General features: G+C 62.3%; 59 protein-coding genes, 1 tRNA gene, 1 other RNA gene and 1 pseudogene (2 of these 62 running past the window's edge). 25 read left to right on the top strand and 37 right to left on the bottom strand.

Annotation, left to right across the window (positions count from 1 at the left end; genetic code table 11):
• The 7 genes in view from PYR64_RS10140 to PYR64_RS10170 are tightly spaced (at most 25 nt apart) and all read left to right on the top strand, a layout consistent with a single transcriptional unit that may run on beyond the window.
• Positions 1–263: the final stretch of a hypothetical protein gene (locus tag PYR64_RS10140; protein WP_275779727.1), read on the top strand. The gene continues 496 nt to the left of window position 1, outside the view; only the last 263 of its 759 coding nucleotides appear in the window; its start codon lies beyond the left edge, outside the window; it ends in the stop codon at positions 261–263.
• On the top strand, positions 260–739 hold the full coding sequence (locus PYR64_RS10145; protein ID WP_275779729.1) for a hypothetical protein: 480 nt from the start codon (positions 260–262) through the stop codon (positions 737–739). Before PYR64_RS10140 ends, PYR64_RS10145 begins: the two co-directional genes overlap by 4 nt.
• 11 nt (positions 740–750) lie before the next feature.
• Entirely contained in the window at positions 751–1,125 is a 375-nt protein-coding gene (locus PYR64_RS10150) for a hypothetical protein (protein ID WP_275779731.1), read from the top strand.
• Positions 1,126–1,128: 3 nt separating this feature from the next.
• The gene (locus PYR64_RS10155) at positions 1,129–1,464 is read left to right on the top strand and encodes a hypothetical protein (RefSeq protein WP_275779733.1); all 336 of its coding nucleotides are present in this window, start codon (positions 1,129–1,131) and stop codon (positions 1,462–1,464) included.
• A 20-nt stretch (positions 1,465–1,484) separates the two neighbouring features.
• Positions 1,485–1,760, top strand: coding sequence for a hypothetical protein (locus tag PYR64_RS10160; RefSeq protein ID WP_275779735.1), 276 nt, complete (start codon positions 1,485–1,487; stop codon positions 1,758–1,760).
• 25 nt (positions 1,761–1,785) lie between these two features.
• Entirely contained in the window at positions 1,786–2,148 is a 363-nt protein-coding gene (locus PYR64_RS10165) for a hypothetical protein (protein WP_275779737.1), read from the top strand.
• Positions 2,149–2,150: 2 nt separating this feature from the next.
• Complete coding sequence (locus PYR64_RS10170; RefSeq protein ID WP_275779739.1) at positions 2,151–3,386, top strand: GDSL-type esterase/lipase family protein; 1,236 nt, start codon at positions 2,151–2,153, stop codon at positions 3,384–3,386.
• Here PYR64_RS10170 and PYR64_RS10175 read toward each other — a convergent pair.
• From PYR64_RS10175 to PYR64_RS10185, 3 genes are all read right to left on the bottom strand, one after another.
• Entirely contained in the window at positions 3,383–4,114 is a 732-nt protein-coding gene (locus PYR64_RS10175; RefSeq protein ID WP_275779741.1) for an SGNH/GDSL hydrolase family protein, read from the bottom strand. The two genes, PYR64_RS10170 and PYR64_RS10175, sit on opposite strands and share 4 nt — an antisense overlap.
• A 411-nt stretch (positions 4,115–4,525) precedes the next feature.
• Entirely contained in the window at positions 4,526–5,260 is a 735-nt protein-coding gene (locus tag PYR64_RS10180; RefSeq protein WP_275779743.1) for a hypothetical protein, read from the bottom strand.
• Positions 5,257–5,403: a hypothetical protein gene (locus PYR64_RS10185; RefSeq protein WP_275779745.1), complete on the bottom strand. Its 147-nt coding sequence runs from the start codon at positions 5,401–5,403 to the stop codon at positions 5,257–5,259. Before PYR64_RS10185 ends, PYR64_RS10180 begins: the two co-directional genes overlap by 4 nt.
• 35 nt (positions 5,404–5,438) lie before the next feature.
• On the opposite strand from PYR64_RS10185, the gene PYR64_RS10190 reads away from it, so the two are divergent.
• On the top strand, positions 5,439–5,819 hold the full coding sequence (locus PYR64_RS10190; RefSeq protein ID WP_275779746.1) for a hypothetical protein: 381 nt from the start codon (positions 5,439–5,441) through the stop codon (positions 5,817–5,819).
• A gap of 144 nt (positions 5,820–5,963) precedes the next feature.
• Here the strand turns inward: PYR64_RS10190 and rnpB are convergent.
• Positions 5,964–6,350: RNase P RNA component class A (rnpB, locus tag PYR64_RS10195), an RNA gene on the bottom strand.
• Between the two features lie 57 nt (positions 6,351–6,407).
• Between rnpB and PYR64_RS10200 the strand changes: the two genes are divergently transcribed.
• Positions 6,408–7,172, top strand: coding sequence for a peroxide stress protein YaaA (locus PYR64_RS10200; RefSeq protein ID WP_275779748.1), 765 nt, complete (start codon positions 6,408–6,410; stop codon positions 7,170–7,172).
• 18 nt (positions 7,173–7,190) lie between these two features.
• On the opposite strand, the gene PYR64_RS10205 is transcribed toward PYR64_RS10200, so the two are convergent.
• Together PYR64_RS10205 and PYR64_RS10210 are read right to left on the bottom strand one after the other, a co-directional pair.
• On the bottom strand, positions 7,191–7,928 hold the full coding sequence (locus PYR64_RS10205) for a C4-type zinc ribbon domain-containing protein (RefSeq protein ID WP_018777859.1): 738 nt from the start codon (positions 7,926–7,928) through the stop codon (positions 7,191–7,193).
• A gap of 58 nt (positions 7,929–7,986) precedes the next feature.
• Positions 7,987–8,913: a Nif3-like dinuclear metal center hexameric protein gene (locus tag PYR64_RS10210; RefSeq protein ID WP_064722268.1), complete on the bottom strand. Its 927-nt coding sequence runs from the start codon at positions 8,911–8,913 to the stop codon at positions 7,987–7,989.
• 124 nt (positions 8,914–9,037) lie between these two features.
• Between PYR64_RS10210 and msrA the strand changes: the two genes are divergently transcribed.
• The 3 genes from msrA to epsC all read left to right on the top strand — a co-directional run bounded on the left by msrA (position 9,038) and on the right by epsC (position 11,191).
• Positions 9,038–9,562, top strand: coding sequence for a peptide-methionine (S)-S-oxide reductase MsrA (gene msrA / locus PYR64_RS10215; protein WP_018777861.1), 525 nt, complete (start codon positions 9,038–9,040; stop codon positions 9,560–9,562).
• A gap of 67 nt (positions 9,563–9,629) precedes the next feature.
• A complete protein-coding gene (gene cysK, locus PYR64_RS10220; RefSeq protein ID WP_018777862.1) occupies positions 9,630–10,565 on the top strand; it encodes a cysteine synthase A in 936 nt (311 codons plus the stop codon).
• A gap of 41 nt (positions 10,566–10,606) precedes the next feature.
• Positions 10,607–11,191, top strand: coding sequence for a serine O-acetyltransferase EpsC (gene epsC / locus PYR64_RS10225; protein WP_018777863.1), 585 nt, complete (start codon positions 10,607–10,609; stop codon positions 11,189–11,191).
• Here epsC and PYR64_RS10230 read toward each other — a convergent pair.
• A complete protein-coding gene (locus PYR64_RS10230) occupies positions 11,188–12,027 on the bottom strand; it encodes an oxidoreductase (RefSeq protein ID WP_064722270.1) in 840 nt (279 codons plus the stop codon). The genes epsC and PYR64_RS10230 overlap by 4 nt on opposite strands.
• A gap of 124 nt (positions 12,028–12,151) precedes the next feature.
• Positions 12,152–13,588 carry an NADP-dependent phosphogluconate dehydrogenase gene (gene gndA, locus PYR64_RS10235; protein WP_018777865.1) on the bottom strand — a complete coding sequence of 479 codons (1,437 nt, stop codon included), beginning with the start codon at positions 13,586–13,588 and terminating at the stop codon, positions 12,152–12,154.
• A 252-nt stretch (positions 13,589–13,840) separates the two neighbouring features.
• Here gndA and PYR64_RS10240 point away from each other — a divergent pair, with 252 nt between their 5' ends.
• Positions 13,841–14,569, top strand: coding sequence for an FCD domain-containing protein (locus PYR64_RS10240; RefSeq protein ID WP_026267183.1), 729 nt, complete (start codon positions 13,841–13,843; stop codon positions 14,567–14,569).
• Here PYR64_RS10240 and PYR64_RS10245 read toward each other — a convergent pair.
• From PYR64_RS10245 to PYR64_RS10255, 3 genes are read right to left on the bottom strand one after another with little or no spacing between them, the layout of a single operon-like run.
• Positions 14,566–15,618: an L-idonate 5-dehydrogenase gene (locus PYR64_RS10245; RefSeq protein WP_275779753.1), complete on the bottom strand. Its 1,053-nt coding sequence runs from the start codon at positions 15,616–15,618 to the stop codon at positions 14,566–14,568. The two genes, PYR64_RS10240 and PYR64_RS10245, sit on opposite strands and share 4 nt — an antisense overlap.
• Positions 15,618–16,388, bottom strand: a complete 771-nt coding sequence (locus PYR64_RS10250; RefSeq protein WP_110506023.1) for an SDR family oxidoreductase — start codon at positions 16,386–16,388, stop codon at positions 15,618–15,620. The genes PYR64_RS10245 and PYR64_RS10250 overlap by 1 nt, the downstream gene beginning before the upstream one ends.
• A gap of 35 nt (positions 16,389–16,423) precedes the next feature.
• Entirely contained in the window at positions 16,424–17,338 is a 915-nt protein-coding gene (locus tag PYR64_RS10255) for an NAD(P)-dependent oxidoreductase (protein ID WP_275779756.1), read from the bottom strand.
• A gap of 70 nt (positions 17,339–17,408) precedes the next feature.
• Between PYR64_RS10255 and PYR64_RS10260 the strand changes: the two genes are divergently transcribed.
• Positions 17,409–18,476: a D-2-hydroxyacid dehydrogenase gene (locus PYR64_RS10260; RefSeq protein WP_275779758.1), complete on the top strand. Its 1,068-nt coding sequence runs from the start codon at positions 17,409–17,411 to the stop codon at positions 18,474–18,476.
• Between the two features lie 6 nt (positions 18,477–18,482).
• On the opposite strand, the gene PYR64_RS10265 is transcribed toward PYR64_RS10260, so the two are convergent.
• From PYR64_RS10265 to PYR64_RS10300, 8 genes are all read right to left on the bottom strand, one after another.
• On the bottom strand, positions 18,483–20,537 hold the full coding sequence (locus tag PYR64_RS10265; RefSeq protein ID WP_275779760.1) for an acyltransferase family protein: 2,055 nt from the start codon (positions 20,535–20,537) through the stop codon (positions 18,483–18,485).
• A 149-nt stretch (positions 20,538–20,686) separates the two neighbouring features.
• Positions 20,687–22,039 (bottom strand): MFS transporter, encoded by a 1,353-nt coding sequence (locus PYR64_RS10270; RefSeq protein ID WP_275779762.1) that lies wholly within the window; start codon positions 22,037–22,039, stop codon positions 20,687–20,689.
• Between the two features lie 135 nt (positions 22,040–22,174).
• Positions 22,175–22,969: an IclR family transcriptional regulator gene (locus PYR64_RS10275; protein ID WP_275779764.1), complete on the bottom strand. Its 795-nt coding sequence runs from the start codon at positions 22,967–22,969 to the stop codon at positions 22,175–22,177.
• A gap of 208 nt (positions 22,970–23,177) precedes the next feature.
• Positions 23,178–23,468: a hypothetical protein gene (locus PYR64_RS10280; RefSeq protein ID WP_275779766.1), complete on the bottom strand. Its 291-nt coding sequence runs from the start codon at positions 23,466–23,468 to the stop codon at positions 23,178–23,180.
• A gap of 225 nt (positions 23,469–23,693) precedes the next feature.
• Positions 23,694–23,769: transfer RNA gene (locus tag PYR64_RS10285), tRNA-Val, on the bottom strand.
• A 66-nt stretch (positions 23,770–23,835) separates the two neighbouring features.
• Entirely contained in the window at positions 23,836–24,792 is a 957-nt protein-coding gene (locus tag PYR64_RS10290) for an NAD-dependent protein deacetylase (protein WP_275779768.1), read from the bottom strand.
• Entirely contained in the window at positions 24,789–25,292 is a 504-nt protein-coding gene (locus PYR64_RS10295; RefSeq protein ID WP_018777876.1) for a peroxiredoxin, read from the bottom strand. Before PYR64_RS10295 ends, PYR64_RS10290 begins: the two co-directional genes overlap by 4 nt.
• Positions 25,289–25,708, bottom strand: a complete 420-nt coding sequence (locus PYR64_RS10300; protein ID WP_018777877.1) for a DUF3052 domain-containing protein — start codon at positions 25,706–25,708, stop codon at positions 25,289–25,291. Before PYR64_RS10300 ends, PYR64_RS10295 begins: the two co-directional genes overlap by 4 nt.
• 381 nt (positions 25,709–26,089) lie before the next feature.
• On the opposite strand from PYR64_RS10300, the gene aceE reads away from it, so the two are divergent.
• From aceE to PYR64_RS10330, 6 genes are all read left to right on the top strand, one after another.
• Positions 26,090–28,876: a pyruvate dehydrogenase (acetyl-transferring), homodimeric type gene (gene aceE, locus PYR64_RS10305; protein WP_275779770.1), complete on the top strand. Its 2,787-nt coding sequence runs from the start codon at positions 26,090–26,092 to the stop codon at positions 28,874–28,876.
• A gap of 184 nt (positions 28,877–29,060) precedes the next feature.
• Positions 29,061–30,305, top strand: coding sequence for a helix-turn-helix domain-containing protein (locus PYR64_RS10310; RefSeq protein WP_018776193.1), 1,245 nt, complete (start codon positions 29,061–29,063; stop codon positions 30,303–30,305).
• Between the two features lie 88 nt (positions 30,306–30,393).
• A complete protein-coding gene (locus tag PYR64_RS10315) occupies positions 30,394–31,323 on the top strand; it encodes an ACP S-malonyltransferase (RefSeq protein ID WP_018776194.1) in 930 nt (309 codons plus the stop codon).
• Positions 31,320–32,381 (top strand): beta-ketoacyl-ACP synthase III, encoded by a 1,062-nt coding sequence (locus PYR64_RS10320; protein ID WP_018776195.1) that lies wholly within the window; start codon positions 31,320–31,322, stop codon positions 32,379–32,381. The genes PYR64_RS10315 and PYR64_RS10320 overlap by 4 nt, the downstream gene beginning before the upstream one ends.
• Positions 32,382–32,497: 116 nt before the next feature.
• A complete protein-coding gene (locus tag PYR64_RS10325) occupies positions 32,498–32,743 on the top strand; it encodes an acyl carrier protein (RefSeq protein WP_011692310.1) in 246 nt (81 codons plus the stop codon).
• Between the two features lie 133 nt (positions 32,744–32,876).
• Positions 32,877–34,112: a beta-ketoacyl-[acyl-carrier-protein] synthase II gene (locus PYR64_RS10330; protein ID WP_018776196.1), complete on the top strand. Its 1,236-nt coding sequence runs from the start codon at positions 32,877–32,879 to the stop codon at positions 34,110–34,112.
• Positions 34,113–34,209: 97 nt separating this feature from the next.
• Here PYR64_RS10330 and PYR64_RS10335 read toward each other — a convergent pair whose 3' ends face one another.
• The 7 genes and pseudogenes from PYR64_RS10335 to PYR64_RS10365 all read right to left on the bottom strand — a co-directional run bounded on the left by PYR64_RS10335 (position 34,210) and on the right by PYR64_RS10365 (position 41,356).
• Positions 34,210–34,713 (bottom strand): DUF3145 domain-containing protein, encoded by a 504-nt coding sequence (locus PYR64_RS10335; RefSeq protein WP_018776197.1) that lies wholly within the window; start codon positions 34,711–34,713, stop codon positions 34,210–34,212.
• A gap of 238 nt (positions 34,714–34,951) precedes the next feature.
• Positions 34,952–35,878, bottom strand: coding sequence for a tyrosine recombinase XerC (locus PYR64_RS10340; RefSeq protein WP_275779773.1), 927 nt, complete (start codon positions 35,876–35,878; stop codon positions 34,952–34,954).
• 62 nt (positions 35,879–35,940) lie between these two features.
• Positions 35,941–37,167, bottom strand: a complete 1,227-nt coding sequence (gene dprA / locus PYR64_RS10345; protein ID WP_275779775.1) for a DNA-processing protein DprA — start codon at positions 37,165–37,167, stop codon at positions 35,941–35,943.
• Positions 37,168–37,214: 47 nt separating this feature from the next.
• Positions 37,215–38,081 (bottom strand): annotated as a pseudogene (locus PYR64_RS10350) (ATP-binding protein); the annotation flags it as partial.
• A 343-nt stretch (positions 38,082–38,424) separates the two neighbouring features.
• Positions 38,425–38,742 carry a hypothetical protein gene (locus tag PYR64_RS10355; RefSeq protein WP_133830821.1) on the bottom strand — a complete coding sequence of 106 codons (318 nt, stop codon included), beginning with the start codon at positions 38,740–38,742 and terminating at the stop codon, positions 38,425–38,427.
• Between the two features lie 656 nt (positions 38,743–39,398).
• A complete protein-coding gene (locus PYR64_RS10360; protein WP_166183129.1) occupies positions 39,399–40,832 on the bottom strand; it encodes an MFS transporter in 1,434 nt (477 codons plus the stop codon).
• A gap of 224 nt (positions 40,833–41,056) precedes the next feature.
• The gene (locus PYR64_RS10365) at positions 41,057–41,356 is read right to left on the bottom strand and encodes a heavy-metal-associated domain-containing protein (protein WP_133830822.1); all 300 of its coding nucleotides are present in this window, start codon (positions 41,354–41,356) and stop codon (positions 41,057–41,059) included.
• A gap of 285 nt (positions 41,357–41,641) precedes the next feature.
• On the opposite strand from PYR64_RS10365, the gene PYR64_RS10370 reads away from it, so the two are divergent.
• Positions 41,642–42,037 (top strand): hypothetical protein, encoded by a 396-nt coding sequence (locus PYR64_RS10370; protein WP_133830823.1) that lies wholly within the window; start codon positions 41,642–41,644, stop codon positions 42,035–42,037.
• Positions 42,038–42,235: 198 nt separating this feature from the next.
• Here PYR64_RS10370 and PYR64_RS10375 read toward each other — a convergent pair whose 3' ends face one another.
• From PYR64_RS10375 to PYR64_RS10395, 5 genes are all read right to left on the bottom strand, one after another.
• Positions 42,236–44,392, bottom strand: a complete 2,157-nt coding sequence (locus PYR64_RS10375) for a glycogen debranching N-terminal domain-containing protein (RefSeq protein WP_133830824.1) — start codon at positions 44,390–44,392, stop codon at positions 42,236–42,238.
• A 232-nt stretch (positions 44,393–44,624) separates the two neighbouring features.
• Complete coding sequence (locus PYR64_RS10380; protein WP_133830825.1) at positions 44,625–45,350, bottom strand: helix-turn-helix domain-containing protein; 726 nt, start codon at positions 45,348–45,350, stop codon at positions 44,625–44,627.
• Between the two features lie 191 nt (positions 45,351–45,541).
• Positions 45,542–46,321 carry an MBL fold metallo-hydrolase gene (locus PYR64_RS10385; protein WP_133830826.1) on the bottom strand — a complete coding sequence of 260 codons (780 nt, stop codon included), beginning with the start codon at positions 46,319–46,321 and terminating at the stop codon, positions 45,542–45,544.
• A 37-nt stretch (positions 46,322–46,358) separates the two neighbouring features.
• Positions 46,359–46,781, bottom strand: a complete 423-nt coding sequence (locus PYR64_RS10390) for a PAS domain S-box protein (protein ID WP_205679365.1) — start codon at positions 46,779–46,781, stop codon at positions 46,359–46,361.
• Between the two features lie 201 nt (positions 46,782–46,982).
• Positions 46,983–47,438, bottom strand: coding sequence for an Lrp/AsnC family transcriptional regulator (locus PYR64_RS10395; protein WP_235509700.1), 456 nt, complete (start codon positions 47,436–47,438; stop codon positions 46,983–46,985).
• 164 nt (positions 47,439–47,602) lie between these two features.
• On the opposite strand from PYR64_RS10395, the gene ald reads away from it, so the two are divergent.
• From ald to PYR64_RS10410, 3 genes are all read left to right on the top strand, one after another.
• Entirely contained in the window at positions 47,603–48,718 is a 1,116-nt protein-coding gene (gene ald, locus PYR64_RS10400; protein WP_166183130.1) for an alanine dehydrogenase, read from the top strand.
• 66 nt (positions 48,719–48,784) lie between these two features.
• Positions 48,785–49,042 carry a hypothetical protein gene (locus tag PYR64_RS10405; protein ID WP_133830829.1) on the top strand — a complete coding sequence of 86 codons (258 nt, stop codon included), beginning with the start codon at positions 48,785–48,787 and terminating at the stop codon, positions 49,040–49,042.
• Between the two features lie 488 nt (positions 49,043–49,530).
• Positions 49,531–50,025 (top strand): HtaA domain-containing protein, encoded by a 495-nt coding sequence (locus tag PYR64_RS10410; protein WP_242703048.1) that lies wholly within the window; start codon positions 49,531–49,533, stop codon positions 50,023–50,025.
• A gap of 132 nt (positions 50,026–50,157) precedes the next feature.
• On the opposite strand, the gene PYR64_RS10415 is transcribed toward PYR64_RS10410, so the two are convergent.
• Positions 50,158–51,171: an ISL3 family transposase gene (locus PYR64_RS10415; RefSeq protein ID WP_345799345.1), complete on the bottom strand. Its 1,014-nt coding sequence runs from the start codon at positions 51,169–51,171 to the stop codon at positions 50,158–50,160.
• A 106-nt stretch (positions 51,172–51,277) separates the two neighbouring features.
• On the opposite strand from PYR64_RS10415, the gene PYR64_RS10420 reads away from it, so the two are divergent.
• Positions 51,278–51,472, top strand: coding sequence for a hypothetical protein (locus PYR64_RS10420; protein ID WP_242703273.1), 195 nt, complete (start codon positions 51,278–51,280; stop codon positions 51,470–51,472).
• A gap of 303 nt (positions 51,473–51,775) precedes the next feature.
• Here PYR64_RS10420 and PYR64_RS10425 read toward each other — a convergent pair whose 3' ends face one another.
• The 5 genes from PYR64_RS10425 to PYR64_RS10445 form a co-directional block, all read right to left on the bottom strand.
• Positions 51,776–52,540 (bottom strand): type 1 glutamine amidotransferase, encoded by a 765-nt coding sequence (locus PYR64_RS10425; protein WP_133830830.1) that lies wholly within the window; start codon positions 52,538–52,540, stop codon positions 51,776–51,778.
• Between the two features lie 207 nt (positions 52,541–52,747).
• Entirely contained in the window at positions 52,748–54,532 is a 1,785-nt protein-coding gene (locus PYR64_RS10430) for a GAF domain-containing protein (protein ID WP_133830831.1), read from the bottom strand.
• Positions 54,533–54,536: 4 nt separating this feature from the next.
• Positions 54,537–55,697, bottom strand: a complete 1,161-nt coding sequence (locus tag PYR64_RS10435) for an FAD-dependent oxidoreductase (RefSeq protein WP_242703047.1) — start codon at positions 55,695–55,697, stop codon at positions 54,537–54,539.
• Positions 55,694–55,930 (bottom strand): ferredoxin, encoded by a 237-nt coding sequence (locus PYR64_RS10440; RefSeq protein ID WP_133830832.1) that lies wholly within the window; start codon positions 55,928–55,930, stop codon positions 55,694–55,696. The genes PYR64_RS10435 and PYR64_RS10440 overlap by 4 nt, the downstream gene beginning before the upstream one ends.
• A gap of 5 nt (positions 55,931–55,935) precedes the next feature.
• A protein-coding gene (locus PYR64_RS10445; RefSeq protein ID WP_133830833.1) for a cytochrome P450 crosses the window boundary here: on the bottom strand, positions 55,936–56,028 show its end. It continues 1,101 nt past the right edge of the window; 93 of the gene's 1,194 nt are visible here — the last part of the coding sequence; its start codon lies beyond the right edge, outside the window — the gene reads right to left on this strand; it ends in the stop codon at positions 55,936–55,938.

Below are 56,028 nucleotides of genomic sequence, written 5' to 3' on the forward strand. Positions count from 1 at the left end.
ACTCCACCGTGCCTGGCCCGCCCGGACCAGAGGGCGAACCTGGCCCGATGGGTCCTATCGGTCCTGCTGGGCCTGCTGGAGCGACCGGCGCTAGTGGGGCGAACGGCACCAACGGCGTGGACGGCAAAGACGGCACCTCGCCGTCGTCGTTCACCTTCACTGACACTCTCGGCACGACGTACACGTGCACACCAAACCCGCCCGGCTCCAGCACCTACACATGCGCTGCAGCAGGGCCTGCACCGGCCGGAGGCACGTCATGACAAAACAACTGATCACACCCAACCCGAACATCCCGTGCAAGCCGGGTTGGTGCCTCCAGTACGTGCGTGAAACCTTCGGCATCAAGCCGGGCGTTTATCCGTCCGCCACTGCAGGGTGGGTGAACGCCCAGTACAAGCACCAGGACCAGAACTTCCCGAACGCCTGGGTGCCGCTCTGGTTCTTCATGAAGGACGAACCGCTGGGGCATGTGGTTCTTCGCGCTCCGGACGGTTCCATCTTCTCAACCTCGGACCCGTCCACAGTCCCCCACCATCACCCGAACCTCGCCGATCTGATGGCGTACTACGCGTACTGGGGCCTGCCGCTCACTTACCTTGGCTGGTCCGAGGACATCGAGCGGGTCCGCGTGGTGGAAGTCAGCGATTCCATCGAGTACGCCGGCGAAGTCACCCCGGCCCCCTCTTATACGGACGATGAGCGTGTGCTTGTCGACCTTGGCATCCCTCTCCCGTAAAGGAAAAAATCATGGGCAAGCTCCCGGAAATGAACAACCAGCAACGTCTCACGTTTGTGCCGCAAGCGCTCGTGGAGGGCGGGCCGTCCATGAAGGATGGGCTCTCCATTGAGCAGCAGATCGAGAAAGCGCCGGTGGACGCTCTCTGGAACGCGCAGATCGATTGGGGCAAGTACAAGACCAGCGCTTACGGGCAGCTCGCTTTCAACGCGCAGGCCCTCGCCCGGATCGAGGCGAACCAGCGGGCGGACCGCGCCATCTTGCAGCAGATCCTGGCGGCCACAGCGTCGGGCGCCACGGTGGTCATCGATTATGACCGGATCGAGAAGGCCATCGCGGACAACATGCCCACCTTCGAAATCACGCCGATCACCAAGGAGGGCTGAGTCGTGGAGAACACTGAGCTTCTGATCACTGCCGTGACGGCGGCCTTGGCGATCTTCTCCCCGTTGGCGATTGCGTGGGCGAAGCGTGAGTCTTGGTCGCGGCTGGTCAGGGTGGCTGTGCCGATCCTTGTGAGTGTGTTGCTGGCCGCGGTGTACATCGTGCTGCGTGGCCGCCTGGTGCTGGTCAGCATCGAGGACTATCTGAACGCGTTCCTCGTCTTCTACGGATTGCAGCAGCTCGCGTACACGACCATGCTTCGCTGGTGGGCCAGCATCCTCGAGAAGGTCGGGAACCAGCCCGCCGCTGAGGATGACGACGAACCGGCCCACCGCGCCTAACAACTGAACAGGAGGCCCCTGTGGCCGTAGAAACCACGCCGCTGGGTTTCAAGAAACCGGACGGCAATGACCCTGTCCGGAATGGTGAGAACCATATCGCGACGAATGCCCAACGGTCACAGGACCTCCACGCCGCAGCTCTGGACAGGCTCGGAAAAGCAGAGGCGGCTATCAACGCCGGCGCGGGCGGGCCGGGCCTGTCCGAAGACCCGCTCCACCCGGGCCTGTATTACTTCGCTGGCCCGGCCTTCACCGCCGACCCGGACCATCCCGGCCTTTACCTGATTGGAGAGTGACCGAATGGTCAACAGGATTGTATCCGTGGGGGATGACCTAACCCTCCCGGACGACGTCAAGGTCGCTGACGGGAACCTCCCCGCACGCCTCGCGGACACGGCACTGAATGCCACTTATGTCGGACTCAAGCAGGCTGCCAAGAACCCCGACCTGCTGATCGTCGGCGCCATCACTGTAGACGGCTCGGACCAGGTCACGAGCGCAGCCGTGCAGTGGCCTGACGGAACGCCGGGAACCCTGACCATCACAGCGAGGCACGCAACCGGCGCCGTGAACGCCTACAACATCACGTACGGCTCTCCTGCAACTAAGACCTTCACGCAGCCGGCCATCACGCGGAACGCGAACGGCGCCGCGACCAACGTCCCCCAGATTGTGGTGAGCTAACTATGGGCATCCTTGACGTACCACCCACCTCACGCGCCGAGTTGAAGGCAACCTTTGCACCGCGAAACGGTCTCCCTGACCTAGCGGGAAAGGTCATCGGTTCACGCATGCTGGACCGCTGGGTTTCGGACGCTTTCACCCCACCGCCCGCAGCCGACACTCCGGTCATCACGTTCGATGCCACCGGATATGGCACGCTCGTAGCTCCAAAGCGTGTGGGCGATGTAGCTGCCGGTGCGCTGGACATGGACGGTGATACGCATTTTCGGTACTTCGGATTCCCTAATGCCATCGCAACGCCCGCAGACCCCACGCAGTTCGTGCAGACGGAACTCAAGCCAGGCGGCGCATCACAGGCAGCATCATGGCCTTTCTCTGTCGAGTTCGAAACCACCTCGGATGTCATTCAGCTAAAGTCCCGCGCAGGCTTCGCCAATCCTGACCAAGGGATCATCCTCGTCAATGGGCGATGGGTGGCCGAGACCCGCACTCCCTCAACTACTGCATCTGGATCATGGACGCGAATGCGCCTGACGTTCCCCTCGACAGGGTATCGGCGCATCCAGTTCATCGCTTTCAACCCGCCAAACGGCGCTTTCGGAGGCGTGCAGGTAACTACGGGGCACAGCGTCATCCGGCCCACGAACGCCATCAAGCGACGCATCGCAATCATCGGCGACTCGTTCACCAACGGGTCTGGCGTCTCTCCGGGCGGCGCCACATACTCCGAGACATATGCACTGCGACTGGCCTACCTGATGGGCGCTGATCAGGTGATCCTTGCAGGCATCGGAGGGACTGGCTGGGTGGCCCAGGCGGCAGGCGAAACCGTTTCACATTTCGGAGCGCGAGTCTCAGCGGTCATGGCAATGAACCCTGACGTGATCATCTTCATGGGCTCCCGCAACGACCCGACCGCCACCGGCGTTCAGGCGGCCGTAGAGTCCGCATTGGATGCCTGCGCAACTGTGCCGGAGGTTTATGTCACTGGGACCATGACAAAGACTGGCTTCACGGCGCAGAACGCAGCCATCAAAGCGGGAACAGAAGCCAAGGGACGCAAGTTCGTGGACCTCGCCGGGATCATCTACGGCAACGGAAAAGCTGGCGCCCTCACGAACGATGGGAACGCTGACTTCTTCATCGGAACAGATGGCGTCCACCCAACCCACGAGGGCCACAAGTACATCGCCCGGCGATTGTTCCAAGCCATCGCCGGAGCCTACGGGCAGTCCTAGACGGCGGAAACGCCAAGCTCTTTCAGGCGGGCCGTAAACTTCTCAGCCAGGAGTTTATGGCCCGCCTCGTTCGGGTGGATCTTGTCTGTGTAGATCAACGGCGCAGTGTTCATTCCGGCGAACCACCCTTCGGCCATGGGATCGATGGCCAACGCGCCGATGCGCTTGGCTTCCTCAGCGTAGAAGTTCGTGAATGAGCGGAACACGCCTTTGCCCTCGATGTAGTAAGGGACGATGAGAACGATGGTGGCGTCCGGCCACTTTGCCTTCACGGCATCAAGGTAGGACGTGACAGCAGGCTTCACTACAGTGTTGAAATCAGCGACACCATCATTGCGTCCGCCGTCGATCACTACGAGCTTTGGAGTGGCGCTAGTCTTCTGCAAGCGGTCAGCCATCGGAACGTTGGTTGCGACGTTCTTCTTGCCATCATTGACGAAGCCGGTCCCGCCCTGAGCGTCGATAATTGGCATGTAGCCCAGGCTTCTGGACGTTGCCGAGGGGTACGCCTGCGCAGCTTCACGAACGCCAGTGCCTTCGGTGTAGCTGTCACCTACCCAGAGAGCCATGGGAATGGGCGGGATTTCAGTGTTTGGTGGCGGAGTGAAAACGGCAGTGGACTTGGCCGACTCCGTCTTGGCAACTGCCAAGCCGACTATCCCAACAGATGCCAGAGCAAGAATGGCTACCAGGATGATGGCGAGAGTCTGCTTCTTCTTCCGAGCCACGGCGTGGGTCCCCCAAATTCGTGATACGAGTCAGGGCCAATGATACTGGCTCCTACACACTCCCCAGTATCGCGCAAGTCATCAAGACGCCCATTCGGTTGAAGGGCAACATAAGACCGGTTACGTGCCGTGGCATCGCTAGAATTCTTCTATGACGATATCGAAGCCCGAAGCGTGTCCAGAATGTGGACTAGAAACGATTAGCGCGAATCCATCGAGATGGGGACCAACGTCGCACATTGCTGGCCTTCGCGAGCGAACCAACTACTTTAGTTGCGCGGCAAATGGATGTTCGTGGGTGGGCCCAAAGTTTGACGAGCTCGACAACGGTGAAGAAATCCTGGCCATCTGAACAGCCTGTAACACCCCCGTTCTCCCCTCTGGAGAGCGGGGGTGTTTTGCGTCCCCTTATCAGTAATCTGCGCGCTCCCTGTCGTAGTGGTCTTTCGAGACGACGAGAATTGTCGCACCTGCCTCTGCCGAGGTATCAGCAAGGGGTCGAAAGCGCATTGGTGACATGGCATGGAGTCTGGCGACGATGGCTGAGCTCTCCCGTGCAATCGCGTCAAGACTGACCTTTTGCCCACAGTTAACGAACGTCCGCTCGTCTGCCAGATACACGCGCAGGGGGTAGCTGTGCGCATTGGATAACCTCCCGGCAGCAAAACGATCCATGGTTCCGGCCTGCCCGAAGGCCATATCCATTGGGAAAAACGTCGGCTTCGGAATGTCACCTCGGCTGCTCTTGAGCGCAGTCTCGTCTATGTACTCGTCGAAATGCTCAAGCGAGTTTCGGACTCGTGCGTGGGAGATTTCGGTTGTTTCAACCCCGTCAAATACCGATCTAAGCCATTTGACTCGCTCCTGCTGGATTGCGTATTGCCCTGCGCTTTGGTTGCGTTTGCCTCGCTGCTTGAGAAAGGCGGCGATGCGAGCCGCGTTGTTGAGAATCTGGTAGATACGCATGTGGAGCTCGCGGTCAACTAGAAAGTAGCTATCCGCGGCGTTCGGAGGAGCTTTTACATCTTCGAAGATCGCCTCACAGTGGTGGGCAGTGTCTCGCGCCAGCCAGTAGATCTCACTCAGGTAGACCCCCGCCCACACCGAATGGCGGATACGCTCCCAATGAACATCCGTGTTTTTCATCGGGACACTCGAATTGACATCGCGTGGCAGCCCTCGGGGACCATGGCCCGGGCGTCCGCCAGTGCGGTCTCGTAGTCTTTGCCGACGGCGCTGACGGTGCCTAGTTCGCCTTCGGCGTTTTGGATGGTGATCGTGACTTCCACTGGACCATCCTATTGGGCTTGGGATCATGGATTGCATGACTGGATATGACGCGAAGAAGTTTGAGGCAGCGGCTCTGGCTGGGGATTGGAGGGCGGCTGTGGCGGTCCTCTCCCGGTCTACCGGGCGCCCGGAGGTGTTGGCGGCTCTGATGAAGCCGGACGCTCATCTGGAGGTGGTGCTCGGTGTGCTGGGCCGGCAGAGCGTCACTCCGGAACATCTGGCGTGGGCGGCGACGTTCGATAACGCGCAGGTCCTTGGCCGGGTGCTGTCCAACCCGAAGACGCCCGTGTCGTTGGTCAGGGAGATCCGGGACCGGGTCGCGGACCGTGAGGAGGATATCTGGGTGCACCTGCGCGAGTACGCCGACAGGATCCTTGCCCGGGTCGCACGGGAGTCAGGGCTCCATGGCGGCTAGGGAGGTTTCAGGGAGTTTTTCCCGGGAATAAGCCGAAGAAATACGCGTAAACAAGCCGAAGCAGAAAGAAGCGCGGAGGCCCGGATAACCGCACCAAAAAGGGGCCAACTCCCGCGAAATCACGGGAAACCTGACCCCTTAGAATGGATGGGTTGACCGATACGCCGGGTTCTGTCATCCCCTTCCGTTACCGGAAAGGGAGAGGCGGCCATCCATCTACGAACGCCGTTGCCGACGCCCTCCAGCAGCCTACCCGGACACTCGGGCGAGCAGCCCTCGAACGTGTCCTGTCTGGCCTTGCTCCGGGTGGGGTTTACCTAGCCTCCCCGGTCACCCAGGGAGCTGGTGGTCTCTTACACCACCGTTTCACCCTTACCTGCTGCCCCGGTGCAATACCGGGACGCAGGCGGTCTGTTCTCTGTGGCACTGGCCTGCGGGTTACCCCGAGTGGGCGTTACCCACCACCCTGCTCTGTGGAGCCCGGACGTTCCTCGAGCCACTTTCGTGACGCGCGGCCGCCTGGTCAACCCATCCGCCGTACAGTCTACCGGCGTCCAGGACGGCCCAAGTCACCGGTAATATCGACTGGTGCTGATTCTCCTGCCGCCCTCAGAAGGCAAAACCCCCGCCCTCAAAGGACCTGCCATCGAATGGGAGTCGCTGAGCTTCCCGGAACTGAACCCGTACCGGGCCAAGGTCCTTGAAGCTCTGGGGACAGTGAGCGCGCACGAGGACGCCCTGGCGTTACTGGGCGTCGGCGCCTCGCTGCGGGACGACGTCGAACGTAATACCCGGCTGCACGCCGAACCGGCGGCTCCCGCGCACCAGGTCTACTCAGGGGTCCTGTACGACGCCCTCGGCTTCAAGAGCATGACGCCGGCCCAGCGCCGCAAGGCGACGGAGTCCATCCTGGTTGTTTCCGCTTTGTGGGGAGCTATTGGCTTTGGTGACCACGTGCCCGCCTACCGTCTGTCGATGGGAACGGCACTGCCCGACGTCGGACGCCTCGCCTCCTATTGGAAGCCGCAACTGAACGCCGCCCTCGCCCAGCGGGTCGACGGCGAACTGCTGGTGGACTGCCGCTCCAGCACCTACGCCGCAGCGTGGGCTCCCCCGGTCGCACAGACGGTGAACGTCAATGTGTTCAACGAGGCGAACGGCAAGCGCACCGTGGTGAGCCACTTCGCCAAGCACACCAGGGGTGAGTTGGCACGGCATCTGCTGACCAGGCGCGGCAAGGCTCCGGAAACTCCGGATCAGCTCCTGAAGGCCGCCAGCGAAATCCGGACCGCCGAAGTGGTTGAGGGCACCGCCCGGAAGCCACACGCCCTGAACATCATTCTGTCCAACTAAGGCCGTGCCCGGGTCAGGTCAGTTCCACTCCGCTGAACGGACCAGGATGACGCCGGAGTCCGGGCAGAAAACGATGTCGTCCTCCGCTGCGGCTTTGACCTCGGCAAGGTCACCTGGGCTGAGCATCATCCCCGAGCCTTCGGACTTTCCGTGGAACAGCCGGGCAGCACCGACTCCACGCTTGGCGATGGTCTTCTCGTACACCGCGAGCATCCCCGGGTCCAGCGCCTCGGCGAACACAGCCCGTTGCCCGCGAACCACTGTCTCCTCGGCCGCGATCTCCGCGATCGCTTCGTCCAGTTCAGAGCGGATGCTGCCGAACGAACCCTGGATGTCGTCAACAATGGCTTGCTGGGCAGCCTGGCGTTCACGCAGGGTGTCCAGGCGCTCCAGGATCTCAAGCTCAACGTCTTCGAGGTCCGAACGGCGCTTGTTCAGCGAGGCGATGTCGTTCTGCAGCGCCACCAGGTCCTTGGACAACCCGGTTCCGCTGTTCAGCCGGGTTTCATCGCGCTCGATGCGGGACGCAACCTGTTCGACGTCGGCTTCCGCGCGGCGCAGTTCGGCTTCGGCGTCATGGACAGCGATTTTGGCCGCCCCGAGTTCACCGTTGGCCACACTGAGGGCGTCCGTCAGGTCAGTGATGCGGGGATCGTTTTCCAGCACCTTCCGGCGGCCGGCCAACGACTTGAGCTTGGCATCCAGCCCCTGCAGTTCAAGCAATTTCAATTGTTCTGCCGGTGCTGCTTTCGCCACGCTTACCTCCGCTTGTCGCCGCCGGTCCTGGAGATCAGGTCCGGCCCTTTCCTAGACTCTAGTCGCCGCCGGGAGTCAGTATGAAGTCCCAAGGGTCACTGTTGGTACTGCTGACGCGGATATCGACGTCGTAGCCCTGGTCAGCGAGCACGTTGCCCAACGCTTCTGCGGCGGCTGGAAGCCACAGCCATTCACTCGCAAAGTGCGATACGTCAATCAGGTACGGCCGCCCGTTGGTGGCCCCCTCACGCGCTTCGGAGGCCGGATGATGCCGCATGTCCGCTGTGACGTACACATCGGCATGGTTGGCCCGGACGGCGTCGAACAAACTGTCCCCGGCGCCGCCGCAGACGGCAACACGCCGCACCAGGCCGTCTTTGTCGCCGGCAACCCGGACCCCGCCCGCCACGGCGGGCAGCATTTCAAAGACACGGGCCGCAAAGTCGCCCAGGGTTTCAAGCTCCGGAAGATCGCCCACCCTGCCGATTCCTTCTTCCGGCAATCCGTTGGATGCCTGGGTCAGGGGCGCCACGTTCTCCAGACCGAAGGCATCTGCCAGGACGTCCGACACTCCGCCAACGGCTGAGTCACCATTCGTGTGCACGGTAAGCAGGCCAGTGCCCGCTTCGATCAATCGGTGGACAGCGAGGCCCTTGGCCGACGTTGCGGCAACGGAGTTCACCCCTTTGAGCAACAGGGGGTGATGGGTAATAAGGAGCCCGGCACCCCATTCGATGGCTTCATCGATAACGGCCAGGGTGGGATCCACGGCAAAGAGGACTTTGGTCACCGGGACCGTGGGGCGCCCGACAACCAGGCCGACTTCGTCCCAATCCTCGGCGAGGGACTCGGGCCAGAGTTCTTCAACAGCCAACAACACCTGGCCGAGGGTAGGTTCGCCGCTGGCCCCAACTGTTTCTTCGTGTTCTGTTTCGTCATCTTCGACGGAATCCGCATCAGAAATGCCAGTGTTCACTGCTTCCATATCCCTATTCTTCACTACCGGGCCGGTTCAGGCAGTCCTGGTCACTTGTGCAGCTGCCCGGTGCCGTAATTCTCCCGTAAGGTGAAGCGGGAATCATCAGGCCATCCCAACCATTGAAGAGAACATGAAAACTTTCGTACTTGGCGGCGGCTGCTTCTGGTGCCTGGATGCCGTTTACCAGAAAACCCGCGGGGTCAGCTCGGTTGTCTCCGGCTACACCGGCGGCCACGTCCGCAATCCCGATTACTACGAAGTGTGCTCCGGGACCACCGGTCACGCGGAGGTGGTTGCGGTGACATTCGATGAAACTGTTGTTCCGGAAGAAGTCATCCTGGACATGTTCTTCGCCCTGCACGACCCCACCACCCTGAACCGGCAGGGCTACGACGTCGGGACCCAGTACCGGTCCTCGATGTTCTACACCACCACCGAGGAGAAGGTCTTGTTCGAGGAAGCCATCGAACGCGCCCAGGCCTTGTGGTCCGACCCGATTGTGACTGAAGTGGTGCCGCTCCCGGACTTCTACGAGGCCGAGGAAGTCCACCAGAATTACTATGCAAAGTTTCCGTACCAGGGATACTGCCAGGTGATCATTAACCCCAAGCTGGCAAAGGCCAGGAAATATTACTCTGCATGGCTTACTGCTTAGCAGGGTTTCGATCCGGCTGGTTAGGCTGACCTCAGCAATCCCTCTTCAGAGATAGGCGTAAATTTTTATGGCAAGGATCTACGACGACGTTACTCAGCTGGTCGGCCGCACCCCGCTGGTTCGATTGAACCGGCTCACCGAGGGCCTTGACGCCCAGGTTGCCGTCAAGCTTGAGTTCTACAACCCCGCCAACAGCGTCAAGGACCGCATTGGTGTAGCCATCATTGACGCCGCCGAAAAGTCCGGTGCCTTGAAGCCGGGCGGAACGATCGTCGAGGGTACCTCAGGCAACACGGGCATTGCCCTCGCACTCGTGGGCGCGGCACGCGGCTACAAGGTCATCCTGACCATGCCCGAAACCATGTCCACCGAACGCCGTGTCATGCTGCGCGCTTACGGTGCCGAAATTGTCCTGACCCCGGGTTCCGAAGGCATGCGTGGGGCCGTCGAGAAGGCCCAGGAGATCGTCGCCAACACGGAGAACTCCATCTGGGCCCAGCAGTTCGCCAACGAGGCCAACCCGGCGATCCACCGCGCCACCACGGCCGAGGAAGTCTGGAACGACACCGACGGCGAAGTTGACATCTTCGTAGCAGGCGTGGGAACCGGTGGCACCATCACCGGCGTGGGCCAGGTCCTCAAGGAACGCAAGCCCGGAGTCCAGATTGTTGCCGTCGAACCCAAGGATTCGGCCATCCTCAACGGTGGCGCTCCCGGTCCCCACAAGATCCAGGGAATCGGCGCCAACTTCGTGCCCGAGATCCTGGACACCAACGTCTACGACGAAGTCCTTGACGCCACCCTTGAGGACTCCGTGCGGGTTGCCCGGGACCTCGGTGCCCGCGAAGGCATCCTCGGCGGCATCTCCTCCGGTGCCATCGTGTGGGCCGCGCTCGAACTCGCAAAGCGTCCGGAGAATGCCGGCAAGCTGATCGTGGCCGTCGTCTGTGACTTCGGGGAGCGTTACATCTCCACCGTGCTGTTCGATGACATCCGCGGCTAACACAACGCCTGCACACCTTCATTTCCTGTAGAAAGGTCTTTGTGAGCTTCTTCGCAAGACTTAAGGAAGACCTCGACGCCGCCCGGTCCCACGACCCGGCGGCGCGAGGTTCTTTTGAGAACTTTTTCGCCTACTCCGGATTGCATGCCATCTGGGCGCACCGCCTGACCCACAAGCTCTGGCAAAACCCGGCGCTCCGTTTTCCGGCGCGCCTGATTTCGCAGCTCGCGAGGTTCCTGACGGGCATCGAGATCCACCCCGGGGCCACGATTGGCCGCAGGTTCTTTATCGACCACGGCATGGGCGTCGTCATCGGTGAGACATCGGAAATCGGCGATGACGTGATGATCTACCACGGTGTCACGCTCGGCGGCCGCTCCCTGGCCAAGGTCAAGCGCCACCCCACCATCGGTGACAGGGTGACCATTGGTGCCGGCGCGAAAGTATTGGGCCCCATCACCATCGGAGCAGACAGTGCTGTTGGTGCGAATGCCGTAGTAGTGAAGGACGCTCCACCGGAGTCGATCATCACTGGAATTCCGGCGACCTGGCGGCACCGGGACGCCAGGTCCGAGACGAAGCCTGCAGTGGATCCGGCCGAGTACTACATCGAATACCGCATCTAGCCGGCCAGTCCTTTGTAGAAGTTCAGGAACACGGCGTCGAACGCCCTGTCCGGAAGAATCCTTCGCATTGCCAGAACGCTCCAGGCCCCCCGCCCTACCGGGTAGCGGGTCCTGGGGCGTTTTGCCTTTGCTGCCCGGACGATGGCTTTTGCCACCACCGTTGCCGGAGTTGAAAGCACGTGGCCGTCACCCGAGGTGGATGCCAGCGCTGCGGCAACAATATGCGCTTGATCGGCGTACGGGCCATCGCCTGACGTGGCCAGCAGCCCCTCGCCGGCGATGGTGCCCCACTCGGTGTCGGTCCCTGACGGTTCGATGATGACGACGTCGATGCCGTGCGGCTTCAGTTCCAGGCGCAGCGAGTCGCTCATCCCCTCCACGGCAAACTTGGTGCCGTGGTACCAAGCGCCCAGGGGCTCGTAGATCTTTCCCCCGATGGATGTGACATTGATGATCCTGCCTTTCCCTGCCGCCCGCATCTGCGGAAGAACCAGCTGGGTCATCCTTGCAAGGCCCAGGACATTGACGTCGAATTGCCGCCTCCCCTCGGCCAGGGGGACCTCTTCAAGGGAGCCGTAGGAACCATAGCCTGCGTTGTTGACCAGCACGTCCACGCGTCCGTGGGCGGCTTCCACTTGCGCGACCGCTGACATCATCGATTCCTCGGAGGTCACGTCGAGCGACAGTACGGTTATCCCGTGGTCCTTCAGGGGCTCCATCATGTCGACGCGACGCGCACCTGCGTAGACAGTGAAGCCCGCCCCTGCCAGGGCAAGGGCCGTCGCGAATCCGATACCCGTGGAGGCGCCTGTAACAAGTGCGATGCTGGCTGGCATTGTCTGTCCTTTGCTGGTGGCCCAGCACCTGAACGGGAGCTCCGTTACGGCAAAGGCCGGCTCCTTCCAGCGTAATAGGAAGGAACCGGCCTTTGCGCGGTGGTGTTAGTGACCCACGTGGCTATTAGTGGGTGTCGACAGCCGAGATCTCGGACTTGTCTTCGCCCCACAGGGTGTGGAACGTGCCCTCGGTGTCTACTCGGCCGTAGGTGTGTGCACCGAAGAGGTCGCGCTGTCCCTGGATCAGGGCGGCGGCGACCCGCTTGCGGCGGAGGCCGTCGTAGTAAGCCAGGGAGGAGGAGAACACCGGTACCGGAATGCCCAGCTGCACGGCCGTGGCCACAACGCGGCGCCAGGCCGGAAGTGCCTCTGCGATGGCCTTCGTGAAGGCCGGTGCAAACAGCAGGTTCGCGGGCTTCTCATCGGCAGCGTAGGCCTTAGTGATGTCCTTGAGCAGCTCTGCACGGATGATGCAGCCTGCACGCCACAGGGAAGCGATCTCGTCCAGCTTGAGGTCCCAGCCGTATTCCTTGGCTGCGGAGGTCAGCATGTCCAGGCCCTGTGCGTAGGACACGAGCTTGGAGGCGTAGAGTGCCTGGCGGACGTCCTCGACGAACGTCTCCGGGATTTCCACGGAAGCCTCTTCACCGGCGAGCAGCTCCTGGCCGAGCTTGCGCTGCTCGGTCTGGGAGGACAGCGCGCGGGCAAACACGGACTCTGCAATGCCGGAGACCGGTGAGCCGAGTTCAAGGGCGGAGATGACCGTCCAGCGGCCGGTGCCCTTCTGGCCTGCAGCGTCAACGACGACATCAACGAACGGCTTGCCGGTCTTGGCATCGACGTGGCCGAGAACCTCAGCGGAGATTTCGATCAGGAACGAGGACAGATCGCCCTTGTTCCACTCAGCGAAGATCTTGGACTGTTCGGCGGGCTCAATACCTGCACCGGAGCGGAGAAGGTCGAATGCTTCGCCGATGACCTGCATGTCGGCGTATTCGATGCCGTTGTGGACCATCTTGACGAAGTGGCCGGCGCCATCGGTGCCGATCCAAGCACAGCAGGGTTCGCCGTCGACCTTGGCGGAAATCTTTTCCAGGAGCGGGCCGAGCGCGTCGTAGGACTCACGGGAGCCGCCGGGCATGATGGAGGGGCCATTCAGCGCGCCTTCTTCACCACCGGAAACACCGACACCGACGAAGTGAAGGTCCTTCTTGGCCAGCGCTGCTTCGCGGCGGCGGGTGTCCTCGTAGTGCGAGTTGCCTGCGTCGATGATGATGTCGCCGGCCTCGAGCAGCGGTTCCAGCTGCTCGATGACGTTGTCGACGGGGGCGCCTGCCTTGACCATGATGAGGACGCGGCGGGGCTTTTCGAGGGAGTCGACGAGTTCCTGCAGCGTTTCCGTGCGGATGAAGTCGCCTTCCGTGCCGTGCTTTTCCAGCAGGGCGTCAGTCTTTTCCACGGAGCGGTTGTGGAGAGCCACGGTGAAGCCGTTGCGTGCGAGGTTGCGGGCCAGGTTGGCGCCCATCACCGCAAGGCCGGTGACACCGATGTGTGCTGACATCAAAACTCCAATTCGTTCGTGTGCAAACAGTCCCGACGTAGCCATGGGGGCACGCGGGAAGCGATTTCAAAACCAGGGGCTGTAATAAACCATACGTATATAAACCTTGGGCGGGAAAGCGGCGCCCACGTTGTGGAAGCTGCCGCGTCATAAACAGTCTATGATGCCCGGCGGCTGCTGAGGCGGCACGGAATGCGTTCCCGGCACGGATACCGGCATCCCCGGTCGCCCCGCGCCACTATGCTTACCTCTATGTCAACCAGCCTTCACCACCGCGCCGTTGAGCATTTGGGGACCCGGATTGTGGGTGGCGCCCTTCCCACGGGACACGTGATGTTGGCTGAGCATTTGGAAGACGAACTCAACGTCTCCCGTTCCGTGGTGCGTGAAGCCGTGCGTGTCCTCCAATCACTCGGGCTTGTGGAAACGATCAAGCGGGTCGGCATCCGTGTCCTTCCTGCCCACCGCTGGAATCCCTTCGATCCCCTGGTCATCCGGTGGCGTCTCGCGGGCGAAGGCCGCGGCGCGCAGTTGCGGTCGTTGGCCGAGCTGCGCTCCGCCGTCGAGCCCGTAGCCGCCGAACTCGCCGCCGGCAACGCACCCGAGAGCCTGCGGCAGGAACTGGTGGGCATTTCCCTCGCCATGAAGGAAGCGGGAGACGCCGGGGATATGGCAAGATTCCTTGACCTCGACATCCGCTTCCATGCCCTGGTGTTGTCCGGATCGGGCAACGAGATGTTCGCCAACCTCATTGGCCAGGTCACCGAAACCCTCACGGGCCGGACCGTCCACGGCCTCATGCCCGAGCATCCCCAGAAGGAAGCCCTCCAATGGCACATGGACGTGGCCCACGCCATCGACGCCGGCGACGGTGCGGTGGCCCGCGACGCCGCTGCCAGGATCATGCGCCAGACGATCGCGGAGCTGGCACCCAGCTGGGACGACCAGCCCCGCGTCTTCGTCCCTGTGGCCAGGAATTAGCCGTTCCGGAAGTTCAGCAAAACCTTGCCGGACTCGGCCGAATTCTTCGCCACTTCGAAAGCCTCCAGGCCGTGGGCGAGATCGAATTCGTGCGTCACAACGGGGTCGGCAAACATGGATCCGTCAGCCAGGGCCGCGATGACGTCGTCGATCTCGTCGTTGAAGCGGAATGAGCCCAGGAGCTCCAGCTCGCGGGTTATGGCGAGGGAAATGAACACCGGTTGGGGTCCCGACGGCAAAAGACCCACCATCACCACCTTGCCGCCACGGGTGGCACCCTTGATGGCCGAGGCCAATCCGTAGTGGCTCCCTGAGGATTCAATGACGACGTCGGCGTCCACCGCCGCGATGGCGTCCGCGTCATCACCCTTGAGGACGGCGTCGGCACCGACAGACCGGGCGATCTCCAACGGCTTGTCATGCATGTCGACGGCGACAATCCGGGCAGCGCCGGCGCGCTTCAGCACGGCCACCGCCAGGGCTCCGATCGGACCGCTGCCGATCACGAGTGCCGTTTTTCCCCGAACGTCGCCGGCGCGGGAGACCGCGTGCCAAGCGACGCTGGCCGGTTCCACAAGCGCCGCCGTGCGAAGGTCCAGATTTTCCGGCAAGGGACGGAGCATCCTGGCGGGCAGATTGGCGTAGCGGCTGAAGGCGCCGTCGGTGTGCGGATAGCGTGCCGCACTTCCAAGGTAGGTGCACCCCGGCGAGAGATTTGGCCGGTCCTCGGGGTACCGGACGTCGCCGGGTGCCGGGGTGGCAGGGTGGACAGTCACAGGCGTGCCCGCTGCAGGACCCGTACCATCGGCTGCCTGCTGGAGGACAACCCCAACGATCTCGTGGCCGAGGACCATCGGTTCTTTGAGAATGGACTCGCCCGCGGCGCCGTGCAGCCAGTAATGGAGGTCCGAACCACAGATCCCGCCATAGGCAATCTCCACGATGGACTCGTTGGGTTGCGGTGCTGCCAGGGGGATGTCCTCGATGCGAAGATCGCCTTTGCCATGGGCTACAACTGCCGGACCGGATGCAGGGAGGTTGATGCTCATCAGACCACCACCGTCATTCCGCCGTCGACGAAAATCGTCTGGCCGTTCACGAAGTTCGATGCCTGCGATGCGAGCCATACCGTGGGGCCGGCAAGGTCCGCAGTGGTTCCCCACCTGTTGGCCGGGGTGCGTCCCAGGATCCAGGAGTTGAAGTCGGCGTCATCGACCAGGTTCTGCGTCATTTCGGTGTGGATGTAGCCTGGGGCGATTCCGTTGATCTGCAAGCCGGATGCGGCCCACTCGGCGGTCATGGCCCGGGTGAGGTTGCGCAAGCCGCCCTTCGCGGCGACGTACGGCGCGATCGTGGGACGGGCCAGGTCCGTCTGGACCGAACAGATATTGATGATCTTGCCGTGGCCCCTGGGGATCATGTGCCGGGCGGCTTCCCGGCCCACAAGGAAAGCGCTGGTGAGATCCGTGGTGATGACCCGGTCCCAGTCCTTGACATCAAGGTCCAGCATGGGCACCCGGTGCTGGATGCCGGCGTTGTTCACCAGGATGTCCAGAGGCCCAACGTTTTGCTCCACCCAGGCGACCCCTTCAGCGGCAGAATCGGCGTCCGTCACGTCGAAAGCCCGGCTGTGGACTCTCCCATCCGGATACTCTGCGGCCATCGCCAGGTGTGATGCCTCAAGCCGTTCAGTGTTGATGCCGTTCAGCACAACCGTGGCGCCGGCATCGGCGAGGCCGCGGGCAAGGGCGTTGCCTATCCCCCGGCTTGAACCAGTGACCAAGGCAACCCGCCCGGTCAGATCGAAAAGTGCACTCATGGTTTGTTCGTCATTCCTTCTTCAGTTGCGACGGTTCAGTTGCTGTTGGACGTGATGGGGACAGGCGTCCGGCCCAGGTTTGCGATGGCCTGCCGGACGACGGCGAGGTCCCGGTCGCCGAGCCCTTGGCGTTTGAGTTCGGCGTACAGGTCATGTGCCGCCGAAGCGATCGGCGTGGCGGAGCCGGCTGCCGCAGCGCTGGCGAGCACGAACCCGAGGTCTTTGTGCATGAATTTTGCCGGTCCAGTTGGCGTGTAGTCCTTGGCTGCCAAGCGCGGACCGACGTTGTCCAGCACCCGGCTTCCCGCCAGTCCTCCGGACAGCACCTCGAAAAGAGCCCCTACATCCATCCCGGAGCGTTCGGCGAGTTCCGCAGCTTCGGCGAGGGCCGCCGTCGTGGTTCCGACAATCAGTTGGTTGCACGCCTTGGCGAGCGACCCCGACCCCAGGGGTCCCATCCGACGCACGGTGGTGCCCATGGCCTGGAAAAGCGGCCCAAGCTGCTCGAAGGTTCCTTCATCGGCCCCCACCATGATGGCAAGGGTTCCGCTTTGTGCACCGGCAGTTCCGCCGCTCACCGGCGCGTCCACTACGACGGCATTGCCGCCGCTTGCCTGGTGCACCAGTTCGCCGAACCGCTGGACACCCGCTGGGGAGACACTGCTCATGACGACGACGGCGGTCCCCGGGCGCGGCGCCGAACTCCCCCAGGATTCGAGCAGCTCCGCTGCCGCTTCTTCGATGAACGGAAGGTCGGGAAGCATGAAAATGATGGCGTCCTCGTCACGCAACGCGGCCACGCTGGCGGCCCGGTTAATGCCGGGGAGAGCTTCGAACGCGGCGTCGGAGCGGTTCCAGGCGGTGACGTTCCATCCGGCGCCGGCCAGGTTGGAGGCCATCGGCGCGCCCATCAGACCCAGCCCGACAAAACCCACGCGGTTGGTGGTCATGGCAGGTAACACCTCACTTCGTCGTGGTCATTTACGTAAATTCTGTTCAATATCCTAGCCGCCATTCAGTATGATGAACACCATGACGACTGATGAACTTACCATCGCCATCGCTGTACCGCTCGAAGCTGAGCACGTAGAGCAGATCCGCGCTGTAGATCCCTCCGTAACAGTTCTCTACGAACCGGAGCTGCTTCCTCCGGAACGGTTCCCGGCAGACCACGCGGGCGACCCCGCGTTCAAAAGGTCGCCGGAACAGGAAGAACGCTATTGGGCCATGCTGAACCGCGCCCAGGTCCTCTATGGCTTCCCCAACGAAAGTCCCGCCGGCCTTGCGCGCATCGCAAAAAGCAACCCGCACCTGCAGTGGATCCACGCCATGGCAGCCGGCGCCGGTGGAGCGGTCAAGGCCTCAGGCCTGGACACCGAAACGCTCCGGAAGTTCCATGTCACCACCTCTGCCGGCGTCCACGCCCTGCCGCTGGCGGAATTCTCGGCATTCGGTATCCTCAACGGCTTCAAGCGCAGCGCCGAGATGGCACAGGACCAGGCCGCCAGGTTCTGGCCGGAACTGCGGACGCCCACCAAGCTGGCCAACGGTTCCAAGGTTGTCATCGCGGGCCTCGGTGAAATCGGCATGGAAACGGCCCGCATCGCGCGCGCCCTGGGCATGAGGGTCAGCGGAACCAAACGCAACGTCGAAGCCATTGAGGGAATCGACGAAGTCACCAACAAAGACGGCTTGGCCGGCCTCCTCGCCGACGCCGACGCCGTGGTCAACACGCTGCCCGGCACGCCGTACACGGAAAAGCTGTTCAACAAGGACATCTTCTCTGCCATGAGGCCAGGAACAGTTTTCGTCAACGTGGGGCGCGGCACGGTAGTGGACGAGGACGCCTTGCTCGCGGCACTGGACAACGGACAGGTTGGATACGCATGCCTGGACGTGTTTGCAGTGGAGCCCTTGCCTCAGGACAGCCCTTTGTGGAACCACCCCAAGGTCCTGGTGTCGCCGCACACCTCGGCATTGAGCGCGGCGGAAAACAGGCTCATCGCCGAACGATTCCGCAACAACCTGCGCATTTTCCTGGACGGTGGCGAACTCCCCCACCTGGTGGACCCGGTCCACTTCTACTAAACCGGACTACCAACCTGTGGCGCTGAGCCACCTCTCGGACAATGCATCGGCCATGCTCCTGGTGTATGTGCTCGAGAGGTGGTTGTCGTCCAGGTACACGTAGACGTTGCCAATGATCCCCGGACAGCTGGCACCATCACAGATCAGGTCGGTCATATCCAGGATGGACAGGCCGGTGAAGGTTCCTTCCAGCTGATCCAGCGGATTGTCGGCGGCCAGCACAGAGGACAGGGCGGGACGGCAACGGGGATCGTCGACGCCCGAAGCCATGGCGCATTCGCTGGGGCTGAAGGAGAACCGTGGGTTGTCCCGCATGGCGATGACCCCCACACCTTGATCGGTAATCTCCCCCACCAGTTCATCAAGTCCCCACGTAAGGTCCTCATCCGGAGAATCCGGGACAGCCGCGGTCCCGACAAGGAAAACAGCATCCGGGCGGTAACGCCGAATGTGTTCGCGGACATTCCGGTTGAAGGCATTGCATTCGTCGCCAACCTCGTCCGTCTGAGTCATGAATGGACAGGCTCCAAACGTAATGGCCTGCACCCGCCAGTTGCGCTCTTTCGCCATGGGGCCGATGGCGCCGAGCCACTGCAGGGAATGTGACTGCCCCACAACGAAGATGGTCTTGGCGGCATCCGCGCCGACGTCGTTCTGCTGGCACTCCGCGAACAGGACCGGGTCCTGGGGACGCAGCTCCCCGGTACAGGGGCCGTCAAGCTTGCCCCAGTCCGCCGGAAGCTGCTCAGGCGTCGGGAGCGTCCTGGCGTCCTTGCCCACCCGGTTGACATAGCCTGGCAGCAACGCCCTTGCGCCCGGGTTGTCATCCATGCCCTGGCCGGCAATGGCGTTCTTCTCTTGCTGCTGCTGGAACCCGAACACCGTCATCGGCGTCGCTCCCACAGCAAGGCAAAGCAATACCGCTACGGCCAGACGGCGACGCTTTGCCTCCGGCCAGCGCCATGACCGCAGCGGCTGCTCCACGAATCTGGTGGTGAGGTAGGCCAGCAGCAAGGAAACACCCACGATCGCCGCGCCCGTCAGTGCGTCCGCGTGGTCTTCGCCGATCCACACAAGGGTGATGACCAACAGCGGCCAGTGCCACAGGTACAGGGCATACGAGGTAGACCCGAGCCCCACCAGCAACCTGGAGGAAAGAATACGGTCCACCCCGAAACGGCTTCCCGTCTGTCCTGCCACGATGACAGCCACAGCCGCGAGGGTGGGCCACAGCGCCACGAAGCCCGGGAACGCCGAGCGGACCTGGAGGAGCACACCGCAACTGAGCATCGCAGCAACACCCACCCAACCCAGTACGGTACCCAGGCCACGCCCTGGGCGCAGGAAGGGAAGCAGCAGGGCAACCAGGGTACCCAGCGCAAACTCCCACAGCCGGGCAAGAGTGTCGAAGTAGGCCAGTTCCTGGTGAGCGCTGGTGAAGTATATCGAGTAGCTCAGCGACGCGACGAAGATCAGCCCGAAGATTCCCAGCAACATTGACCGGTATCGCAAGCCGAACCTCCGGCACACCAACGCGGTAGTGACGAAGATCGCCGGCCATAGGATGAAGACCTGCCCCTGGATGGACAACGACCAGAAGTGTTGCATGGGGCTCGCCAGGCTGTGGTCAGCGGCGTAGTAATTGACCACCTGCTTTTGCAGCAGCCAGTTCTGTACGTAGAACAGGGAAGCCCAGGCCTGGTTGACGATCTCAGTCCACCTCGTCCGGGGGACGATAACGAACGTTGCTGCCAATGTACCCGTCAGCACTACGACGACGGCGGGAAGCAGCCGCCAGAACAGGTGCAGCCAGTGCCGGACCAGCGACACCGGCCGGGACTCCTCATACCGACTGACGAACTGGAGGGTCATCAGGAAAGCCGAAATCAGCAGGAAGACGTCCACGCCTCCCGAAACCCTGCCAAACCAGATGTGATACGACACCACCATGAGCACGGCCAGTGAACGGAGCCCCTGGATCTCGGGCCGAAATCTGGTGCCTCTGGAGCCCCGGATTTGGCCGGGGCTTTCCGGCGATGCCACGCCTTTGGTTGCCGTCATGGACACGCTCCTCTATCGCTGCACCAATTCTGCCCCGCGGTCCGCGAATTTCCAGCACTCCGGGGTTGGACGCCGCAAAGAAAACAGGACGGCGTCCCTCCTGTGGGGGGACGCCGTCCTGAGGCGTGTTGTAGCAGCGGTTTCGGCGACTACTTGGCGTCTTCCGTGCTGACGAGGTCGCGGCCTGCCGTCTCGGGGGTGAAGAAGGTGGTCACGAAGGAGATGAGCGCGAGGACCAAGGAGTAGATGGCGAGCACCAGCCAGGAGTGGTTGGTGGCGGCCAGCATCAGCGCTCCGAGCAGCGGCGCAAGGCCACCGGCGAGGACGGCTGAAATTTCACGGCTCATGGCCACACCGGTGAACCGGTACTGCGATCCGAACAGTTCAGGCAGGAGGGGGCACTGCGGACCAAGCATCGATTGGACACCGATGGCGATTCCGACTGCCATGACCACCCATACCAAGGTGACATTGCCCAGTGTGACCAGGTAGAAGGCCGGTACGGCAATGATCGCCTGGAACAACGCGCCGTAGCGGTAGACCGGGACACGACCGTACCTGTCGGACAACGCACCGAAGGTCACCACCATGACTGCTGCGAATCCAGCGGCGATCAACAGACCGACAGGACCGATGGAGTTGTTGCCCGCGAAGACTCCCGCGGGCATGCTCATGAACGAGACGAGCAGGGCAGAGTAGATTGACGAATTCCCGTTTTCGCCCATGCGGAGGCCAATGCCGATCAACACATTCTTCTTGGAGTGCTTCCACAAAGCGCCAATAGGGTTCTTGACTACGTTCTTGTGCTTTTCGAGTTCCTGGAAGGCAGGAGTTTCCTTGAGCTTGAGCCGGATGAAGATGGCAATCACGATCAGGATGAAGCTGGCGAGGAACGGTACCCGCCACAACCAGCCCTGCAGGACCGACTTGTCCGCCAGGGTGATCAGCGCGAACGTGCCGGCGCCAAGCAGGGTACCGAGCTGAATGCCGACGAACGGCAGGGAAGCGAAGAAACCACGACGACGACGCGGCGCGACTTCGGAAATCAGCGTGGTTGCGCCGGCCTGCTCGGCGCCGGCACCGAGCCCCTGAATGATACGCAGGGTCACGAGCAGCACCGCACCCAGCATCCCGGCCTGCTCAAAGGTCGGCAGGAGGCCAATGGCGAAGCTTGCCGTGCCCATCAAGGCAATCGTCAGGATCAGGACCATCTTGCGGCCGAACCGGTCACCGATGTAGCCGAAGATCAAGCCGCCGAAGGGACGGGCAGCAAATCCGACACCATACGTGGCAAAGGAGGCGATCAATGCCCCGTCCGGACCGAGCGGCGAGAAGAACAGTGGCCCGAAGATCAGCGCCGAAGCGAGGCCGTAGATGTAGAAATCGTAGTATTCCAGGGCGGAGCCCACGGAACTGGCCAGCGTCGCCCGCCGGAGCTGCTCCGGTTCAACGACGGCCTCGTCAGCTTCCGCCGCGAAGTTTGTCTTAGTACGAGTTGTCACAAGCACTCCCTCAAAATCACCCCGGGCCCCCGTTGGCCCAGTGAGATAGTGATGGCATCACCGCCAAGATCACTATGATGAACAGAGTACAGCTTGCTGAACGCAATGCCAAGGTTAAAATCAGATTTATGAAAATCAGCCCATGGGGTTGCCCAGCGAACGCGCCAACTCCTTGAGCTCTTTCACCATGAGAGCTCCCTGCTCTTCCGAATATGTGGCCTTCAATGCGGTCACCGAGAGACCAAGGCTGGGTCCATGCGCGCCGTGGGTGGGTACAGGGACGGCCAGGCAAACGACACCTACCGTGGACTCCTCATCCTCGAAAGCAAAGCCTTGTTGGCGGATCGTGGTGACCTGGGCCTTGAGTTCCTCGGCCGTCCGGAGTGAGTTGGCAGTCATTGTGGGCAATTCCATACCGTCCGGGAACATGGCCTCGATGTCGTGGTCATGCAGCTGTGCCAGCAACGCCTTGCCCACACTGCACAGCGAGACCGGCATCTTGTCACCGATATTGGACGTCAACCGCACGGCGGGATGCCCTTCGTAACGCGCCAGGTAGATGACGTGGTCGCCGTCGAGCATCGCAATGCGGACCGTTTCGCCGGAGAGCGTTGGAGCCTGCTCGCAGTACTTGTAGAACTCCTGCACTTCGTCGAGGCGGCTGAGGTACGCAGCTCCGAGTTCCACCAGCTTCCGCCCGAGCGCAAAATCTGCGCCCTGCCTGGTGATGAGGCGCGCTTCCTCGAGCGCCAGCAGCAGGTTCGATGTTGATGACTTCGGTATGCCCAGCTCGCGGGACAAATCGCTGAGGGTCAAGCGGCCGGAAGGGGAATCAGCAAGGGCTTCCAGGACGGCGGCGGCGCGCGTGACGGCGGGGGCCGGCGACGAAGCGCCCAACCCTTCGGAGCGGGTGGTGCGGGAATCGGCCATGATTCTCCTTCGTCATTGCAACTCAGTGTTCAATCTGCTGAACAATACCCATCATAGTGGCAAGCAGGTGTCGCTGACCTGTCCGGCTTTCCAAACCCAAAAGTTGGCTGTATATTCATTTTCGAGCTCTCCACCGCGGCATCCCCCAATAGTCGCGGTGGAGAGCTCATCCATTTCCTGCCTTCTGCTGATTGCCGGCTCAAGCTCCCTATGCTGCCGCGGCGTCCTCACCCCGAAGGCACCAGCCCCCTCCTGATCCATCGCGCACCAGTTGCCATGTGGTGAGAGCGGAACGGGCGTTGTTCCCCAAGCGCACCTGGACCTGCAGGACCTCAACATCCACGCGGCCGGTTCCGCGCGGCATCCGCTTCGATACCTCCCACCAGGCAACCCTTTCGAACCATCGGACGGGCTCCACCGCGATCTTCCACTCCCGGCCTCCTCTCACGACGGCGGCCGGCTCGCCTTGGGCGGTTGTGCGGATGTAAACGTGCTCCATGGAGTCAACCGTAGGAGGAGGCTACGACAATGAGAGGTCGCTACCGGCGGAAGGAAGCACTGACGGCAGATGACCGGACTCCAAGTGACGGCGTCGAGGGGACAAGGCGCAGGGAGGATAAAGGCGCTGAGGGGACAAAGGCTCCGGGCATGAAACAACAAAGTGAATTGAGTACGAAAAAGCCCCGCCCTCTCGAACCTTGCGGCCGTGAGTGACGGGGCTTCCTGGTGGGTCCTACCGGGATCGAACCGATGACATCCACGGTGTAAACGTGGCGCTCTACCAGCTGAGCTAAAGACCCATATTGCGGTTTCAGCAGCCTCTGACTTCCTCAGCGCTTCAACCAACGAACAATGACTCTACATGATCAACTGCCGGAAACACCAATCGAGTCTGGAACGGCCGGAAGATCAGGCAAAGCCCGCGCAAGGTAGTCCAATGCACCGCTGACGCCCAGCTCAAGTTTCACTGAAGCAAGTTCGTCCCCGCGGGTGATCCCCCTGTTGATGATGACCACAGGCTTGCCAGCTTTTGACGCATGGCGGACGAACCTCAGGCCACTCTGCACCGTCAGCGACGAGCCTGCAACCAACAGAGCTTCCGCGTCATCAACCATGCCGTAGGCACGGGCTACGCGGTCCTTGGGGACGTTCTCCCCGAAGTACACGAAATCAGGCTTCAGGATTCCGCCGCAGATCGGGCACACCGCCATGACAAACGACGTGATGAGTTCGGGGTCATCCACCGTGGCATCGGCGTCCGGCGCCATCTCCACCAGGCCGGACTCCACAGCAGCTTCAACGAAGCCTGGGTTGATCTCTTCCAGGATGGCCGCGATCAGCTGCCTGCTGAAGGTGTGTCCGTGGGAAAGACAGATCACCTGGTCGAAGCGCCCGTGCAGATCCACCACGTTGACGCTTCCGGCATCCTCGTGGAGCCTGTCCACGTTCTGGGTGATGAGCCCCGTCAGGAGGCCTCGCCGTTCCATCAGCGCGACGGCGGCATGGCCGGCATTGGGGTCGGCATGCCGGAGGTGGGACCAGCCGATGTGGTTGCGGGCCCAGTAACGCCTCCTGTTCGCCTCGCTCCCAATAAACTCCTGGTAGGTCATGGGGTTTCGTGGCGCAGAACCCGGTCCCCGGTAATCCGGTATCCCGGAGTCGGTACTCAATCCGGCTCCCGTGAGGACAGCCAGGCGCTGGCCCTGCAGGACGCGCACCGCAGGATCCAAGGCTTCCAGCTCCGAGGGTTCAAGCTGCACTGCGGCCGCAGGTGCCATGCTGGCGAACCCCGTCATCCCCACGCCTGGCCCCCGGTTGCTCATGGCTGTTGTTCCACCAAGGCCGATAGGGCCCTCCGGTACTCGTTGAAGTCCCTCGCCTGGCCCCGCGGATTGACCACGACGTAACGGATAACGCCCGCCGCATCGATGATGAAAGTTCCCCGCAGGGCCATTCCGCTGGCTTCATCGAAGACTCCGTAATCCCGGGCAACAGCTCCATGCGGCCAGAAGTCCGCCAGGAGATCGAAGTCGAAGCCCTCATGTTCGGCGTAGGCCCGTTGAGCGAATTTGCTGTCGACGGAAATTGCCAGCACTGTTGCATCAGCGTCGTTGAACTGCGCCATGTTGTCGCGGATCTCACATAACTCGCCGGTGCAGATGCCTGAGAAGGCAAAAGGGAAAAAGACAACGACGACGTTTCGGCCGCGATAGTCCGACAACCGGACAGGCTCACCGTATTGGTTCAGAAGTTCGAAATCAGGTGCAGGCTCACCTGTACGGGGGCCCTGGACCGCAGCAGGTGCCTGCTGGACTTCCGTCATTTGTTCTTCTTGGGCACCAGCCGTGTGGCGCTCCAGTCTTTGGATACCCCGGCGGAGGTAGTCAGGTGAAGTCCCGAAGTAGGGGCTGCGTCCTGGATATCGGCCGGAGACACGTAGTTATCCCTTCCTGACTTGGGCGTCAGTACCCAGACAACTCCGCCTTCCTTCAGCGTAGTGAGCGAATCCATGAGCCCGTCAACGAGGTCACCGTCGCCGTCGCGCCACCAGAAGATGACCGCATCAACGACGTCATGATCGTCTTCATCGAGCAATTCCGAGCCGGTGACATCTTCAATATCATCACGCAAGTCGAAGTCGACGTCATCGTCGTAGCCGCGCTCCTGAATCAGATCCCCATCTTTGAAACCCATTCGTTCCGCCACATTTACCGATGTGGCGGCGTCGGCCTCGCTCACGTTTCCTCCTTTTGAAGTGACTTCCATTACTAACAGCCAACACCCTTTGGGCGCCTGCTTCAAGCCATTCTCCCTGCACCGGGGCACATTCCGCACCACCTGGGGTGTTTCGGCCCCGTGGCACATGCGTGCTTTACGTCACGGAAGCCGTTCAGATGTGACATACAACGCCCTGCGGGGGCTGCGGCTACGCATAGCAGCGCCGCGAAAGCTAGAGTGGCCATGAGCGCTCTGGCTGCAGGGCGATCGCCCCGCAGAATTCTACTGGGCAGCCAAGCGCTCACAAGACCTGCCCGGCGCATCCGACCGGGCTGTTGAAACCGAGATGTCGCACACGACGCGTTCACGACGGGCAGTCACCCTGCCAGACCTGAGGCGCCGATGCATGCGCCTAAAGGAAGGTTGGACGTGGCTGCAGGAGAAGAGACCTCACACATCCTCAGCGGGTTGACTGCCCAGCTGCCTGATCGTGATCCGGAAGAGACCGCGGAGTGGATTGAGTCCCTTGATGCGTTGATCGCTGAGCAGGGTACCGAGCGGGCTCAGTACATTATGCGTTCGTTGTTGCAGCGTGCTGGTGCCCGGTCGGTGGGTGTGCCGATGGTGACGACCACTGATTATGTGAACACGATCCCGGTGGATCAGGAAGCACCGTTCCCGGGGAACGAGGAGTTCGAGCGCCGGTACCGGGCGTATATGCGGTGGAACGCTGCGGTGATGGTCCATCGTGCGCAGCGCTCCGATATTGGTGTGGGTGGGCATATTTCCACTTATGCCGGTGCTGCGACGTTGTATGAGGTGGGTTTCAACCATTTCTTCCGCGGCAAGGACCACCCCAGTGGCGGGGACCAGGTGTTTTTCCAGGGCCACGCGTCTCCGGGGATGTACGCCAGGGCGTTCATGGAAGGCCGGTTGAGCGAAGAAGACCTGGACGGGTTCCGTCAGGAGAAGTCCAAGGCCGGGCATGCGTTGTCCTCGTACCCGCACCCGCGGTTGATGCCTGATTTCTGGGAATTCCCGACCGTGTCGATGGGTATCGGCCCGATGAACGCGATTTACCAGGCCCAGTCCAACCGGTACCTGCAGAACCGTGGGATCAAGGACACCTCGGACCAGCAGGTCTGGGCGTTCCTTGGTGACGGGGAAATGGACGAGCCCGAGTCCCGTGGTCTGCTGCAGCTGGCAGCGAACGAGAACCTGGACAACCTGAACTTCGTGATCAACTGCAACCTCCAGCGCCTGGACGGGCCGGTGCGTGGCAACGGCAAGATCATGCAGGAACTCGAAGCGTTCTTCCGCGGTGCGGGCTGGAACGTGATCAAGGTCGTCTGGGGCCGGGAATGGGACTCCCTCCTGGAAGCGGACAAGGACGGGGCGTTGGTGAAAATCATGAACGAAACCCCCGATGGTGACTACCAGACCTACAAGGCCGAGTCCGGCGGGTTCGTCCGTGAGCACTTCTTCGGCAAGTCCCCGCAGACCAAGGACATGGTCGCGGACCTGGACGATGAGCAGATCTGGGGCCTCAAACGCGGCGGTCACGACTACCGCAAGGTCTACGCCGCGTACAAGGCAGCGACCGAGTTCAAGGGCAAACCCACCGTGATCCTGGCCAAAACGGTCAAGGGCTACGGCCTGGGCCCGCACTTCGAGGGCCGCAACGCGACCCACCAAATGAAGAAACTCACCATGGAAGACCTCAAAGCCTTCCGTGACCACCTGCGCATCCCCATCAGCGATGACCAGCTCGACGCCGACCTTTACCGGCCCCCGTACTACCACCCCGGCATGGACGCCCCGGAAATCAAATACCTCATGGACCGCCGCGCCGAACTCGGCGGGTTCGTGCCCGAACGGCGCCGCACCCACACCCCGGTCACCCTGCCCGAAGCCAAATCCTACGACGTCGCCAAACGCGGATCCGGCAAACAACAAGCCGCGACCACCATGGCCTTCGTCCGGCTCCTCAAAGACCTCATGCGCGACAAAAACTTCGGCGCCCGGTTCGTGCCCGTCGTCCCGGACGAATCCCGCACCTTCGGCATGGACGCGTTCTTCCCGACCGCGAAAATCTACAACCCCAAAGGCCAGAACTACCTCTCCGTGGACCGCGACCTCGTCCTGGCCTACAAAGAATCACCCGCAGGCCAACTGATCCACCCCGGCATCAACGAAGCCGGCGCCGTCGCAGCATTCACCGCCGCCGGCACCGCCTACGCCACCCACGGCGAACCCCTGGTCCCGATCTACGTGTTCTACTCCATGTTCGGCTTCCAACGCACCGGAGATTCCTTCTGGGCCGCCGCGGACCAAATGACCCGCGGCTTCATCATCGGCGCGACCGCAGGACGAACCACCCTCACCGGCGAAGGACTCCAACACGCCGACGGGCACTCCCCCATCCTGGCCTCCACCAACCCCGCCGTCCGCACCTACGACCCCGCCTACGGCTACGAAATCGGCCACATCATCCGCCACGGCCTCGAACAAATGTACGGCGAGGCCAGTGACGATAAAAACGTCATGTACTACCTCACCGTCTACAACGAGCCCATCACCCAACCCGCCGAACCCGAAAACCTCGACACCAACGGGCTCCTCAAAGGCATCTACCAACTCGCCCACGCCCCCGAGGCCACCACCGGAAACGGAAACCGCCCCACCGCGAACATCCTCGCCTCCGGCGTGTCCGTCCCTTGGGCCCTCGAAGCCCAAAAAATCCTCAACGACGACTGGGGCGTCGCCGCGACCGTCTGGTCCGTGACCTCCTGGAACGAACTCCGACGCGACGGACTCGACGCCGAAGAACACGCCTTCCTCAACCCCGGCCAACCCACCCGCACACCCTTCATCACCGAACAACTCCACGGCCACACCGGACCAGTCATCGCAGTCTCCGACTACATGAAAGCCGTCCCCGACCAAATCCGACAATTCATCCCCAACGACTTCGCCTCCCTCGGAGCAGACGGCTTCGGCTTCTCCGACACCCGCCAAGCCGCACGCCGCTACTTCAAAAACGACACCCACTCCATCGTCGCCAAAACCCTCCAACTCCTCGCCGCCAAGGGCGAGGTTGAAGAAGGCGCACTGGAAAAGGCGATCGAGAAGTACCGGCTCCTGGATGTCAACGCCGGCACCACCGGCGGAGCAGGCGGCGACGCCTAGGCTTCTTCCGGGACGTCACGCGTCACCAGCACCATCCGCGACGGCGGTCCTCACCAAAAGGTGGGGGCCGCCGTCGGGCGTTTAAAGCTGTACGCAGGCGCTCGACGGGACGTGACGGGCAACAAGGCTAGTTGTAGCCTTCGCACAAATGGAGGTTCCCCGGGCTGGGCCGTATGCTCATTCCATGGCAGAGCCCACCAAAACAACGTCAAAGCGCAAGGCAGCAACCCCGGCATTGTCGCCGGAAAAGGCGGAAACTCTCCGGCAGCTCCGCGCGAACGTAGGGCAACTGTCCACCAGCACCATGCGCCAACTGGAGAAATCGCTCCCCTGGTACAGCCGCCTGAGCTCCGATGAACGATCGGCGCTCGGCCTCGTGGCACAAAACGGCATCGCGGCGTTCGTGACCTGGTATGAGCGCCCCAGTTCACCGTCCTGGATCCTCACGGACGTCTTCGGCAATGCCCCCACCGAGCTCACCCGCTCAATCAGCCTCCAAAAGGCCCTGCAGCTGATCCGCATCGTGGTGGAAGTGGTGGAGGACCAGGTACCGGTGATCGCCCCGGAGTCCGACCAGCCGTCGTTGCGCGAAGCCGTCCTGCGCTATTCGCGCGAGGTCGCATTTGCCGCTGCCGATGTTTACGCACGTGCCGCCGAGTCCCGCGGGTCGTGGGACACCAGGCTGGAGGCGCTGATCGTGGATGCCATCCTCCGTGGGGAAAATACAGATGCCTTGCGGTCACGGATCGCGGCGCTGGGCTGGAAAGCACAGGAACGCTTCACCGTGATGGTGGGCAACTCTCCGTCGGAACCCAGTGCAAGCTACGTCAGTGAACTGCGCCGTACTGCCGGGCGATTTGCCGAGGATGCGCTGGTGGGAATCCAGGGCGACCGGCTCATCCTGATCCTTGGTGGCGTCCAGGACCGGGACACCGCTTACCTCAAACTCAGTGAACTCTTTGCCCCCGGTGCCGTGGTTTACGGTCCGGAGGCCGGATCTTTGCTGGAAGCGAGCAGTTCCGCCCAGGCCGCCTTCGCCGGCCTCACGGCCGCCCGTGCGTGGCCCTCGGCGCCCCGCCCCGTCGCAGCAGACGATCTGCTACCGGAGCGCGTGGTCTCGGGCGATGACGCAGCCAGGCGATCGTTGATCAAGAACATCTACAGGCCGCTCCTGGCCGCCTCAAACGGCCTCGTGGAGACCTTGGGCACCTACCTTGAACTGGGTCATTCACTGGAGGCTACGGCCCGGGAACTGTTCGTCCATGCCAATACGGTGCGCTACCGTTTGAAGCGTGTCTGCGACGTGACAGGCTGGGATCCCCTCCTTCCGCGGGAGGCGTTTGTTCTGCAAACCGCCTTGGTGGTTGGCCGCCTTTCGGCTCCGCCGAAAGCCGTTCCGGAACGTCATGCGTCACGTTCGCAGAGCTGAACCGTTGTAGACTTCCTACAAACTGACCCAGTGAGCTTGGTGTACCAAAACACCAGTGGATCACGTGGCAATTTGGAAAGCTGGATACGTGCTTGCAATCGTCTGCCCTGGACAGGGCTCCCAGACCCCCGGATTTTTGGCCCCTTGGCTGGAACTCCCCTCCGTCGAAGGCCAACTGGCCGCCCTGAGCGAGATCGCAGGCATTGACCTCAAGGCCCACGGCACCACCTCGGACGAAGAGACCATCAAGGACACCGCGGTTGCGCAGCCCCTGATTGTTGCTGCCGGCCTTGTGGCCGCGAAGTCCCTGTTCGACGTTGAGCTGAGCACCCTTCCCGTTATCCTCGCCGGCCATTCCGTCGGCGAGATCACCGCCTCCGCCCTTGCCGGCGTCCTCACCGAGTCCGAGGCCATGACCTTCGTGCGGGAGCGTGCAAACAGCATGGCAGCCGCGGCTGCCGTCACCCCCACCGGAATGAGCGCCGTGGTTGGCGGCGACCCAGCTGAGGTCCTGGCAGCCATCGAAGCTGCCGGCGCCACGCCGGCCAACGTCAACGGTGCCGGCCAGACCGTCGCCGCGGGTACCTTCGAACAGCTCAAGGCCCTTGCAGAGAACCCGCCGGCAAAGGCACGTGTCATTCCGCTCAAGGTTGCGGGCGCATTCCACACCTCGCATATGGCCCCTGCAGTCAGCGCACTGGAAGCGCTTAAGCCGTCACTGTCGCCCCAAAAACCGACAGTCCCGCTGTTGTCCAACTACGACGGCCAGGAAGTCACCGACGGCCCTGCCGCCGTCGATAGCTTGATCGCCCAGGTTTCCCGGCCCGTCCGTTGGGACCTGTGCATGGAGACATTGGTGGCGCGCGGCGTCACCGGCGTCATCGAACTTGCTCCCGCCGGAACCCTTGCGGGTCTGGCAAAACGCGGCATGCCCGGCGTGAAGACTGTTGCAGTCAAAACCCCGGATGACCTGTCTGCGGCACTCGCACTCTTTGCTGAACTGGAGGGACAGGCATGAGCACGCCGGTACTGAAGAAAGCCACCGTCAACGAGAATGCCCGCATTCTCGGCATCGGGGCCTACCGCCCGGACGTCATCGTCACCAATGAGGACGTCTGCCAGTGGATCGATTCCTCGGATGAATGGATCCGCCAGCGGACCGGCATCATCACCCGCCACCGCGCAGCCGCCGATGTGAGCGTCATCGACATGGCCGAAGGCGCGGCGAGGGAGGCCATCCAACAGGCCGGCATCGAACCGTCCCAGCTGGGTGCCGTGATCGTCTCCACCGTCACGCACCCCTACGCGACGCCATCCGCCGCCGCTGCACTCACCGAACGCCTCGGCGCGACGCCGGCACCGGCCTTTGACATCTCCGCCGCCTGCGCAGGGTACTGCTACGGCGTGGCCCAGGCTGATGCGCTGGTCCGCTCCGGCGCAGCCGAGTACGTCCTGGTAGTCGGTGCTGAGAAGCTCTCGGACGTCATCGACAACCACGAGCGCACCATCTCCTTCCTCTTGGGCGATGGAGCAGGCGCAGTCGTAGTGGGTCCGTCTGACACGCCAGGCATCGGCCCGTCCGTGTGGGGCTCCGACGGCAGCAAGTGGGATGCAATCGGTATGACCCACTCGCTGGAAGACGTCAAGAAGCTTGGCGAATCCGCCAGGCATTCCGACGAAATTGACGACCCCGCCATCCTTTCCGCAACACAGGATGTTTGGCCGACCCTGCGCCAGGACGGCCAGACCGTCTTCCGTTGGGCGGTCTGGGAGATGGCCAAGGTGGCCCAGCAGGCGTTGGATGCTGCCGGCATCGAAGCCAGTGACCTCGCTGCGTTCGTTCCCCACCAGGCGAACATGCGCATCATCGACGAGATGGTGAAGAAGCTGAAGCTTCCCGAGTCTGTTGTGATCGGCCGCGATATTGCGCAGGCCGGAAACACGTCTGCGGCCTCCATCCCTCTCGCAACCCATCGCTTGCTCCAGGAGAACCCTGGCCTGAGCGGCGGCCTTGCCCTGCAGATCGGCTTCGGCGCGGGCTTGGTCTTCGGCGCCCAGGTTGTCGTCCTGCCATAGACCTGGACCGGCCCCGGTGGCCTCCAGCCAACTGAATATGACTTGAAAACCCAAACCGTAACCGCGGTTTGCCCCCTTTCCGGCAGCAGCCGGTACAACAAGAAAAGGAGCCAACAATGGCTAGCAACGAAGAGATCCTGGCCGGCCTGGCTGAAATCGTCAACGAAGAGACGGGCCTCGCCACCGAAGCCGTAGAGCTCGACAAGTCCTTCACCGAGGACCTGGACATCGACTCCATCTCGATGATGACCATCGTTGTCAACGCTGAAGAGAAGTTCGGCGTCCGCATCCCCGACGAAGAGGTCAAGAACCTCAAGACCGTCGGCGACGCCGTCAGCTTCATCGCCAACGCACAGGCCTAGTCCTGACACCAGCTGTGCCGGGCCAGGGCGCTAGTCCCTGCGCCCGGCACAGCCGCAATAACGCCCAAAGATTTTCCTGCCTACCCCTGTGAACCCTGCAGGCGGGATGGCTGATCCGACAGAGAGTGATCGCATGGCACGCAAAGTAGTCATAACCGGTCTGGGGGCCACCACTCCCATCGGCGGCGACGTACCCACAATGTGGCAGAACGCGCTGAAAGGCGTCTCCGGCGCCCACACGCTCGACGACGAGTGGGTGGCCAAGTACGACCTCCCCGTCCACTTTGCTGCCCGGTGCTCCACCCCGGCACTTGAGGTACTGAGCCGCGTTGAGGCCAAGCGCATGGACCCGTCCACGCAGTTTGGCGTCATCGCCGCCCGCGAGGCCTGGGCCGACTCCGGGATTGAGGACATCGACCACGACCGGCTGGCTGTGGCCTTCGCCACCGGCATTGGCGGCGTCTGGACCCTCCTGGATGCGTGGGACACCCTCAGGGACAAGGGCCCCCGCAGGGTCCTGCCCATGACGGTTCCCATGCTCATGCCCAATGGCGTTGCTGCCGCGGTCAGCCTCGACCTCGGCGCACGTGCCGGAGCGCATACGCCGGTTTCTGCCTGTGCATCCGGCACCGAAGCACTTCACCTGGGACTGGATCTTATCCGGTCCGGCAAGGCTGACGTTGTGGTGTGTGGTGGCGCGGAAGCAGCAATCCACCCGATGCCCCTGGCGGCGTTCTCCTCGATGCAGGCCCTCTCCCGCCGCAACGATGAGCCGGAACGCGCATCCCGCCCGTACGACATCGACCGCGACGGCTTTGTCATGGGTGAAGGCGCCGGTGCCCTTGTCCTTGAAGCCGAGGAGCACGCGATCGCCCGTGGTGCGCGCATCTACGCCGAGCTTGCCGGCACATCGGTGACCGCGGATGCCTACCACATCACAGCACCGGACCCCGAAGGCCTGGGTGCCACCAGGGCGCTGAAGGCTGCCATGTTCGACGGCCGGATCCAGGCTGAGGACGTGGTGCACGTCAACGCACACGCTACGTCCACCCCCGTTGGTGACAAGCCCGAGTACACGGCCCTCCGTGCCGCCCTGGGAACCCACGTGGACAACGTAGCGGTCTCCGCCACCAAGTCCCAGATGGGACACCTCCTGGGTGCTTCAGGCGCCGTTGAAGCCGTTCTGACGGTCCTGGCCGTCTACGAGCGCAAGGCACCGGTCACCATCAACCTCGAGAACCAGGATCCGGAGATCCCGCTCGACGTCGTAACTTCCGTCAGGGACCTGCCCGCCGGCGATATCGTCGCGCTGAGCAACTCCTTCGGTTTCGGCGGACACAACGCAGTCATCGCGGTACGCAACGTCTAAGCAGGATCTGCAGCTGCCGCAACGTGCGACATGAAGAGGGCCCCACCAGTTGGTGGGGCCCTCTTCATTGCTATGGGGTATTTGTCGTGGGTCGCTGTCAGCCGACCTGGTGCAGCCAGCGCACCGGAGCACCTTCTGCGGCGTGGCGGAACGGCTCGAGTTCTTCGTCCCACGCCTCGCCAAGGGCCAATGACAGCTCGTGGTAGACCGCTGAGGGATCCCCGGCGCCGGACTCATAGGCATAGCGGATGCGGTCCTCGGTCACCATGATGTTTCCGTGCACGTCCGTGACGGCGTGGAAAATACCGAGTTCAGGGGTATGGGACCAACGGGCGCCATCCACCCCCTGGCTTGGTTCTTCGGTGACTTCGTAGCGCAAGTGGGCCCAGCCCCTCAAGGCCGACGCCAACTGGGCACCGGTTCCAGGGGCGCCCGTCCACGAAAGCTCGGCCCTGAACATTCCGGGCGCGGCGGGTTGAGGGGTCCACTCAAGATCGGTCCGCTTATCCACGACCGATCCAATGGCCCACTCGACGTGCGGGCAAAGCGCCGTAGGGGCCGAGTGCACGAACAGGACACCGCGGGTTGTTGCAACAGACATTCCATCCTCCATAGCTGTAGGTACGTCTTCCCCAACGACCTCTGCCTGGATGGTCTGCCTGTGCTGCCGGATGTCATGAATCTCATGATGGCCCTGACAGGCTATTCAGTTGTGTAGTCCTTTTGACGATCTTGGCACAGAAGTAACCCTCAAGCGTGCATTGAAGGTTTCCCCATGGTGCTTTCATTTTGCCGTACGCTGCCGGTTTCCGCCAGTGCGGGGGTTGTAAGGGTCATGATCAAGCCCGTGGGTGCGCCTGTTGATAGCTACTGCGGAGCCGGTCAACGGAAACGTGGGTGTAGATCTGGGTAGTGGCGAGGCTGCTGTGACCAAGGATCTCCTGGACTGCGCGAAGGTCTGCCCCGCCGTCCAGCAGATGCGTAGCCGCACTGTGCCTTAGCGCATGTGGTCCGGTGGCTGAGGTATCGCCCAAGGCATGCAGCAGATCGCTCACCACGGCGCGGATCTGTCGCGGATCCACGCGGTTGCCCCTGACACCCAGAAACAAGGCGGGGCCGCTGCCTGCGGTCACGACGGCCGGGCGGCCACGCCTGAGCCAGTCGTCCACAGCTACGGCAGCCGGGACCCCAAACGGCACCGTGCGTTCTTTGTTTCCCTTGCCCAGCACGCGCAGGGTTCTTCGGTCCGGATCCAGGTCATCGATGTCCAGTCCGGCAAGCTCGCCGACCCGTACTCCTGTGGCATAGAGAAGCTCAACCATTGCCCGGTTGCGGATAGCCATCGGGCCGCCATCCTCCGCAGCGATGTTCAGGTCATCCACCATGCGGGTGACCTGCTGTTGCTGAAGGACCCCGGGAAGTGGCTTGCTGCGTTTGGGCGCTTGCAGACGTATTGCCGGGTCTGTTGGGATCAGTTCTTCCCGGAGTGCCCAGCCAGTGAAAGCCCGGGCAGTTGCTGCGCGTCTGGCCAAGGTGGCCCGGGACATCCCCGCTTCGCTCTGCGCGCCGAGCCAACGCCGAAGCGATCCGAGCTCCAATTGCGGGAGTTCTTCAACCCCCTCCCGGACAGCAAAACCCAGCAGGCTCTCGACGTCCGCGATATAGGCACGAACGGTATGGGTGGACCGCGCCCGTTCCCCCTCCAAGTAGCGCCGGAAGCCCTCGACGGCGCCGGCCAGCGCTGTAGGTAGTGATTGTCCGTCCATCTTTCCAACTGTGCCAGCAGTCGTCCCCCGGCGCCCGCACCAACATGCTTTTCGCGGGAGGGTCAGGCATTCTTTCCACGCTTCCAGGCGCCCCGGTCCGAGACTGCCAGTCCCAGCAGCCCCAGCCGGCCAAGTCCAGCGCGAACGGACTCAGGACTCAAACCTGCCACCACCGTGAGCTTCTCCACCGAGCTGGTGGATCGAAGGGGCAGCGCGTCCAGGAGAATCAAATCCTCCAGGGACAATCCATCGTGCACCGCGGCGCTGGGTTCCTGGTTTGCGCCGCGTTCCTGGTATTGCTGGTTCCCCTCGTCCTGGGCGCCGGATGCACCGATGGCCCCCGCAAGCTCAGCGACCTCACCGACATCCGTGACGCAAACGGCTCCCCCGTCCCTGAGCAGGCGGTGGCAACCGGCGGAATTGGCGCTGTGAACGGATCCCGGAACCGCAGCCACGACCCGGCCTATCGTCTCGGCGTGATGGGCGGTATTCAGGGCTCCGGAGCGCCAACGCGCCTCCACCACGACAGTGACCGAGGACAAGGCTGCAATGAGGCGGTTTCTTTGCAGGAATCTGTAACGCGTGGGCGCGGACCCCGGAGGAACTTCGGAGATCACCGCTCCCTGCGCGGCCACCGCCCGAAGGAGTTCCTCGTTGCCGGAGGGATAAAAGCGGTCTACTCCCCCTGCCATCACGGCGATGGTAGGCAGCCCGGCTACGCCTCCATTGAGTGCTCCGCGGTGCGCGTGCGCGTCGATGCCGTAGGCGCCGCCTGAGACCACACTGAAGCCCCGCTGGGCAAGCCCGAAGGCGAAGTCGCCCGTGACGGACGCGCCGTAGCTTGTACTGTCCCTTGAACCCACAAGTGCAATGGCCCGACCTGCCGACGGCAACTCCTGTTCGTGCCCCCTCCACCACAGGCACAGCGGTTCCTGAAGGCCCAGATCCGAAAGTTGTGCCGGCCACAAATCATCTCCGGGAACAATCAACCGGCCGCCCAACCGCCGCATGGTCTCCAGGTCCCGGTCAGGGGCCAGGTCAGCAACACGCGGACCCCAGCGCCTGAGGCTATCCTGCATACCTGCCCACGTTGCGGGTCCGCCCCCGTCGCGGAGGACCGCAGAAATCTCCTGCTCCATACCAGGACCGGTCCCGAGCTCCCCCGTGGCAACCCCCAACGCATCCACAGCGCCGACCACCTGCACCAGGGCCAGTCCCACTGAGTCCTGCGGCTCCATCAGCCGGGCCAACGCGGCCCGGGCTACCCGTTCTTTGTCGCGCACGCTCATTCCTGCCACTCCTGCCGTTTTCCGTTCATTCCGTTCGTGTCGTTCGCTCATGTCGCCGCCGCGGCCTGCCTCAGGCCGAGCGCTTGCCCAATATGGTCAGCATCCGGTCGCTCGCTGCGGTCCAAGTCAGCGAGTGTCCACGCGAGGCGAAGGACGCGATCGTAGCCGCGAGCGGTCAGCACTCCCCGCTCGAGTGCGGTGTCCAGGATCCTCGTGGTTCCCGGAGGCAACCGCAGCTGTCCTCGCAGGATTCTTCCCGGTACTTGGGAGTTGGTTTCGAGCCCCGTGTTCTTCAGGCGCATCAACTGCCGCTCCCTGGCCGCCAGCACCCGTTCCGCTACGGTTCGCGTGTCCTCCTCCTGCCCGGCATGGCCGAAATCCGCCAAGGACACCCGTTCCACGTTCAGTTGAATGTCAACGCGGTCCAGCAACGGGCCGGACATTCTGCCGATGTAGCGACGCCGCATCATCGCCGTGCACGTGCAGTCCAGGCCTTTGCCGGTTGCTTTGCCACAGGGGCAGGGATTCGCCGCCAGAATGAGCTGGAAGCGCGCGGGGTACGCCGCCGTGCCGGCCGACCGGTGGATGACAAGCTCACCGCTCTCAAGGGGCTGGCGAAGGGCATCCAGGACCCGTCGCTCGTACTCGGGAGCCTCGTCCAGGAACAGCACTCCCCGATGCGCCCGCGATGCCGCGCCCGGCCGGGGAAGTCCCGAGCCGCCGCCGACGATCGCCGCGGCAGTGGCGCTGTGGTGGGGATTCTCAAAAGGCGGCCTGTGAATGAGCCGCACGGCGGATGCCTGGACGGCTGCCAAGGAATGGATGGCCGTCACTTCCATTGCTGCTGTCTCCGCCAAATCCGGAAGCAAACCAGGCAACCTCTCGGCCAACATGGTCTTTCCGGCTCCCGGAGGAAAGCGAATAACGGTGTGAGCGAGGGTGCTGCGATTCTTGCATTATCAGGCAGAACGGTGCGAACACCACATGAACACCAGGGTCGGACTTCTTCCTGCTTAGGCGCATGGACGCGCCGGGAGACAGGAGCCGCGGCATGGACGGATAATGAGCGGCTATGGAACCAAATGCTGAGGTTCCCGCGGTCCCTGTCCAGGGGAAGAGTGGGCCTCGCCTGGTTCAGTTGATGTCCGCGCGACGCATGCCGGGCCTCGGCATATCCAAGGGTTCTTGCCAGTCCGGTCTGCATGACGAAAGAAAGAACCCCGACAGCCGGGGCTGTCGGGGTTCCGTCGAGGCCTGTCAGGAGCCGCTGATCTTCCCTGCCGCGATGAGCTGCTGGGCGCGATGCTGCTGCTCATCGTCGCCAAAGCGCGTCACCGCCGTCATCAGATCCATGCCATCCTCAAGTCCGCCATAGATCTCCTCCAGCCGCTCGCGCGAGCCGCCGAGCAAGTTGATGCCGCCCAGCGCGTTGATCTGCTCGAGCTGCAGGTAGGCGCGGTACACGAGGTCGACGTGTACACCGTCATCGGCGGTGAAGGGGTTCGGGACGTAGTCGGCGTCCGGCGTAAGGCCATCCGTGTCGAGGCCCAACTGGGCCAGCTCGTTCTTGTTCATGGATGCTTCTCCTTGGTTTTGGGACTGTCACTCGGCTGTGACGACTCTCGATCTGAGACGGTCAGGATGCCCCCGGCCGGGCTCCGCCTGGCTGGAACGCCTGCGGGCCGACCATGATGATCACATTGATTTGGACGTCACTTACCTGGCGTACCAGGACGTCATCGACGCCTTTCAGCATACCGATGGGTGGACCAGCAAGCGTGGCAGGAAAGCGTAAAGACCATGTGTGCGCGCCCTGCTGACATCGAAATTCTGGCTGATTGGTGGACGGTAACCAGGATCGGTCCGACCAGCTCTGGGGTTCTCGTGGGTACCGCAGACCTACAAATTCCGTTGCATGTCCTCCAGAATGGGGATACACCAGGGCTAGGCTGGCGGAACACAAAGTCGGAGGAGGATCCCCTGAAGCGCAGCACCGGGTTGTTAGCGGCCAGGAATACTGCCCACAGGGGCGGGGAAGCCCGGGTCAACCGCCGCTTCGAAGCGTTTCGCGAGGTCCGCCGGCTATTGAACGGTGACCCGGTGGTATCTAGGCGAGGCTCTAGCTGCGCTTTTCGAGCGGACGATACCTGTCGCCGAGCATGCGCGCCCAGGCACAGGGGCGCGCATGCTGTACCTTCTCGTCACTGGAGACAGTCCCTGTCCGGGTCCGCCTAATGAATTCCGGCCGCAGCGGGGGCGTTGGCCTGTGCCGCGGTTCGGGAAGGCAAGGTAGCTGCAGCCAGTATTCCTGCAGCCACCAGCAGCCCAGCCGCGACGGCAAGTGCGCTGCCGTATCCGGCGACCAGTTGGCCTGCCTCGGTGACGGCCGAATGCTGGCTGCTGTTGCTGACCGTTGCAGCAACGCCTGCCAAAACGGCCAGTCCGAGGGCAACGCCGATTTGCTGGGCCGAGTTCAGCAGCGCAGAGGCAATTCCGGCCTCGGTTTCCTTCGTGTGATATACGGCGGCCTGGGTCAGGGCGATAATGCCGAGACCGAACCCAAGGGCGAGGATGAACATGGCCGGTGCCAGGTGCAGCCAGTAGTTCGTGTTTACCTGGATGAAGGAGAACCAGAAGGCAGCCCCGGCACTGAGCAGTGCCCCCGCTGCTGCGATGAGGCGCGTGGCCATCTTCAGCAGCAGCTTAGGCGCGGCCCCTGCCCCGAGCACCAGCCCTGCCGCGAACGGCAGCCAGCTGGCACCGGTCCGCAGAGGGCCGTAATGCTGAACCTGCTGGAGATAGAGGGTGATCACGTAGAAGCTGCCCATGGGACCAATGGCTAGCAGCAGCATGGAGGCGTATGCGCCAGCGCGGCCACGGTCCCGGAACAGCCCCAGTGGGACCAGCGGCGTGCTGCTGCGGGATTGCAGGGCGATGAAGGCAGCCAGCAGCAGGGCTGCAGCGGCTACCAGACCAAGGCCCAGAGGGTCAGCGAAACCCTCCTCGCCAAAGCGGGTAATTGCGTACACCAGGGCGACCATGCCGCTGGTTCCCAATACGGCGCCCCTGACATCGAGACTCCCGGCGTGCCGTCCTGCGCTCACCAAGGTCCGGCTGCCCAGGAGCACGAGGATGCCGATGGGTACGTTGATGAAAAAGACCCACCGCCAGCCGAGGGTGTCGGTCAGGCCGCCACCAAGAAGCAATCCCACCACAATTCCGAGAGCGGACATCGCGCCGTACAGCGACAGGGCTGCATCACGGGTCTTGCGTTCGGAGAAGGTTGTCGCAATGAGGGCCAGGGCGTTGGGCGCAACCAGTGCTGCTCCCAGCCCCTGAACCGCTCGGGCGGCGATGAGGGTCTCGCTGTTGGGGCCAAGACCCCCGGCCAGCGATGCGATGACGAAGAGGGCGAGACCGGCCTGCAATGCATGCCGCCGTCCGTAGAGATCGCCAAGCCGACCGCCCAGGAGCAGCAGAGCCCCGAACGTGAGGTTATAAGCATTCACAATCCAGGGCAGATGCACGGCGTTCACCCCGAGTTCCTGCTGGATGCTAGGCAACGCGATGTTCACGATGGAGTCGTCGAGCACCAGCATCAGCTGTGCGGTCGCGATCACCAGCAACGGCACCAATCCGCGCCGCTGTCCTGTTTTTCCGGTCATAGCATGTCCTCTACAAATTGGCGGGCAGCAGAGCCCGCAGAAAGTTCAGGGGGTACCCGAGTCGGGTGTTTTTTGGGGTTGCGCGGCCTGCTGGGGTTCGGGTGGACCCCGCTGGCCAGTTGTGGAGGGATTCATTCGCCCGCGGGCGCGCTTCGATGCCTCCTGTTTCGGGAGGGGGCGCCAACTTCTGGGCCGTTTTTGCGGCGTGAAGTTCCAGGGAATTACTAGCCGCTAACCACGTAACCGGCGGCAATGACGGCTTGGCGTACAGCAGCCGCGGCGGCTTTGCCGCCCATCAGGAGGCGGGAAAGGCCACCAGGAACGAGCTCAATAGCCACAGAATCCACTCCCTCAAGGACCAGGACGGCCTTCTCGACTGTCTGGGCACAATGCCGGCAGGTTAGGCCCTCGAGAGTGAGCTCAGCAGCGGAGGAGGTGGGCTGCGAAAAGACGTTGGCTGTGCAGCAACTGCATCCCGCACTCGAGGCGAGGGGAAGCTCAGTGCGGTTTCCAGATTCAAACATGTCAGTTTCCATTCCTTGATGGAGCATCAATGGGCGCTGGGGTTGACGGGCCGTGAAAGCGGGTGTTGGCACCGGCCGGGACATGCCTTGTCACTGACAACGCATCCACTATACCCCCCGGGGGTATAGTGCGCAACGTGGGTAGATTTGAGCGCCGTTTATGCGTGCCTGCGGTATGGGGGTCAGTACAGCTTTCGTACTTGTCCGGTAGAGAGAGCAGGTCGCTGAATTGAAACAAGGCGTCACTGCGGACGCTTTACACGACGAAGGAGCAGAGGAAGAACTATGGCTGTAGACCTCACACGTATGCAGAAGGCCAATTTTGTCGACGAGGACAAGTACGAACTCATTACTATCGGGCGGATCACGAAAAGGATGGTGACCCTTGACGGGGCCAGCGCCCTTCTCGTCCGTTTCCCGGTGGGAGCATCAGTGACGGAGGATGCGGTCAAGACCGGAATTCTCGACACGGATATGTGTCCCATGCCGCATGTCGCCTACATCCTGGAAGGCAGTTTGGGGGTGCGCCAGCGTACCGGATCCGAGGAGGAATTCTCAGCCGGAGATCTTATGATGCTGCCGCCGGAGCATGAAGCATGGACCGTCGGGGACAGGGACTGCGTCTTTATCGAATTCATGCGTGGGACCAGTGACGTCTACGACTACTGGCCGGAGCACTGAGCGGGCGCGTAGGCGCCATGTGAAGTGCGGGCACGATGAGCGCTGAAGATAGCGCTCATCATGCCACGTCTCCCGTTGGGCAAGTCGCCGCGCCTAACGGGAGGCGTGCCAGAAGTCATCATCTAACTGTTCGCCGGCTTCGTCCCAGAGGGGATGGCGGCGCTGTAACATCGAGGGTGTCGACGACAGTCAGGCTGCCTACTTCCGTCGTCGGCGGTCTGCCTGTTCGACCAGTTCCGTAATCCATGGCCGATGTCCGCGTCGAAATTCCATCCACTCAGGCAGGCCCTGAATAGAGGGGCCGGACCTATCGATGTCGATGGTGATCCGGCCGCCACCCACAGGTGCGTTGGTGATGTGCAGATCACCATAGGCTTCCGGAAGCACAGGATCCATCCACAGTCCCCGACGGGAGACATGAACGTCGTACCGCATCAGGTTCGTCACCAGGAGGATCGGGGCCGTTGCTGCCCAAGCCTGGGGCGAACACGCCGTTGGATAGGGTACGGGTTCGGCGAACTGATCACGGCTGAAGCCGCAGAAGAGCTCGGGCAAGCGCCCGCCCGAGAATTCGGCGGCTTCCAATATCGCAGTGGTAATGCGCTGTGCTTCCGCCACGAAGCCGTATCGCAACAGACCGGCAGCGATGATTGCATTGTCGTGGGGCCATACCGAGCCGTTGTGATAGCTGGCCGGGTTATATGCGCCCATGTTGCTGGCCAAGGTCCGTATACCCCAGCCGCTGAACATCTCCGGAGACATAAGCCGCTCGGCAACCTGCGGAGCCTTGTCCTCGTCTACGAGTCCGTAGACCAGACAGTGGCCCATGTTGGAAGCACACGCGTCCACCTGTCGCTTCCTGCCGTCGAGTGCGATTGCATAGTACCCCCGGTCCGGCATCCAGAACTGCTCGTTAAATCTCCGCTTCAGTTCCGCCGCCCGATCGGCGAGATCATCTCCCCGTGCCGTGTCGCCCGCGTCGTATGCCATCCAGGCACGCGCGGTATACGCAGCATAGACATAGGCCTGGACTTCACAGAGCGCGATCGGGGGCTCCGCAAGTGTTCCATCGGCAAAATTGATGCCGTCCCAGGAGTCTTTCCAGCCTTGGTTTATCAGGCCCTGGTCGTTGAGCCGTTCATATTCGACGAAACCGTCGCCGTCCTTGTCCCCGTAGTGACGTATCCATTCCAGGGCGCGGTCCGCGTGGGGCAGCAAACCGGCGATAATATCTGCTCCGAATCCCCACCGGCTGACGGCTCCGAGCACATCCACAAATAACGGAGTCGCGTCGACGCTCCCGTAGTAGGCTGAGTTGCCTCCAAGGGCCAAACCGGCATTGAGGCTAAGCCTTACTTCGTGCAGGATCTTGCCGGGCTCCTCCTCGGTCAGCGGGTCCACGATGGTTCCTTGCCGGTCCGCCAGCGTCTGCAGCGTCCCCAAAGCCAGTGAGGGATCCACCGGTAACGCCATTTCCGAGGCCCACAGGGAATCCCGGCCAAAGAGCGTCATGAACCACGGCGCACCTGCCGCCACCACAACGCGTTCGGGATGATCCGGATCCTCGATCCGGAGGGCACCCAAGTCGTCGTAGCTCCGCCGTAACGTACGCTCAATGGATCGGTTACCCATGCGAACGACGGGAATCCTGGCAACCCATTCCTTGCGGCGCCGGTCACTGGGGGACAACTCCTCCCCCTCAGGGTGGACAAGGGTGGCGCTCCGGCCAGAGCCTTCAACCTCAACCCGGGCACTGACGACAGCGCTCCAGTCCCCTTGCGGTGGGACAGATACCAGAAAGGTGACCCCCTCCGGCTTCACCTCTGCTCCCGGAGCCTGAATGACGACCCGTTTTCGCATGCCTTGCCAGACACCGGAAATGGTCAGCTGGTCCCCATCCACGTACCGGGTTGCGTCCCACGCACGCTGGATCCGGGCTTCCTTCACTTCAAAAAGGTCCGCGAAGTCAGCTTCAACCTCGAGGGAAATCGCGCATTCGACGGGTTTGGTTGAATAATTGCGGACGGTAAGTCGCTCCTGAATACCCGCGCCGACTTCCCGCAGGCGCTCCACGATCAGCGGGCTGTCGGCATATCCGTCGGAACGGGGAACGCGACCTGCAAACAGGGCCCGGAACGGCTCGCGCGTCTCGGCAGCGAGGGACTCAAGCGGATGACTGTTGACTGTCAGGTTCCAGCGGGACAGGAATCGGGTGTCCTGCACGAACAGGCCATGCGGGTGCTCGGGATGAATGTCGCCATTGGGCAAAGAAATGCAGAACGAGGTTTCCTCGACCAGGGTGACGGTCCCTGCCCCTACTGGGCCGGCAGCCGTGTCAGCATTCCATCCAGCCATCCTGGTTCCTCCAAGAAAGCAGCGCCGGCACAACGTGGTCTCTTAGACACGCTTGGGCGACGGCACCTCTGTTTACTTGACCCTACTCTCCCCCGGCTAAGGGGTGTAGACCCTGTTTCATATCCCTGCATGGCATCCAGAAACAGGACCCAGTGCAACGTACCTGTATAGCAGGAAGCCGGGAAACGGCGGGCCTGTCAACCGCGGGGCACCGTATGGTGGGCGCTGACCGTTAGGAAGCTGCCCGAGGGGCGAACCAGCCGGAGAAGTCCGCAGCCCACTCTTGCGGGCCAACAAACCCGATGGAGCCCAGCTGCCGCGCCTCCTCACAGCGGCGCAGACCCCACCAGAGGTCGTAGAGCACCCGCGGGGCGACATGAACCTGAAGATCCGGGACACGTTCTGCGCGGCCGATGCTCGCGGTTGTCTTGCTGTTCTCTGTGCAGATCCAGCCATGAAGGGGAGCTCCCCTGACGTTGTCGAACTCGAACCCCAGGACAATCGACTTCCTGGGCAGGGAATCTGTCACAAGGCTGCGGCCCATGTGTTCGAGCAGCGTGCCAAGCCCTGTCCGCAGGTCATTCTCAAAGGGCGCATGCCAATGACTCGCCCAGAGGCCCAGCGACTCCAAGGTCTGCCGCAGCGCGTAGCCGACCGGCGTCAGTCTGTAGCGTCGTGAGCCGCGGGGGCCGGTTTCATCGTTGCGAACGACAAGCTCCAGCTGGACCAGGCGCTTGAGCCGCTGGGAAAGCAGTGTCCGCGAAAGGTCAGGCAGGGCCCGGGACATATCGTTGAACCCCATTTCACCGCAGAGGAGTTCGCGCACGATCAATAGGGACCAGCGGTCACCCAGCAGCCGCAGCCCTTGTGATATCGACCAATAATCGGCACTCGGGCGCCCTGCTGTTTTCGCCAGGTCGTCTTGTTCCCGGGTGAACTGCTCCGCAATGGTCGTCATCGTCCCTGAGCTCCAAGCGATCCGTGAGTTGTGCTGCCACCATTCTTCCCGACCCTTCGAGGTGCTGTGTGTGCGCCACGCACATAAGTTGATGCCCGCCTGTCCGTCGCAGGCCTTCACCGGTTCTGCCTTTAAGCAAGAATCGAAGGTTGGCCGATAACCGTCCAACCTTCGATTCTGCGGTCCGTTTGCTAGAGCCGGATGTCTGCAGACTCCCCCGGTTTCAAGGCGATGAGGAGTTCGCTGAGCCCGGCATCGGCGAAAAGCTTGCTGATCTGGTCCGCATTCTGGCTGAAATGTTCCCACGAATCCTCGTGCACTGGAACGACCTTCTTGACACCCATGATCTTGGCCGCCTCCAGGGCCCGGTCATTGCTGAGGGTGATGTACGCGCCATCTGCGATCACATCGAATTTTGCGCCGCCGACGAAGAGCACAGCGATATCAATGGCTGGAAAACGATCCGCAATTTCGCGCACGATATCCAGCTCGGAGTTATCACCGCTGATGTAAATCGTCGGCATGCCCTCTGCTTCGAGGACAAAGCCAATAACGGGCCCGAGTGCGTCCCACACGCCCTCCGGGCCATGATGCGCCGGCACTGCCGTGATTTTCATCTGCCTGCCATCGGGAAGCGTAACGGTATGAGTCTCGTAGTCGCTGGTCCCGCGGACGTTGGGGCCGAAGTTCTTCGCAGCCTCCGTCGTGGTGAGGGCAAGCGGCACCATCGTCAGAAAACCCCGGCCGGCCACGTCCAGGTTGTCGATGTGCTCGTGGGAGGCGAGTGCCAGGTCAACGTGGCCAAGCTCCTCGGGGGTGGCGCTGGGGGCGAGCTTCTTGATGACGGGTCCGGCGATTGGGTGGTGGTAGACCTGGGGGGAATCGAAGGTGGGGTCAGTGATCATCCGGTAGCCGGCGATCTCGAGGAGCAGGGTCGGTCCTCCAATGAGGGTTGCTTTGACGTCGTCCATAATTTCAGTCCTTTATCGGGTCGGTGGCGGCCGGGGTTCAGCTCTTGCTCGTCATTTGAGCCGTGATGTCTTCCGCCCCGTGCAGGACATAGACGAGCTTGCCGTCATCGTCGAAAGCCGGAGCGTTCAGGGGCTGGAACCACCGGGGCTCGAAAATCCCGTCTGAGTTCTCGATGTCATAGCGAACAGGCGGAAGAATATCGATCTTGCCGGTTTCGACAACACGCTCGATGGAGCTGCGCAGAATCTCTGTTCCCTTGGCGTCAGGGTTGTCCGGGTTGTCCGGAAAAGCCTCGAGGATGTCCATGCCGACGATTCCCTCGCGGCTCTTTCCCGTAGATGCAAGGAACGAGTCAGTGGCAGCGACGATCGTTCTGTCGGGGGTGACGATGATGTATTGGTTCGGCAGACTTTCGAAGATTTTCTGAAAGTCGGGGTTATGTGCATCTGAGGATGACACTTCGACTCCTTTCCCTGATGAGCGACTCTTTCGCGTCTCGTATTGCCATTGCAGCAGGTGGGGCCGCCCCCCACTAGTGCAATACATGGACTGGAAGGAGTCAGCGTCCCTGCTGTTTCGCCGACCAGGGCCTGCCGCAGATGTCGGGAAAAACGGGGATGCCCTTTGGCTTGGGCCATCGGCGGCATTTGTCCCAGATCCCTAGAGTCCGAAGGCGGTTCCGTGGCCATGCTCGAACACGAGGTTGGTCTGGGTGCCTGCGACGGCAGGATTCGATGACAGATGGTCCAGTACGAATTGACGGATGTGCTCGGTATTCCTGGCCGTGATGTGGATCAGGAAATCATCTGCACCGCCAAGAACGAAGAATTGCTTGATCTCGGGCAGGTCCCGCAACTCATTTCCGAAGGCATTCATCAGGTGCCGGGCCCCAGGCCTAAGCCGCACGCTGACCAGGGCCTGGAGGGGCAGGCCCATTGCTTCGGGTGCGACTTCGACGGTGAAGCGCTTGATTACCCCCGACTCTTTGAGCGCCTTGAGGCGGGCAAGACAGGTTGACGGCGCAAGTCCGAGGGCCTCCGACAACGACTGATTGGTACGCCTTGAATTATTGGACAGCAGGCCAAGAAGCTTGTGGTCCACTTCGTCCAATGGCACCTGTTGCAGTTTCTGCGAGTCCGACACTCTGTAACGCTCCTCACAATGCAGGAATTAATGAGCTGCTTCCATTCTGCCGCAGATCCTGCGAGCAGGGCTCACGTTTCCGCATTTTCTGTCATTCTTTTGCCCACAAGCATCAATCCCCTCAGAAAGCATGAGTCATGATCATCTCCGTCCCCAAGGAAATCAAGAACAACGAGTTCCGCGTCGCGATCACTGCCGCCGGCGTCCACGAATTCAAAGCAAACGGCCACGACGTGCTCGTGGAAACCGGCGCCGGCGCCGGTTCCGGCATCAGCGATCAGGAGTACGCCCTTGCCGGAGCCGAGATCGTCGAGACCGCAGAGGAGGCCTGGGCGCGGGCCGACATGGTGATGAAGGTCAAGGAACCCGTGGCATCCGAATACCGGCACTTCCGTGAGGGCCTGCTACTTTTCACCTACCTGCACCTTGCAGCGGAACCCGCACTGACCCAGGCGCTTGTCGAATCCGGTGTCACCGCCATCGCGTACGAGACCGTTCAGGAAGGCCGGGCACTGCCGCTGCTCGCCCCGATGTCCGAAGTGGCCGGCCGGCTCTCCGTCCAGGTCGGTGCGACCTCGCTCATGGCGCCGGCAGGGGGCAAGGGTGTGCTGCTCGGCGGCGTTCCGGGCGTCCGTCCCGCCAAGGTTGTCGTCCTCGGTGCAGGCGTCGCCGGCACCAACGCCGCGGCCATGGCGCTCGGCCTCGGCGCCGACGTCACCATCCTGGACATCAACATCAACCGGCTGCGCGAGCTGGACGCCCAGTACCAGGGCCGCCTGAAGACCGTAGCGTCCAACTCATACGAGATCGAAAAGTCCGTTATCGATGCTGATCTCGTCATCGGCTCCGTCCTGATCCCGGGCGCCAAGGCACCCAAGCTCGTCACCAACGACCTCGTGGCCCGGATGAAGCCCGGCTCGGTGCTCGTTGACATCGCCGTGGACCAGGGCGGCTGCTTTGAAGATACCCACCCCACCACGCACCAGGAACCCACGTACAAGGTCCACGAGACGATCTTCTACTGCGTGGCCAACATGCCCGGCGCTGTCCCGAACACCTCCACCTACGCCCTGACCAACGTCACGCTCCGCTACGCGGTGGCTTTGGCCAACTACGGCGTCAAGGGTGCTTTCGACCGGCTCCCCGCTCTCGCCGGCGGTCTGAACGTGGCGGCAGGCAAGGTCACCCACAAGTCTGTCAGCGATGCCCACGGGCATGACCTCGCCGACTGGCAGGACCTGGTAACGGTTTAAGGCATCGGCCGTGTCTGCCCGATAGAAGGCAGACACGGCCCGCTTCACAGGAAGGGAAAGCATCGAATGGCATTTCACCTGCAACCCAAGTGGCAGCCGCTGATTGGCCAGCCGGTCATTGTTAAACTTCAGGATGAGGAGATCCGGCGCGGAGTTGTCGATGCAGTCACCGACGATGATCAAATCCTGTGGCTCGACAGTGACGGCGCTGAGCCCCGCCGGCTATTTCACCGGGCAGACGGTTTCAACGTGTGGGTCGACTACAAGTGGGAAACCGAGAGGTTCAGCCGTTGCCCTGACTTCCAGCGGGAGGCTGCATCATGAGGGGCGGGCAGTCCAAGGCGGCTGGATACGTACAGCATCGGGAACGGTTTCACAGTGATAATGAATTGTCAGCAGCAATCACCAGGCTGCGTTCCCAACGGGACAACAGTGAAGCGTCAGGTGTTCTTGTCACCTGGCACGGCCCCTGGTCCTACACCCTGGAGCTCTGCCACCGGATTCCTCCCGGGCTCGTCTACGAGTGCATCGCGTCTGAACGACTGAATATGGCACTCTAATTCAGACCCGGCCTGACGGGCCGCGCCCATCAGCGCTCCCCCAGCAGGCTCGTAACCTCAACGACCGTCCTTTCCGATGGGCGCCAGGCACACGGTCCGCGCGAATGATGTGCCCGCAGTACATGTCGATCACCTGAACCGCCACGAAAATGGTCGAAGATGAACAGCCGCAAGCCCCTCCCCTACCTGGTGTGTCAGAGAGCGGGGAGCGCCACCGGCCCTGTGCAACCTGGCAACGACAAAGGAACCCTGATGTCCGAACTCACTGTTGAAAGAGCAGATCTCGGCATGGCATGGGCGGTCAAAGACAGCTTTGTCCGCTACGTGCAGTCCATGCATGACGGACGCATACTCTTGCGTGACGGTGCTGCCGTGACCAATACCCGGCAGTTCTATTTCCCGTTCAAGAGCCTGGACCAGTCTGCCGGTGACCACTTTGTGCTCCAGTTCGGTGGGGAGGCGCGCTTCCTCGCCCACCATGGGCTTATGTCGGTCGCAATTTGCAACCCAAAAATAGAAGTCGGGCCGGACGGGGCATGCCTGTCCATCGAGCAAGGAAACGAGACGGTGCAGCTCGCCGATCTCCGTTTGCCGGCGGTGTCGGTGGAAGACGGCGTAACCATGTGGGCGAATGTCCAGGTAGCGTTGACCAGCGCAGGAGCGGCTGTCTTCGCAGACAGCTACTCAGCCGGAGAGACCCTGGCTCCGCTGACCATGAGAGCACCATCCTTCGTGAAAGTACCGTGACGTCGTCTTTGAGGGAACCTGTTCGACACCGCTTGGGGCCGGTGCTGGGAAACACCTGAAGACACGGGTGCGTTTGTTTGTTGCAAGGAGCTCAAGATACGTAGGCGCTTCAACATACCTGGCCCTTCGCGTTTAGGCATGGTTCGTTTGTTTGATCCGGTAGGGGCGGTGGCCGCCGACGGCGAGTAGGCATCTAAGTCTGTAGTTAGTGAAGTTGCGGAAGCCACGGGCGATTCTGCGGGTGGTTTCGATGACGCCATTTATCGCTTCGGTGGGTCCATTGGAGGCGCCGTTGGTGTCGAAGTAGGCCAGGATCGCTGCCTTCCATTGTTTGAGCGTCCGGCCCAGTCGTGAGATTTCCGGGATCGGGCAGGACGGGAACGAAGCGATCACTTCGTTGATTAGTTCCCTGCCTCGCTCGGGTCTGGCGTGGTAGATGTTGCGGAGCTTCTGGTAGCACTGCCAGGCCAGGGTGACCTCGTGGTGCGGGTCCCCGAGGGTGAGCTTCGCGTCGAGCCGGGCGGTTTGTTTGTCGGTGAGGTGTTCGGCGCCGACTTGCAGCGCCCGGCGGATGCCGTAGAGCGGATCGCCCTTGCGGCCGCGGTGTCCGAGGGTGTCCTGCTGGACGCGGCGGCGGACCTCATCGACCATGGCCGATCCGAGTTTTACGACGTGGAACGCGTCCAGGACGGTGATGGCTTCTGGCAATTCATCGCGGATTGCGTTCGCGTAGCCACGGAACGGATCCAGGGCCGCTGTCTTGATGCCGGTGGTGAAGGCGGCACCGCGCTCTTTGAGCCAGTCGGCGTAGGCCTTCCCGGACCGTCCTGGAACGAGGTTCAGCAACCGGGCGTGAACTATGCCGCGGGCGTCCCGTGTGTGGTCCACGATCCCGGTGACCATGCCGGATCCCGGCGGGCCCGTGTGTGACCAGACATGCTCGTCGACGCCGAGCGCGTTCACGCCGGCCAGCCGTTCCGTGATGCCGATGCGCCTGGTGGCCTCTGCCTTGATGGCGTCCCAGACGGTGTGCCAGGAAAAGCCGAGCTGATGGGCCAGGGCTGAAACGGAAGTGTCGAAACGCTGCAGCGCGTCGGTCGCCCATGCCACTGCCCGGGCGGTGAGTTTCGCCCGCGGCCCGGCCAACGGGTGTTCCTCGGTGAAGGTGTTCCCCCGGACAGTCCGGGTCGGGGCAGCGCCAGACGCGATTGGCCCACAGCAGCCGCACCGGACGACCGAAACACGGGGTGTCATGGAGACGAACCGGCCGGCGGCCGTGCCCGACCGCGACGACGCCGCAGCCCGGACAGCCACTGAGGGTTTCACCGGTTTCGACGTGCAGAACCAGGCCGTTGGCGGTTGCTGTGACGGAGTTGATGTGGAGGCCCTCGACACCGAGCAGCGCATCCGGCGCGCGTGCACCAGCGGCCACCGGAACAAGACATAGAGTTATTCATGTCAGGGTCTCTTTTGGGTGTTGGTTTGCTTGGCCGCAACCAATTCAAAGAGGCCCTGACCTTATTCCCACCGCACCACGCCGCACCGACAACATCCAATGCCCGGCGGGGACAGTCTCAGCCAGCACTAACCACGCTCATCTGCGAAGGGCCACATACCTGGCGCATCCGATCACGACGGATATGGCATGTTCCCGCCCCCTTGGAATGACTGGTGCCGGGGGCAGGAGGCGCGGCGCCGGATGTCCAGGACACGTCCAAGCCGCAACGGCAGCGCCGCCACACCACTTGGTCTACTGGGAAGCCACTGTTGCGGTCGTTCGGACCAGGTGGGCGAAGCGTCGTGCCATTGCCTCAGTATGCTCCCTCACAATCTGGTCTTGATTCTCGAACGCCTGCATACCATGCCCTGCCCGCTCCATGGCAACCGCGTCATTCTCGTCGACCAGGGATAGCCACTGGCGGTAGACCGCCGGCGACAGCTCAGGGTGAAACTGAACTCCCCACGACATTTCGCCTACCCGGAAAGCCTGATGCGGATATTGGGCGGTCATCCCGAGCCAGACCGCCGAAGGTGGCAGGTGGTCGATCATGTCCCCATGCATGGCCCCGGCGCAGAAAGGGCCCGGTAACCCGGCCATCAGGGGATCCCCGGCCGCCTCGGACCGTAATGCTACCTCTACGACTCCCGCCTCGAGGCCCTGGTCGCCCCTGGTCACCGTACCGCCGAAAGTCTGTGCCATCAGCTGAGCTCCGAGGCATATCCCAAGTGTGGGCTTCCTGTGGCTGGCAGCAGCTGCCATAAGGCTGCGGATGTGGGCAAGCCAGTGATAGACATGGTCGTCCAGCGAGCTCATGTCACCGCCCAGGACCACCAGGGCGTCCTCCCGAAGTATTTCCGGGATCACGTCGTCATTAAATGGCTGGACAATTCTGGTGGTTATACCCTCATCGTGCAGCCACAGGCCGAGACGGTCGATCGGGCAATAGGGATCCGGCTGTATGACGAGGGCCTGCAAAGTGCCGGCGCCTCGGGAAAGATCTGGCTGGTAGGTCATGCTCGAATTCCTTATCGGGCGATCGGAGTTTCCAATACTTCAAGGTAGCGAACGGCATCGCCGCGACCGCAGTGCCATTTGCACATGGAGATCCGAATGTGTGTGCTTGCAGAGCTGAGGCATTGGCGCTTCGGATGGCTGGGGTCGACACTATTCACACCATGGGACGGTCCTTGAACAGGAATTTAGTTTGGGCGGCCGTTGCCGTCACTGAAGAACCGCGCGCTGGCCTTCCCGCACCGCCAACCGTGCGGCAATGCCTGTGGGTAGCCAGTCTCCGGATTCTTCGAAGGAATGACCGATGAGCTGCTCTACGCGCTGGAGGCGTTGCCGGAGCGTGTTGCGGTGGATGTGCAACTTGGAGACCGTGTCCGCAATGGATCCCTTGTTGGATAGCAGCATGGCAACTGTTTCGGCCAACTGGGTTCCATTTTCTGCGTCGTAGCGCATGAGGGACCTGAGTTCAGCGAGCACGTCCTTGATCTCCGCAGACATCCCTTCCCCTACGAGCGGCACGTCCTGCAGATGTTCTATTTCGCTGAAAGAGGTGACCCGTCTCCCGGACGTCCTGGCAACCAGTTCTGTCCATGCCAGTGCGGTCTCGGCGTCGGAAAGCGCAGGCTGCAGGGAAGCGACATCGCGGGCCACCGGACCGAGGCCGGCGAAGGCTGAGACGCCGCGGTGTTCGTCGAGCTCAGAAAGAGTTGTCTCCAGCTTCGCCTTGATCTCCTCTCCCGTACCGGAGGGGGTATCAATAAAGAGCAGGCTGAGGGGTCCCTCCGTGAAGACGAGGGACCGTGGGCCGGCCAGTTCCTGCAGGTAGGGGGCAATGCGCCTGGACACCGCATCCGAGTCGAATTTCAGCCGTTTCACCCGTACCAGGACAGGCAGTGTGCGGCCCTTTGACCAGCCTGACTCCTCCAGAATGCGGGCGAATGTGCTCGTGCCGACGCTTCGAAGCAGGCGTGAAGCATGGGAGGAACCTACCGATTCCAGTTCTACTGCTTCAAACAGGGCGGCCAGTTGGGAGCAAATGGCGCTGAGTCGGTCAAGTTCCCTGGCGGAATAGCGGCGTGGACGGTAGCAGGTGACGATGCCCCGGGTGCTCGTCAGGCCGAAGGAAACAGATATCCGCTCATGTCCGGCGAAGTTGGATTCGATAAATTCGGAGGTTGCTGTTCGTGAGTGAGTGGTTCGAACCACTGTTCCGCTTCGCTCGCCCTTGTCCATTGCGATGGCAGTGGGCGGGGATGTGGCTGGACCACGACCGAAATATTCGATGACGCAACCGTCGGAGCTCATGTGCTTGAGGATCGACTGGGCGGCCACTTGAGCGCATTGCAGAACCGAAGTGGCGGAGTTGATCGGGAAATCTACAAGGAAATGTGCTGCTGCAGACTGACGCCGCAAGTCATCAACAGTCTCAGCCTGCAGCAGGCCGCTGGCAAGCAGCATGCCCACCTCGTCGGCAATCAGCTTTGACTCCCACGTGAAGGTTTCCTCGACATACGACCAGAGGCTGAATACACCCAGGAGCGTCCCGGTCGGAGCCACGATCGGGACTACCAGCATCGAGTTGAAATCTTCTTCCTGCAGTTCGCTGATGCTGACGAACCGCGGATCCTGCTGAATGTTTTTGTTAAGGACAACTGACTGCCGGGTAAGCCCCACCCAGCCGGTTACCCCCTCGCCGAGGCGAAGGGTGACCCTTCCAACTTGCTGGCTCTGCACTCCAGCGGTACCTGCACGCATAACAAGAACTTGTTCCTGTTCATCCCACAGGTAGACGAAAACCCCTGCTGAGTTTGTTGCCCTGGCAACCAGGTCCACTGCCCTTTGAGCAAGCGCGAGCGGATCGGGTCCTTCCATCATGAGCTGCGTGAGCTCAGACAGGGTATCTGCCCGGAGCTCTGCTATTTGGAGTTTTTGGCGATAGTCAGCCGGCAGGACCTCGTTCGGTTGCGGCGCCGCGGGCTCAGCAGGGGTATTCATCTTTTCAGCTTAGGAGGCTCATGCCCATGGAGGCCCGACTGAACTGCCTTGGCGCGTTGACGCCAATCCAGGCCGCCTCCTCCTCCGCGGATCCGATCCGGTACAAGGCGGCGTTGCGTTCCTCGGCAGCGTAGACCTGCACAAGTTCGCCTTCCGGCGGAAGCATCCCGTGTACCTGGACCTTTCGACCAAACTGCTCCGTCCATCCGTACGGAGCCTGTTCCAGTTCCATGGATTCGAAGCCGGCGAAGTATTCAGCCAGGGCTGCACCGTGCCGTTGCGCCTGAGTCCAACTCTCGAACCGCCGAAACGTTCCGTCCTCGGCCTGCCGTGCCGAAACGTCTCCGATAGCGAAGATCCCGTCAGCGATTTCACCGCTGGTCAGCAGCGCCTTCCCGTCGGCAGTGCAACGGACTCCGTTGGAAATGTCGAGGTCGCTGTAGGTCAGCCATTCAGTATTGGGCCGGGCGCCGACAGCGCTGATAACAAGGTCGGCGTGCAGGTCCAGGCCGCTGACCTGGACTGTCCATGCGGCATCGGTTTTCTGAATGGACTCCACAGCAACTCCAAAGTGGGTTACAACACCGGCCGAGTGCATCCATGCCTTTGCTTCTTCCCCCAGATGTCCTGAAAAGAAGCGCTGCATTGGTTGCGGAGCCAGATCCACTACGGTGACCGCAAGCCCACGCTGGGCCAGTGTGGAGGCGAGCTCCGCACCAATGGTTCCGGCGCCGATGATGATCGCACTGGCAGCCCCTGCATCCACGGCATTGCGCAGGGCGAGGGCATCCTCGGCGGTTCTCAGGCTGAGAACGCCTGCCGGCTCTTTTGGCAGTCTGATGGAACCGGCTCCGGATGCGATGACGACCGCGTCAGCCGCCACTTCTCCGAGCTTGTCCAGCAGAACAGTCCGCTTGTCAGGGAGCAGCCCGATCGCCTTTGCGTTGAGGATCGGCGTAGCCTCCGGCCACCACTCGGCCGGTTCGACGGAACCAGTGCCTAAAAGAAACTGCTTGGACAGCGGGGGCCGGTCGTAAGGCGCATTCGGGTCGGAATCTATGACGATAAATTCGCCTGCAAACCCAAGCTCACGGCTGCGTTCAATCAGCATCGCCGATGCAACCGAAGCGCCAATAATCGCGACCCGGTCTGGCAGATGTGTCACGACGCCGAAACCTCTGCGGCTTTTTCGCCGGCCTCGGTCGATTCCCGTTCAAGGATTGCCCGTTCAGGGCAGTTCCGGATGGCCTTGCGGACGTTCGGCTCGTCGCCGCTGTTTTCGCGGCCAGGAATGACGTGCGCATAGCCTTCCTCGTCGATCTCGAAGGTTTCGGGTGCCAGCGCCCAGCACCGGGCGTGGCCCTGGCAACGCCCTCCATCGACCCAAAGTTCTCCCATAGTGATCAAGCTCCAATCTTGAGGGTAAGCGGGCCGACGCCGTGCCACGGCTCGTCGTCATTCGCCCGTTCAAAGTGAGGGACAGCCTTCAGGAATTC

The sequence above is a fragment of the Paenarthrobacter sp. Y-19 genome (assembly GCF_029223985.1).
Classification (GTDB): Bacteria; Actinomycetota; Actinomycetes; order Actinomycetales; family Micrococcaceae; genus Arthrobacter; species Arthrobacter nicotinovorans.

Bases quoted from the DNA above. Each gene is read 5' to 3' on its own strand.
- PYR64_RS10265 (WP_275779760.1), bottom strand. From the start codon at position 20,537: ATGACGGCAACCAAAGGCGTGGCATCGCCGGAAAGCCCCGGCCAAATC.
- PYR64_RS10260 (WP_275779758.1), top strand. From the start codon at position 17,409: ATGATGAACACCATGACGACTGATGAACTTACCATCGCCATCGCTGTA.
- PYR64_RS10370 (WP_133830823.1), top strand. From the start codon at position 41,642: ATGGCTGTAGACCTCACACGTATGCAGAAGGCCAATTTTGTCGACGAG.
- PYR64_RS10145 (WP_275779729.1), top strand. From the start codon at position 260: ATGACAAAACAACTGATCACACCCAACCCGAACATCCCGTGCAAGCCG.
- PYR64_RS10190 (WP_275779746.1), top strand. From the start codon at position 5,439: ATGACTGGATATGACGCGAAGAAGTTTGAGGCAGCGGCTCTGGCTGGG.
- PYR64_RS10380 (WP_133830825.1), bottom strand. From the start codon at position 45,350: ATGACGACCATTGCGGAGCAGTTCACCCGGGAACAAGACGACCTGGCG.
- PYR64_RS10330 (WP_018776196.1), top strand. From the start codon at position 32,877: ATGGCACGCAAAGTAGTCATAACCGGTCTGGGGGCCACCACTCCCATC.
- PYR64_RS10150 (WP_275779731.1), top strand. From the start codon at position 751: ATGGGCAAGCTCCCGGAAATGAACAACCAGCAACGTCTCACGTTTGTG.
- PYR64_RS10355 (WP_133830821.1), bottom strand. From the start codon at position 38,742: ATGAACAAGAACGAGCTGGCCCAGTTGGGCCTCGACACGGATGGCCTT.
- PYR64_RS10425 (WP_133830830.1), bottom strand. From the start codon at position 52,540: ATGACCTACCAGCCAGATCTTTCCCGAGGCGCCGGCACTTTGCAGGCC.
- PYR64_RS10245 (WP_275779753.1), bottom strand. From the start codon at position 15,618: ATGAGCATCAACCTCCCTGCATCCGGTCCGGCAGTTGTAGCCCATGGC.
- PYR64_RS10325 (WP_011692310.1), top strand. From the start codon at position 32,498: ATGGCTAGCAACGAAGAGATCCTGGCCGGCCTGGCTGAAATCGTCAAC.
- PYR64_RS10385 (WP_133830826.1), bottom strand. From the start codon at position 46,321: ATGGACGACGTCAAAGCAACCCTCATTGGAGGACCGACCCTGCTCCTC.
- PYR64_RS10335 (WP_018776197.1), bottom strand. From the start codon at position 34,713: ATGTCTGTTGCAACAACCCGCGGTGTCCTGTTCGTGCACTCGGCCCCT.
- PYR64_RS10340 (WP_275779773.1), bottom strand. From the start codon at position 35,878: ATGGACGGACAATCACTACCTACAGCGCTGGCCGGCGCCGTCGAGGGC.
- cysK (WP_018777862.1), top strand. From the start codon at position 9,630: ATGGCAAGGATCTACGACGACGTTACTCAGCTGGTCGGCCGCACCCCG.
- PYR64_RS10250 (WP_110506023.1), bottom strand. From the start codon at position 16,388: ATGAGTGCACTTTTCGATCTGACCGGGCGGGTTGCCTTGGTCACTGGT.
- PYR64_RS10180 (WP_275779743.1), bottom strand. From the start codon at position 5,260: ATGAAAAACACGGATGTTCATTGGGAGCGTATCCGCCATTCGGTGTGG.
- PYR64_RS10275 (WP_275779764.1), bottom strand. From the start codon at position 22,969: ATGGCCGATTCCCGCACCACCCGCTCCGAAGGGTTGGGCGCTTCGTCG.
- ald (WP_166183130.1), top strand. From the start codon at position 47,603: ATGATCATCTCCGTCCCCAAGGAAATCAAGAACAACGAGTTCCGCGTC.
- PYR64_RS10295 (WP_018777876.1), bottom strand. From the start codon at position 25,292: ATGACGGAAGTCCAGCAGGCACCTGCTGCGGTCCAGGGCCCCCGTACA.
- gndA (WP_018777865.1), bottom strand. From the start codon at position 13,588: ATGTCAGCACACATCGGTGTCACCGGCCTTGCGGTGATGGGCGCCAAC.
- PYR64_RS10170 (WP_275779739.1), top strand. From the start codon at position 2,151: ATGGGCATCCTTGACGTACCACCCACCTCACGCGCCGAGTTGAAGGCA.
- PYR64_RS10375 (WP_133830824.1), bottom strand. From the start codon at position 44,392: ATGGCTGGATGGAATGCTGACACGGCTGCCGGCCCAGTAGGGGCAGGG.
- PYR64_RS10240 (WP_026267183.1), top strand. From the start codon at position 13,841: ATGTCAACCAGCCTTCACCACCGCGCCGTTGAGCATTTGGGGACCCGG.
- PYR64_RS10210 (WP_064722268.1), bottom strand. From the start codon at position 8,913: ATGGAAGCAGTGAACACTGGCATTTCTGATGCGGATTCCGTCGAAGAT.
- dprA (WP_275779775.1), bottom strand. From the start codon at position 37,167: ATGAGCGTGCGCGACAAAGAACGGGTAGCCCGGGCCGCGTTGGCCCGG.
- PYR64_RS10430 (WP_133830831.1), bottom strand. From the start codon at position 54,532: ATGAATACCCCTGCTGAGCCCGCGGCGCCGCAACCGAACGAGGTCCTG.
- PYR64_RS10360 (WP_166183129.1), bottom strand. From the start codon at position 40,832: ATGACCGGAAAAACAGGACAGCGGCGCGGATTGGTGCCGTTGCTGGTG.
- PYR64_RS10280 (WP_275779766.1), bottom strand. From the start codon at position 23,468: ATGGAGCACGTTTACATCCGCACAACCGCCCAAGGCGAGCCGGCCGCC.
- aceE (WP_275779770.1), top strand. From the start codon at position 26,090: ATGCATGCGCCTAAAGGAAGGTTGGACGTGGCTGCAGGAGAAGAGACC.
- PYR64_RS10410 (WP_242703048.1), top strand. From the start codon at position 49,531: ATGTCCGAACTCACTGTTGAAAGAGCAGATCTCGGCATGGCATGGGCG.
- PYR64_RS10440 (WP_133830832.1), bottom strand. From the start codon at position 55,930: ATGGGAGAACTTTGGGTCGATGGAGGGCGTTGCCAGGGCCACGCCCGG.
- PYR64_RS10230 (WP_064722270.1), bottom strand. From the start codon at position 12,027: ATGCCAGCCAGCATCGCACTTGTTACAGGCGCCTCCACGGGTATCGGA.
- PYR64_RS10290 (WP_275779768.1), bottom strand. From the start codon at position 24,792: ATGAGCAACCGGGGGCCAGGCGTGGGGATGACGGGGTTCGCCAGCATG.
- PYR64_RS10365 (WP_133830822.1), bottom strand. From the start codon at position 41,356: ATGTTTGAATCTGGAAACCGCACTGAGCTTCCCCTCGCCTCGAGTGCG.
- PYR64_RS10420 (WP_242703273.1), top strand. From the start codon at position 51,278: ATGGAGACGAACCGGCCGGCGGCCGTGCCCGACCGCGACGACGCCGCA.
- PYR64_RS10320 (WP_018776195.1), top strand. From the start codon at position 31,320: ATGAGCACGCCGGTACTGAAGAAAGCCACCGTCAACGAGAATGCCCGC.
- msrA (WP_018777861.1), top strand. From the start codon at position 9,038: ATGAAAACTTTCGTACTTGGCGGCGGCTGCTTCTGGTGCCTGGATGCC.
- PYR64_RS10405 (WP_133830829.1), top strand. From the start codon at position 48,785: ATGGCATTTCACCTGCAACCCAAGTGGCAGCCGCTGATTGGCCAGCCG.
- PYR64_RS10310 (WP_018776193.1), top strand. From the start codon at position 29,061: ATGGCAGAGCCCACCAAAACAACGTCAAAGCGCAAGGCAGCAACCCCG.
- PYR64_RS10255 (WP_275779756.1), bottom strand. From the start codon at position 17,338: ATGACCACCAACCGCGTGGGTTTTGTCGGGCTGGGTCTGATGGGCGCG.